Source organism: Flavobacterium sp. FG68, from assembly GCF_057808895.1.
On the sequence record NZ_JBMDIY010000011.1, the window covers coordinates 1 to 57,671 of the forward strand.

Below are 57,671 nucleotides of genomic sequence, written 5' to 3' on the forward strand. Positions count from 1 at the left end.
TCGCGACAACCAGCTTGGAAGGCTGGAGCTCTACCAACTGAGCTACTTTCGCATTGCTGGTGCAAATATAAAAATAAAGTTAAGTTCAAAACAAGCTTTTTGGCAAAAAAAATTAATTAAAATCAACATTTTGTTATAACCTATTTAAAATTAAAAAGTTATAAAATCAATTATTTTTAAAAAATCATGAATATTATTAAAGAAATCCAATCAAAAGAAACTTATATCGTTCGCCAGCCAGTACTAAGAGAAGGCAAACCTATCGAAAGCTGCATCTTTGAGGGTGACGATTTAGACACTACACATCATTTTGGTTTATTTAATAATGAAGATTTAATAGGAATTATTTCGTTATTCAATAAAATCAATCCTATATTTGCCGAAAAAAGTCAAGCACAAATTCGAGGGATGGCAGTTTTAGAAACTCATCAGAAAAAAGGATTTGGAGAAGCCTTAGTTAAGCATTGTGAAACCTACTGCAATGACAACAAAGTCGATTTGATTTGGTTTAATGCTAGAACCGCCGCAGTTGGCTTTTACAGAAAAATGGGATACCAGCCCCTAGGTGAACCATTTGATATTAAAGATGTTGGCGAACATTATTTAATGTTTAAAAATTTATAAAATGAGGAAACTTTACTTTCTTTTATTGGTATTAAGTTTAATTAGCTGTAAAAAAGAGGCTCCTAAACCAGCTCCGGTTACAGTAAAAAAAGCACCACCAATTATACTTACTGATGAACGAAAAGTAGAAGTTGATACGGCACTTTTAAGTACTTTTAAGAGTGAAACGCTGAAACAATTTTATACTTCATCTGAAAATAAAACCGTTTGGGGAAACCTAAAAAAGAGGCAATACGTATTATCTCAGTTAGAAAAATCAGAAGAATTAGGGCTTAATCCAGAAGATTATAAAGCTGCGCAGCTGGAAAAATTTGAAAAAAGAATCAGCAGTCTAAACGATGCCGACCTCGCAACGTATGACATTTTGCTTACTTATAACTTTGAGAAATATTTAGAACATTTATATAAAGGTAAACTTGATCCTAAAAAATTGTATACCGATTGGGATTTAGACGAAAAAACATTTGATATTAACAGTGTTTTGATTAATGCTTTTAATAAAAACAAATTAGACAGCATTGTTGAAAATGTTCAGCCTAAATCTTTAGTATACAAACAATTATTAAAGTCACTTGAAATTATTAATTCGTTTCCTGATGAAGATATTGCTACTATTGAATCTTTAAAGAAAATTACTTTAAACGACACAAACAATGCAGTAATTAATATTAAAAAGAAACTTTTATTCTGGAAAGACATGACTGGAAAAGACAGTCTTACGGATAAATACGATCAAAAGACTTTTGAATCGATTAAAAAATTTCAGGCTAGACATGGTTTAGCCGATGATGGCGTTATTGGACCGGGAACTATAAGCGCTTTAAATTATTCTAAAGAAAAAAGAAAACAGCAGATTATCGCCAATTTAGAACGCTGGAGATGGTATCCGAATGAATTTGCCGAAAATTATTTTCTGATCAATATTCCGGATTACAGCTTAAATGTTGTCGAAAATCAGGACACCACTTTGGTTCGAAATATTGTGGTAGGAACCAGTAAAAGAAAAACACCTATTATTACATCTGTTTTAAAAACGGTTGTTTTTAACCCAACGTGGACTGTTCCGCCAACTATTTTAAAAGAAGATGTTGTTCCGGCAATGAAACGCAACCGAAATTATTTAGCAAAGAAAAACATAACAATTTACGACACATCAGGAAATGTTGTCGATCCGCATGCGTGGAACGAAAACAAACCTAATAATTACAGATATGTTCAAAGTCCGGGATATAATAACTCATTAGGATTAATGAAGATTTTGTTTCCAAATCACCACAGTGTTTATTTACACGATACTAATCACAGAAATTATTTTGAACGCAGTAACCGTTCATTAAGTTCTGGCTGTGTTCGTGTTGAAAATCCGCTGGAATTGGCTGAACATATTCTGGATGATCCTGAAAGGTTTTCAAAAGTAAAGATTGATACTATAATTGCATCTAAAAAAACCATGAGTTTTAAAATCACCAAAAAATATGCTTTATATCAATGGTATTGGACAGCTTGGAGCAAAAAAAATCAGCTCATTTTCAGAGCTGATATTTATAATCTTGATTCAGATTTGTATACTAAGTTAAGAAATTAACTTCTCTTCCATCGTAAAGCTTCTTGACGGATGGTAGATATACAAACATGATTTGTCTTTAATAGTTTGGATTATTTCGTCTGTCAATTCAACCGGAAGGGCTGGACAGCCTTGGCTTCTGCCTAATCTTTTGTGATCTCTGATGAAAGATTCAGAAACATAATCAGCTCCATGCATTACAACTCCTCTTTCGCGGGCGTTGTCGTTTAAACCTCTTTCAAGACCGTCTAAACGTAATGAAGCTCCATGTTTTCCCTGGTAAATTTCACCTGTTGCATAAAAACCTAAACTACTTTTAAATGAAGAGTTTAAGTTAGAAAATGCCGAAGCAAATTCTTCTCCTGTGTTTCTTCCGTGAGCCACTAAAGAGTTAAACAACACCGTATTTGTAGTCATATCAATTACCCAAAGACGTTTGGTGTTTGATGAAAGACTAAAATCAATTAAGGTTAAAATGTTTTTTTGAACAATTCCTCTTTCTTTCAATAGATAAAAGCCTTTCACTGCTTCAGTAAAAGTTCTAAGTTCAGGAAGTTTACAATTGTTTGGATTTAATGTATTATAAACATTTTCAATTCTTGCTTCAACAGAAAGGTTTGTTTCAACTTTTGCAATACCTTTTGTTCTTACAGATTTCAATTCGGGAGTGTTTTTTGAATCTTTACCAAAAGATAATAGAAAAAACACCATCAGCGGATAAATTTTGTAAATCATTGAATTTCTTTAGGTTAATAATAAATTTGGGTAAGACAAAAGTAGAAATTTTTGAAAATACACAAAATAAAACACTGTAAATCAGGCTTTTTTTGTTGAAAATTTAACATTATTAACATAAAAACGATCTTTCTGTAAGATTTTTTCTCACGCAAAAAATCATAATATTTTGGGTGCTTTTCTTAAAAAAAGGTAAAAAAAGTGGAAATTTTGAAACTAAAACTGTAACAAGTGAAACAAAATGAAGTCTATTATTCTTAAATTAAAGTACTTTTACAATCATTTTTCGCTTAAAATTCCATGAACAAACTTGTTTTTCTAACGTTTCTTTTATCTACTTTTTTGTGTTTCAGTCAAAAAAAGGCATTGCAGGCGAAGTCTATTTCGCAAAACATTTCTATTGACGGAAAACTAGAGGAAAGCGCATGGGAAAATGCCGGAATTGCTTCAGACTTTATAACATTAGAACCTGATAACGGAAAAGCTGCTCCTGAAAATAAAAAAAGTACTGTCAAGGTTTTATATGATAATGACGCCATTTATATTGGCGCCATGATGTATGATGATGAACCTGATAAAATTTTAAAAGAGATTTCGCAACGTGATAATTTTGGAACTGCAGATATATTTGGTGTCTTTATAAATGGTTTTAATGACGGCCAGCAGGATTTTATGTTTTACGTTTCGGCAGCTGATGTTCAGGCAGATTGTATTATGACTGATGCAAATGGTGAAGATTATTCCTGGGATGCTGTTTGGATCAGTAAGGCTTCGATTACCGAAAATGGATGGGTTGTTGAAATAAAAATCCCATATTCTGCCTTGCGTTTTTCTCAAGAAAACAAACAAATCTGGGGAATTAATTTTTTCAGGGAAGTTAAACGTACACGATACAAATACACATGGAACTTTGTCGATAAAAAAATCGGGACATTTACACAGCAAGCCGGAACTTTAGAAGGAATTGAAAATATAAAACCTCCTACCCGATTGTTTTTTATGCCTTATGCATCTTATTATTTGAATGCCGGAGAAGGACAAAAAACATACGGAACTGTAAAAGGAGGAATGGACATAAAATACGGAATCACAGATGCTTTTACTGTTGATGCTATTTTAATTCCGGATTTTGGACAGACCAAATACGATGATCAGATTTTGAATTTAGGTCCGTTTGAGCAGCAATTCAATGAAAACAGAGCTTTTTTTACCGAAGGAACTGATTTATTCAACAAAGGAAACATGTTTTATTCGAGAAGAATTGGCGGTAAACCTTCTGTTGAACCAGATTTAAAAGACAATGAAGAAGTTATTGAAACGGTACAAAACGTTAATCTTATAAATGCTTTAAAACTTTCGGGAAGAACTAAAAACGGTTTGGGAGTGGGAATTTTAAATGCGGTTACCGAAAAAACTTTTGCGACGATAAAAGATACAATTTCCGGCGAAACCAGACGTGAGGTTGTAGAACCGCTTACAAACTATAATGTTTTGGTTCTGGATCAGCGTTTTAGAAAAAATTCATCGGTTACGTTTATCAATACAAATGTGACCAGAAACGGTCATTATAAAGATGCGAATGTAACGGGTTTAGCGTGGGATTTAAATACTAAAGCTAACACGTACAGTTTATTTGGAAATGTAAAATACAGCACTATAAACGACAAAGAAGATACAAACGGTGTTTTCTCAACTGTAGGATTTGCAGAAACAAGTGGTAAATATCGATATAGTTTAGGAACTGATTTTGTATCTAAAGATTTTGACCCAAATGATTTGGGAATTAATTTCTATACCAATTATTACAATTTTTACGGAAATGCTAATTACAGGATTCTAAACCCAACGAAACTTTTTAATAGTTTTAGAATTGACTATGAAATGTATTCTGAATTCAATAAAGATTCCGGAAAAGTTCAGGCAAACCGAATTGAAGCCGAAGTAAATTTAAGCACTGTAAAAAATAATTATTACGGAGCTGGACTTTCTGTTTCACCATTAGAATCTCATGATTATTACGAACCAAGAGCAGACAACAGGTATGTTATAATTCCGAGAAAATTTGATTTTTGGGGAAGTATTTCGACAAATTACAATCACAAATTTGCTATTGATATTAATCCGTCATTATCTGTTGCTGATGAACCCGGAAGAGCTGCTTATGGCACCGACATTAGTCCGAGATATCGCTTTAATGACAAACTTTTACTGGTTTATACTTTTAGTTTTCTTAAAAGAAATAATAACAAAGGTTATATCGACGGCTATGATGACGACAATAATGAAAATACTCCCGAAACTGTTGTTTTTGCTAATCGTGACGTTATTACATACGCCAATACTATATCTGGAAAATATGCCATTAACAGCACTATGACGCTTAATTTAGCCGTTCGTCAATATTGGTCTTCGGCAGAAAATAAAGATATTTTAAAGCTTGAAGCAGATGGAACTCTGGATCCCTATCCGCAATATACCGAAAATAAAAACTCAAGTTTTTATTCCTGGAATGCCGATTTATCGTATTCATGGTGGTTTGCACCCGGAAGTCAGCTTTCGGCTTTATACAGAAACAACGCTTCAAATTTTGAACGTATTATCGATAAGGATTTCAAACACAACGTAACGAGCTTATTGACTAACGATGCCTTAAAACATATTTTTTCTGTGAGCGTAAAATATTTTATCGACTATAACGCTGTCAAAAATAAGGTTAGAAAAAGAGCTTAGCGTGAATTAATTTTAAAAAATAAAGAGTTCTATAATTAATTTAGTATTTTTTGTTACACTTCATTTTATTAAACATAAATGTCATAAAGCTTTCTCGCCAAATTTTAGAAATGACTTATCTTTGTAGAAAACAAAAATGTAATGAACAAAAAAGTTATCCTTATGATTTTAGATGGTTGGGGAAAATCTCCTGACCCTAAAGTATCTGCAATAGACAATGCAAATGTTCCATTTATAAATAGTCTTTACAAAAATTACCCAAGCGCTCAATTGCGTACTGACGGATTAAACGTAGGTTTACCTGAAGGTCAAATGGGAAATAGTGAAGTTGGGCACATGAACCTTGGTGCCGGAAGGATTGTATATCAGGATTTAGCAAAAATTAATTTAGCCGTAGCGCACAAAACACTTGCCAAAGAACAAGTGTTAATCGACGCTTTTACTTACGCTAAAAACAACAATAAAAAAGTACACTTTTTAGGATTAGTTTCTGATGGAGGTGTTCACTCTCATACTTCTCACTTACGCGGATTAATCGACGCTTCGCAAGAGTATGGTTTAGATCAGGTTTATATTCACGCTTTTACAGACGGACGTGACGTTGACCCAAAATCCGGAGCAAAATACATTCATGATTTAGATGAATATATTAAAGATACTCCGGTAAAAATTGCTTCTATCGTGGGCCGTTATTATGCAATGGACCGTGATAAACGTTGGGAACGTGTAAAACTGGCTTATGATTTAGTAATTAATGGAGTTGGAATTCCGTCTACAAATGCAGTAGCAAGTGTTCTTGACAGTTATGCACGCGATGTTACTGACGAATTTATCGAGCCGGTTGTAATCATAAATGAAGAGCAAAAACCTTTGGCTACAATTATTGAAGGCGATGTTGTTATCTTCTTTAACTTTAGAACTGACAGAGGACGTGAACTTACTGAAGCACTTTCTCAGCATGATTTCCACGAGCAAAACATGCACAAGTTAAACTTGTATTATGTAACACTTACCAACTACGACGAAACGTACCAAAACGTAAAAGTGGTTTACAATAAAGATAATATTACCGAAACTCTTGGTGAAGTTTTAGAAAAAGCGGGTAAAAAACAAATTCGTATTGCTGAAACGGAGAAATATCCTCACGTAACTTTCTTCTTCTCAGGCGGTAGAGAAACTCCTTTTGAAGGTGAATCAAGAATTTTGAGAAATTCTCCAAAAGTTGCAACTTACGATTTACAGCCAGAAATGAGTGCTTTCGAATTGGCAGACGCTCTGGTTCCTGAATTGAACAAAGGCGAAGTTGATTTCGTTTGTTTAAACTTTGCAAACGGAGACATGGTTGGACACACAGGAATTATGAGTGCAGCTATTCAGGCTTGTGAAGCAGTTGACGCTTGCGCGAAAAAAGTAATCGAAGCGGCTCTTGCAAACGACTACACGACAATCGTTATTGCTGATCACGGAAACTGCGAAACAATGATCAATCCTGACGGAAGCCCAAATACAGCGCACACAACTAACCCAGTGCCGATTATTTTAGTTGACAAACAATTGAAAAATATTCAGGATGGTGTTCTTGGTGACATCGCTCCTACTATTTTAGAATTAATGGGAGTCCAGCAGCCAAACGCAATGACTTGTCATTCACTTTTGTAATTTTTCAAACCATATAAGTTATATAAGTTCATTTAAATTGAACTTAAAAAAATCTCGCAAAGACGCTAAGTCGCAAAGAAATTTATAAACTTTGCGTCTCTGCGACTTTGCGAGAACTATTTTATACCAGAATGTAAAATATTTAACCATATAAGTGATATAAGTTCATTTAATTGAAGCGCTAAAGCTTTATTAAACTTATATTTCTTATATGGTTTTTAATTTTATATACCCGTTTTGTCACCCTGAGCGAAGTCGAAAGCTTATGGAACCAAAAAGGGCTTCGACTTCGCTCAGCCTGACATTCTTGTTTTTATCAGATAATAAAATAATGATACAATTGCTCAACACCATAAATCACAAGTCCAATAATACCGCCAACTAAAGTTCCGTTGATTCTGATGTATTGAAGATCTTTTCCTATTTCTAGTTCTAATTTTTCCGAAACTTCTTTTCCGTCCCAGCTTTTTACGGTTGATGAGATTAAATCTCCAATTACTTTTTTATTGTTTAGAAGAACCGATAATAAATCATTTTTGATAAAATTATTGATTTTGTCAATCATAATCACATCTTCTTTAATACCATTTCCGAAAGTTTGAATTAAACCCGAAACACTATTTTTAATGGAAGATTCATCACCTTTGTTTAAATCATTGGTTATAGACAGTTTTATTTCGTCCCAAATTCCGTTGATGTAATCCTGAACTTCTTTTTTTCCGGCAAAACTCAAAATCATATCGTTGATTTTAATTCGCATTTCTTCGGAGTTTTTGACTTTCTCTAAAAAATTAAAAATATACTCATCAATCTTTTGGCGCACTGCGCTGTCCGGTTTTTTGGCTTCATTTAAAAAATCCTGCAAACCATTAAAAACACCTTCAGTAATACTTTTATCGGCCAGTCCAAAGCTTAAAAACGGTGTCGATGCTTTTACTTTTTGCCTGATTAAATCTTTATTATTAGTCAATTCGCTGCTCATTACTTCCAGAAGATTCGTCAGCATTTGATTTTTCAAATCTCCTTTTTGTAAAGGCTCCAAAGCAACTGCAACCCAGTCTCCAAAATTTATTCCTTCCAGTTTTTCTTTAAATTGAACCTGAATAAATCTTTTTACATCTTCATCTTTTATGGTTCTTAAAATTCCGGGAATAATATTTACCGCCACAACATTGGCAATTTTATCTGCATTTTCTTCCTGCGAAAGCCATTCTGAAGATTTTGTTGCAAAGTTGAATTCATCGAGTTTAATTTCCAGTTTTTCCCGATTCAGGAATTCTTCTGAAACAAAATTTCCGAGGTTTTCACCAATTTCATTTTTCTTCGTCGGAATAATAGCCGTATGCCAAATCGGAATCCCAAGCGGGTGGCGAAACAAAGCCACAACCGCAAACCAATCGGCAATTCCCCCAACCATTGCCGCTTCGCTAAAAGCCTGCAGTATTGGAATTTTAAAATAAATAGCAATTATAAAAAGAAGCACCGCAAAACCCAAAAGCGCCAAAGCACTTGCTTGCATTTTCCTTAAAGCTTTTATTTTAACTATATCTTGATCTGTAGCAGTTTCCATGATTATCACATTTTACTACTAATTTATGGCTTTTTTCTGAGATATTAAATTAAATAAGTTTGCCACGAATTTCACGAATTTTCACGAATTGCTTTGTCTTTAAAAATTCTGCTAAACTATAATTCGTGTTAATTCGTGAAATTCGTGGCCAAAAAAACCTAATTCGCAGCGAAAAATTTTAGACAAAAAATAATATTAAAATTGTACTTTTGCGAACTGAAAATCTGAAAAATATGATTATCCAAAAAACGAGAGAGGAAATCGAATTAATGCGCGAAAGTGCTTTGATCGTATCGAAAACATTAGGAATGATTGCTTCTGAAATTAAAGAAGGAGTTACTACATTATATCTGGACAAATTAGCCGAAGAATTCATTCGTGATCACGGTGCAGTTCCTAGCTTTTTAGGATTGTACGGTTTCCCGAATTCACTTTGCATGAGTCCGAATTCTCAGGTTGTACACGGAATTCCGAATAATACGCCTTTGCAAAGTGGTGATGTAATTTCTGTAGACTGTGGTGCGTTCAAAAACGGATATCATGGAGATCACGCTTATAGTTTCGAAATTGGAGAAGTTGCACCGGAAGTTAAAAAACTTTTGCAGGTAACTAAAGAATCTCTTTACGTTGGGATTAGAGAATTTAAAGCCGGAAATCGTGTTGAAGATGTTGGAAATGCGATTCAAAAATATACAGAATCTCACGGTTACGGAGTAGTTCGTGAATTGGTTGGACATGGTTTAGGACAAAAAATGCACGAAGAACCTGAAATGCCAAACTACGGAAAACGCGGTCGCGGAAAACTTTTCGTTGAAGGAATGGTCGTTGCCATTGAGCCTATGATTAACATGGGAACCAGAAACATCAAACAACATAAAGATGGCTGGACAATTACAACTGCAGACGGAAAAGCAAGTGCGCATTTCGAACATGATGTAGCGCTAATCGATGGTAAACCGGAACTATTATCGACTTTCCAATACATCTACAAAGCTTTAGGAATCGAAAGCAATGAAGAAGACGAATTCAGAAAAGTGCCGTTGGTATTATAGTTATTCCGCAAAGATTCACAAAGATATACGCCAAGATTCACAAAATTATTTATTTTACAAGCCTTTTAAATGTTTGAAGAAAACAATGAATCTCGTAATAGATTAGATGCAATTACATATAAAATTATTGGTTTAGCGATTGAAGTTCACAAACAGCTTGGTCCTGGTTTATTAGAATCAGCTTATCAAGAATGTTTATATTATGAAATAGTAAATGCCGGCTTGACTGTTGAACGACAAAAAGTTTTACCCATAATTTATAAAGACATAAAACTAGATCATGGATATCGAATTGATTTATTAATCGAAAACACGATTGTCATTGAATTAAAAACTGTCGAAGCTTTTACCGATGTACATTTTGCGCAAATACTAACCTATCTGAAACTTGGAAATTATCCATTAGGATTACTTATCAATTTTGATTCAAAAATATTAAAAAACAACATAAAAAGATTTATAAACACTTTGTGAAACTCCGTGTCTCCTTTGTGTAACTCTGCGAAACTGCCTCATGAAAAAACTTTTTAAATTAGTACTTAATACAATCCCGCGTCCATTATTAATTCGTTTGAGTTATGTGGCGCGTCCTATTTTAGCTTTATCATTAAAAGGAAGTAGATTTACTGATCCTATTGACGGAAAAAGTTTTAGATCTTTTCTTCCTTACGGATACGGAAAGCAGCGTAACAATGTGCTTTCGCCAAGTACACTTTCGTTAGAAAGACACCGTTTGCTTTGGTTGTATTTAAACGATCAGACTGATTTTTTTACAGCACCGAAAAAAGTACTTCATTTTGCTCCGGAGCAAGCTTTTTATAAAAGATTCCGCAAGCAGAAAAACCTTGATTACACGACAACCGATTTGTTTTCGCCTTTGGCAGATGTAAAAGCAGATATCTGTAATTTACCATTTAAAGACAACGAATATGATGTGATTTTATGTAATCACGTTTTAGAACATATTCCGGATGATACAAAAGCGATGCAGGAATTGTTCCGCGTTTTAAAACCGGGCGGAATGGCGATTTTACAAATCCCACAGGATTTAAACCGTGAAGTTACTTTCGCAGATGATTCAATTACAGATCAAAAAGAACGCGCTAAAATATTCGGACAGTACGATCACGTTCGTATTTACGGACGCGATTATTTCGACAAATTAAGAAGCATTGGCTTTATTGTAATTGAAGAAGATTACACCAATAAAATTGCACCAGAATTAGTAGAAAAATACTGTTTGGCAAAAGGCGAGATTATTCCACTTTGCTTTAAACAGGAAAACTAATTTTTTTCACCATATAAGTGATACAAGTTCATTTCAAAAGAGTTTTCAAATTATTGATATTTTGAAAACTCTTTATTTTTTTGCCCAATTCCTAATTTACAAGCCAACCAAATCCCTAAACCTTGGAACCTACAAAATCATTTCAGTTCTGTTTTGACATCAGTTTTGAAAAAAATCTGAATGTCTATATCCCAACAGCGTATATCGTTGAAAATACCGATGAAATCAAATATCTGGACAAAAAAGCAACCGCCGGAATAATTCAAAGTTTCGGAATTGTTTTTGACGATTTAGATTCGAATACAAAAAAAATACTGACTGCTTGCGAGTCTTTAAAACCTGAATTTATATTTAAAAAATTCAGTGCTAAAATCAAATCGGCAAAAACCATTGCTGATTTGCAAAAAGATTCAAAAATTGAGTTTGCCATCCGTCAGCATTTAAAATTAAATCTCTCTTCTTTTTACAGTTTAATTGTTGAAGGACAATTTCCGTTGTCGATAAACATTGGCCCTGAAAAAGATTTTTATCGTTCGAGAGTTGATATCAGTCCGCGTTATTTTGAACCTCAAATTCAATTTGACAAACACGCCGAAGGAATTACGTATACGCTTTCTTTAAAAGAAAATGAAACGGCTTTTTTGCCTATGGAAAGCAATATTGATATCCTTTTAGATGAACCAGGCTGGTTAATTATCAATAAAAAACTAGGTCAGTTAACAGCCCTTAATGCTAAAAAACTGATGCCTTTTTTAAAGAAAAAATCAATCGAAATACCTTCAAAATTAGTTGATGATTACTTTAAGAATTTCATTCCCGAAATAGCTAAAAAAATTGATATCGAAGCAACAGGTTTTGAAATTGAGCAGCGTGATAAAATTACTTCCTGCACGATTCAGCCGGTTTATGATTTCTTTAAAAACTGTTATTACCTCAACCTATATTTTGATTATAACGGTTATTCATTTGACGGAAGCAAAGCCAAGAAAACACATTCGTTTGTGGATTTCAGCGTTGCTAATGAACCTAAAATCATTCAGTTTAAACGAAATGCTGATGAAAATTTGTATGTCGATAAATTAACCGAAATTGGTTTAATAAAAATCAAAAACGAGTTATTTGGATTGAATTCTGATGCTGAAACTTCAGATCCTTATATCAACATTCAATTGATAATTGACAATAAAGAAAAGCTGGAAAGTTTAGGTTTTAACATTCAAAATTTAAAGCTGGAAAGCAAAGAAATTGTTACTTCAAATCATACCGTTTCTGCGTCAAAAGATACAAATGGAGATTGGTTTGACATCAAAATTATCATTACAATTGGGTCGTATACAATTAATTTCAGCGAAATTATTCCGAATATAAAAAGCAAAGAAAGACTCTTTCCGCTGCCTGATGGAAACTATTTTTTGATTCCATTAGAATGGTTCAGCAAATACAGTTCGCTGGCAAAACTCGGAAAAATAGAAAGCGGAACTTTACTTTTACGCAAAAGTAATTTCACTGCCCTTGATGCTATTGCCGAAATCAAAGACGATGTAACTTATAAAGCTGAATATGTGGCTTCTGATTTATTAAAAGCAACTTTAAGACCGTATCAAATTGACGGTGTAAAATGGCTTTTAGGGCATTTTAATTCCAATTTGGGCGCTTGTCTGGCAGATGATATGGGACTTGGGAAGACGTTACAGACTTTAGCCGTTCTGGTTGCCGTTCAGGAACAATTAGGATTTACGACTAAAACTACCAATTTTGATTTATTTGCAAACGAAACTACAATAGAAAGAGAACCATTAAAAACTTTAATTGTTCTGCCTTCTTCATTGGTCTTTAACTGGTACAACGAATCTGCAAAATTCACTCCGCATTTTTCGAAAATGCAATATGTGGGGAATGACAGAAAACAACTAGCCGCAAGGTTAGCCACAACTGATTTAATTTTCACGAGTTACAGCATCGTTCATCGTGATATTTCAATTTTAGAAAAATATGATTTCCGCTATTTGATTTTGGACGAAAGTCAATACATTAAAAATAAAAACTCTAAGATTTTTAAAGCCATAAATAAAATAAGTACGGGTCATAAAATCGCTTTAAGTGGTACACCAATCGAAAATTCGCTTGACGATTTATGGTCACAAATGCAGTTTATAAATCCAGATATTTTAGGAACTTATAATTTCTTTGCAGAAAATTTTAAAATTCCGATTGAGAAAAAGCAGAATGAAGACGTTTTATCTGAATTAAAAAATCTGGTTCAGCCTTATATTTTGCGACGAACCAAGGAACAGGTTTTAAAGGATTTACCTGAATTATCAGAGCAGATTTATTATTGCGAAATGGATCCTGAACAGGAAAAATTATATGAACAGGAAAAATCAAAAGCGCGTAACTTTTTATTAAAAATGGATGGTTCAAGTCCAGACAAAATCAGCATTATTAATACGCTGATGAAGTTAAGACAATTGAGTAACCACCCAAAAATGGTAGATCAGGAATCTGAAATTGATTCGGGAAAGTATATTGCCGTTACTAATTATCTGGAAAACTTAGTCAAAGCAAAACAAAAAGTAATCATTTTCAGTTCGTTTGTTACCAATTTGAATTTTTATACAGATTGGTGCAAAGAAAACAAAATAGCCTATTGTGAAATTACAGGTGAAACGCCTGCCAGTAAAAGAGAACAGCAGGTCAAAGTGTTTCAGGAAAAAGAAGAACCATTATTGTTCTTTATTTCGCTAAAAGCCGGCGGTGTTGGTTTGAATATTACAAAAGCTTCTTATGTTTTATTTTTAGATCCGTGGTGGAATCCTTTTGCAGAAAAACAAGGAGTTGGAAGAGCGCACCGAATTGGACAGCTGAATAAAGTAAACGTTGTTCGTTTTATTTCGAAAAATACAGTTGAAGAAAAAATCATCAAACTGCAGGAAAATAAAAAGCTTTTATCTGATTCACTTTTAGAGGAAAGCTACATAAATGATGAGATCGAAGCTAATTTAGAATACATTTTAAATTCTTAATAAATCGCTTCATCCAATAAATGGCATCTTATTACGTTTAATAAAATTCTTATATTTACAATCTTACAACGTAATAAGATGCCAAAATTTTTATATCAAAGTTTGCTTTTGTTTTTTGTTTTTACTTTCGCGAAAGCTCAGGAAATACAAACTGAAGTAGTCCCTCCATACAATATCAAAACTGTTACTTTTGTTCAGAATGGCAATAATGTTGTTCCGATATTTGAATTGAATTCTACATTTGAATTTCAGTTTGATGATTTATTTGGTAACGAAGCCAATTATTATTTTGAAATCACACATTGCGATTATAACTGGAAACCAACTGATATTCCGAAAACAGATTATTTAAGAGGTTTTGACGGTCAGAGAATTACAGATTATTCGAACTCATTTAATACGCTTCAGGTTTATTCACATTACCGACTGGCGTTTCCAAATCAATTTACAACGCAGTTAAGATTGTCCGGAAATTACATCCTGAAAATTTTAAATGAAGATAAAGAAGTTATTTTCTCCCGAAAATTCATTTTATACGAAGATCATTGTACGGTGGCGGCACAGGTAAAAAGAACGCGAAACCTCAGCAATATTGACTACAAACAGAATTTGGATTTTTCGATTGTTTCAAATGATATTACATTTCAGACTCCAATTCAAAATGTAAAAGTTCTTTTATTACAAAACGGAAATTTCAATACAGCCATTAAAAATATTCCTCCACAATATACCATTGGGAATCAACTGGTTTATAAATACGATGCTGAAACGCAATTTTGGGGAGGCAATGAATTTTTATATTTTGAAAACAAAGACATTCGCGCTGCAAATAATAACGTAGGTCGCGTGGGCGCTAACAACGATATTTACAACGCTTATTTGTATACCAATGCCGCAAGAGGAAATCAGATTTACACCAATTATCAGGACGTAAACGGTAATTTTGTTGTGAAAAACATAAATGGTTCAGACAACAGTATTGAAGCTGATTATGCCTGGGTTTATTTCACGCTTTCGGCCCCGGCTTTCAGGCTTAACAAAGATATTTACGTTACGGGAATGTTCAATAATTACAGCTTATCGCCAGAATACAAACTGGATTATAATACCGACAAAGCCGTTTTTGAAAAAGCAATAATGATCAAACAGGGTTTTACTAATTTTCAATACACCGTTGCCGATAAAAAAGGCAATATAGATAATGAAAATGCCGTTGATGGTAATTTTTATCAAACAGAAAATGAGTATACTATATTAGTTTATTACAAAGAAAGTACAGATCGTTATCAAAGAGTTATAGGAAAAGGCAATGCAAACTCCATAAACATAGTTAATTAAAACATTGTTAAGGTTTTAGGTTTCCTAGTTTTTTTTCGTAGCTTTGTGCCTATAACTCACACAGATTTACTAGGTTAATATGGTTTCTCAAATTACACGAGGCATAAAAATATCGGTTCTAACTAGTTTTGAAGGCACTTACTTCAAGAACTACAAGATTCACTTTGCTTTTAGTTACGTAGTTACAATCGAAAATCATAGTAAAGATTCTGTTCAGCTTACTTCTCGCCACTGGGAAATCCACGATTCATTAAACGACTTAGATATTGTTGATGGTGAAGGCGTTATAGGCAAAAAACCTGTTTTAAAACCAGGTGAAAATCACACTTACAGCTCTGGTTGTTTATTGTCATCTCCTTACGGTGCTATGAAAGGTCATTTTAATATGATCAATTTCACTACAACTAAAACATTCAAAGTAATTGTGCCTACTTTTAGAATGTGCGCTCCTTTTGCATTGAATTAATTCAGCGTTTTATTTCAATTACTTCTTCTTTTGTGATGGCATAAACTTGGTCATTTTCTTCGGGAATCAAATAAAAATTTCCTGTGAATTCTCCAAAAGAAGGAAAAATCATTTGATACGGTTTTCTAAAAAAACAGGATAAACTTAAAAACTGTCTGCCCAAACCTTTTAGTTTTATTCCGGGATGAATGTGTCCGCAAAAATTAAAAAAGTTTTCTCTTGTTGTGGGATGATGCGTTAATAGAAAATCATCGATTATTAATTCTTCGTAAATTTCGATATTTAAATCGGCGTAGTTTTTTTTTGAGATAATATCATGATTCCCTTCCACTAGAATAATCTGCTGAGAAACCGTTTTAGTCCAATCAGCAAAAAAATCCCATTCGTTATTGATTTTACTGTGGAATAAATCTCCAAGAAAAATAATCGTTTCAGAATCGAATAGATTCAACACTTCATTTAATCTTGCAAAATTTTCCAAAACCGCTTTCTCCGGAATTGCCATTCCGTGTTTTCTAAAATGCGCAATTTTCCCCAAGTGCAAATCAGAGATAAAAAGTATTTTCTTTTCTTCCCAAAAAGCAGCTCCGGATTGATGCAAAACGAAATTTTGATTGTTGATACTGATTTTCATAATTTCTTATTTCATATAACTCGCGGTCATTTTTTTAATTCTTTCCTGCAATGTTTCACTTGATATTTTTTCCCTTAAACGATCTGTAATTATTGGGAAACTAAACGGCGTTGGCTTTTTGCATTGTTTCCAGACAATCGTCTGATTATTTATTCTTTCCATGGCCTGAATTAAACGTCCTTCTTCTAACTGATGTTCAAAGGTTTCAATATAAGCCTGCTGTAATAATAAATTATCAGGTTCATAATCCCTAAAAACTTCAAAAAGCAATTGTGAACCACTTTGCAAATGTTTTGTTTTAACTGGTTTTCCGGGCATTCCGGTAAAAACCAAACCAGCGATTACAGCAATATCACGAAATTTTCGACGCGCCATTTCGGTTGCGTTTAAGCTTTTCTGCAAGTCATGATGAACATATTCTGTAGTAAACAAATTATTATCAAAAACAGACTGCATATCAATTTCCTGATCAGAAAGAAGTTCAAATCCGTAATCATTATACGCCAGCGAAAAAGTAATTGGCGACAATAAACTGATTCGATACGAAATTAAACTTGCCATTGCTTCGTGAACATATCGGCCTTCAAAAGGATAAAAAATCGCATGAAAACCTTCGCGTGTTTTAAAAGTTTCTATTAAAAATTCGTCATTATTAGGTACAATACTTTCTTTTCTTTGTCTGTCAAAAATAGGTTTCAAAGCTTTTAATTCGGGAGTTAAATGATCTGTGTTTGCGGCGTATAATTCTTCCCGAAGCAATTCACTCATTTGCGCCGATAACGTCATTCGGCCTCCCATCCAGCTTACCACTCGTGCTGTTTTTTTAGGATCAGCTTTTCTAACTAAAACCTGCATATTTTTAATTTGAAACAATTCGAGCCGCCTTCCGGCAAAAGTAAAAACATCGCCTCGCTGTAATTTTGAGGCAAACCATTCCTCAACAGTTCCAATAAATCCTCCGCTTAAAAATTTCACATTTAAAACGGCATCGCCTACAATTGTTCCCATTTGCATTCTGTGGTGCATGGCAATAAAACGGCTGTTGATTTTATAACGTCCGTCTTCTTCGATTTCTACTTTTTTGAATTCATCGTAAGCTTGCAAACTCTGGCTTCCGTTGGTGATAAAATTCAAAATCCAGTTCCAGTTTTCTTTGGTTATATTTTGATAGCAGAAAGTTGTTTTGACTTCTTCATAAATTTCATCCGGAAAAAATCCGTCAGAAACAGCGAGCGTATTTAAATATTGAACCAAAACATCCCAGTTGTTTAAATACGGCATTCGGTCTTCGACAACCGTTTTTGCAACCGCTTTTTTTAACGCCGAAGCTTCAATTAATTCCATTGCATGTGTGGCGAGAAAATAAATCACACTTTCTTTTCCTGGCTGATGTCCGCTTCGTCCCGCTCTCTGCAGAAACCTCGCAACTCCTTTTGGTCCGCCAACCTGAATTATGGTTTCAACAGGTGCAAAATCGACACCAAGATCTAAACTCGAAGTACAAACCACGACTTTTAATTCTTCGTTTCTAATTGCGTCTTCAACCCACAAACGAGTTTCTCTGCTGATACTGCCGTGATGCATGGCCATTTCGCCTGCAAACTCTGGATATCTTTCTAAAATCGCCTGAAACCAAATTTCACAGGCAGAACGTACATTAGTAAAAATTAAAGTCGTTTTGCTTTTTCGGATAATTTTCGCAACCTCATCAATCAAATGTAAACACATGTGTCCGCGCCACGGATAGGTTTCCATTTTTTCAGGCAGAATCGATTCTATCTTTATTTTTTTATTGATATGTGCTTTTATCAAAACGGAATTTTTATACGCTTCAGTATCATGACCTAATAAAACTTCTTGTGCTAATTCGAGATTTCCTATTGTTGCCGAAATCCCCCAGATTCGCATTTTTGGAGCAATTGTTTTTAATCTCGAAAGCGCTAATTCCATTTGCACGCCTCGTTTGGTTCCCATTAATTCGTGCCATTCATCAACCACGATTGCACCGCAATTCGCAAAAGTTTTTTCGTATTGTTTTGATGCTAACAAAAGCTGTAAACTTTCTGGCGTTGTAATTAAAAGATCGGGCATTTTGTTTTTCTGCTTCGTTCTTTCGCTTTGCGAAGTATCTCCGGAACGAATTCCGACAGTTAATGGCAAATCTAAATCGGTAATAATTCGTTCTGCGGCTTGTTTTATTTCTACAGAAAGTGCTCGTAAAGGTGTAATCCAGATTGCTTTTAATCCGGGTTTGTGTTTGGTTTTATAATCGGGATTTTTTTTAATGTAATCGAGAACTACAGGAAACCACAAGGCATAGGTTTTTCCGCTTCCCGTAGGTGCGTTTAATAAACCGTTTTTTCCCTGCAAAAAAGCAGTCCAGGTTTGCGTCTGGAATGGAAAAGATTTCCAACCCTGACTTTTAAACCAGTTTTCGGCTAATACATATAATTCATCCCTATTCATTTAACTTATATTAAAATAATGCCACAGATTTTAATGATTAAAAATGATTTTTTTTGCCACGAATTTCACGAATTTTCACAAATCATTGTGTGAAAATTAATTCGTGGAAATCCGTGAAATTCGTGGCGACAAAACTGTTGTAAATTTTAACACATAGAAACATAGTTTCTGAAACCGCATAAAGACGTTTCACTTGCATTAACAAACATAGAGCTATGTGTGAAAATCTAGATTTTTTTTAAACTCTTTTTTTAGCATTAAAATCTATGTTTCTATGTGTTTAAAAATTGTCAACGTATTACGAAATCATACTTTTTAAATCTTCAATAGAATTGGCTTCTTCTATTTTTTTGTCTTGTCGCCATCTCAAAATTCTTGGAAATCTTGTAGCAATTCCGCTTTTATGTCTTTTGGAAAGCGAAATGCCTTCGAAACCAATTTCAAAAACCAATTTTGGTGTTACGCTTCGAACGGGACCAAAACGTTCCAAAGTATTCTTTTTTATAAAATCATCCACTTTTCTGAATTCGGCATCGGTTAAACCGGAATATGCTTTTGCGAAAGTGACTAATTCTTTTTCTCCATTTTCATTATTTTGCCAAAGCGCAAAAGTATAATCAGTAAATAAATTCGAGCGTCGGCCGTGTCCGCGCATGGCGTATGTGAGAACAGCATCGATTACGAGAGGTTCAATTTTCCATTTCCACCAGTCACCTTTTTTTCTTCCAACTTGGTACGGCGAAGTATTTCGTTTTAACATCAAACCTTCGCTTTTCATTTCGCGGGCGCGTTCTCTTTCTTTTGCTACATCTTCCCAAGAGGTTAACGAAACTCTTTCTGAAAGTCGAAAAGAACGGGTTTGGTCTTTTATATCTTCATATAAATCTTCCAGTAATTTTCTTCTTTCTATATACGGTAAATTTCGAATATCTTTTCCTTCCCATTCTAAAATATCATACGCTTTAAGAATTACCGGCACTTTTTCCAGCAGATTTGCCGATATGGTTTTACGTCCAATCCTGGCTTGTAGATCATTAAAAGTTCCGATTTCATTTTCGGGAAAAGCCAAGATTTCTGCATCAATTACAGTTCCGTTTGGAATAATGCCTACAAAAGATTTAAACTCCGGATATTTATCGGTAACCAGCTCCTCGCCTCTTGACCAAACATAAATTTCATCATCACGAATAATGGTTTGCGAACGTATTCCGTCCCATTTATGTTCGATGGACCAATCTTCGGGATTTCCTAAATCTTCGACATCACCTTCAATTGGATACGCCAGATAAAACGGATAAGGTTTTGATAAATAATCGGAGCTTTTTTCATCCAGAATCAATTCCTGAAATGTAATAGTATTGGGATTCCAGTTTCCCATTAATTTATAAGCCAATGCATCTTCATCTACTTCTTCTGCTTTTGATAAAGCGCGTGTCATCAATTTTTGGCTTACGCCGATTCTGAAGCTTCCAGTAATTAATTTGGTGAAAACGAAACGTTCGTAATAATTTAAAGCCATCCAGTTTTCATGCAGATATTCCTTTTTCTCTGGATCGGTTTTCTTTTTTAAGGCGATGATTTCCTGTAGAAATTCGGTTAAACTTTTATCGGAATGTTCTTTTGTAGTTGGAATTATCAAAGCAATAGTTTCGGCCAAATCGCCCACAATATGATAACTTTCCTCAAAAAGCCATAACGGAATATTCGCCAGTTCATTTGCCCAAAGCCTTAATAAAGTGGTATTAACAGGTCTTGCCGGACGACGATGTGAAAGAATCGCAATAGTCCATACTTTATCTTCCGGCGATGCATTTTTAAAATACGTCGTCAGGGCATCTACTTTTACGTTCGTTTTGTTTGAACTGTCAAGCGTTTTTATAAGTTGGGCAAAATTTTTCATTTACATTTAATTTTCAGAAATCGAAGTTTCATTTTGATCTACTTCTTTTTCATCTTTTTCCATTTCGGCGCTTTCGCCTTCATATTGTGTTTTTTCGGTTCTGGCATCGTAACCTAATTCCCTTAAATATTTGGCAAAAATATCAGTATAACCATGCGTACAAATTACTCTTTCTGCGCCGGTTGCTTTGACGCTTTCTAATAAAGAATGCCAGTCGCAGTGATCGCTTAAAACGAAACCCTTATCAATCGCACGTCTGCGTCTTGCACCTCTAAAGGCCATCCATCCGCTGGCTGAACCTGTTACAAAAGGCGTCATTTTTCTAATCCAGATACTTCCGTGTGCACTTGGCGGAGCGAGAACAATGTTTCCTAAAAGGGCTTCTCTTTTGGTTTCTCTGGTTATTAATTCAGTTGGTGGAAAATAAACCATTGGGCGTAAAACATTTGTCATGTTTTCGATTGCGCCGTGGGTGTATATTTTTCCAATATCGGTATCTAGGTATTTTAAAAGTCTTTGTGCTTTTCCTAAAGAATATCCAAACAGAATAGAAGTTCTGCCTTCTGCTTTATTTTCTGCCCACCAATTATTGATTTCTGTAATAACTTCGGCTTGTGGCGTCCAATTGAAAGCTGGAAGTCCGAAAGTACATTCGGTTATAAAAGTGTCGCATTTTACAACTTCATACGGAGTTGAAATTCCGTCGTCTTCCGTTTTATAATCTCCGGTAAAAACCCAGACTTCACCTTTGTGTTCTACTCTGATCTGAGAACTTCCAATAATATGTCCGGCAGGATGAAGGGAAAATTTTACATTATTGATTACAAAGGTTTCTCCCCATTCTTTTCCGGTAACATTTATTTCTCCCAAACGATGTCGGATTATGGGAATATTGGTATGATGTGTAATATAATTTTGATGTCCCCAGCGCGAGTGATCGGCATGTCCGTGTGTGATTATGGCGTTTTTTACAGGACGCCAAGGATCAAGATAAACATCTGCCTGCTGGCAGTAAATACCTTTGTCATTAAACGCTAAAAGGGGGATTTTCATAGTAATATATTTAAAAACATCTTTTCAGAAGTATCTCAAATTTAAACGTTTATAGAAAACTTCGTTTTACAACTTCACCTGATTAGTTTATTAAATTACAACTTTTTAATATTGTATTGTGATATAATCAAATTATCATTTGTACTTTTGTATAAAATTAAACAATTCGTAAATTTTAAAACAATTTATCCCATGTTAAAAGGATTCTTTCATGTACCAAAAGCGGTAAACGAACCTGTAAAAGGTTACGCACCGAACTCACCAGAAAAAGCAGCTGTTCAGGCAGCTTACACTACAATGTGGAACTCTCAAATTGATGTTCCTTTATATATTGGAAGTGAAGAAATCAAAACTGGAAACACAAGAAATATTACAGCTCCTCATGATCACAAACACGTAGTTGGAAAATATCATTTAGCTGAAAAACAACATATCGAAAAAGCAATTGCAAATGCTCTTGAATCAAGAAAAGCGTGGGCAAACATGGCATGGGAACAACGTGCTGCTATTTTCTTAAAAGCTGCTGAATTAATCGCTGGTCCTTACAGAGCACGTATTAATGCTGCAACTATGATTGGTCAATCTAAAAATATTCACCAGGCAGAAATTGATGCTTCTTGTGAATTAATTGACTTTTTACGTTACAATGTTGAGTTTATGACTCAAATCTACAACGATCAGCCAAAATCTGATTCTACTGTTTGGAACCGTTTAGAATACAGACCTCTTGAAGGCTTTGTTTACGCTATTACTCCTTTTAACTTTACTGCTATTGCTGCAAATCTTCCTGCAAGTGCTGCAATGATGGGTAACGTTGTGGTTTGGAAACCAAGTGACAGTCAGGTATTTTCTGCAAAAGTTATTATTGATGTTTTCAAAGAAGCTGGAGTTCCAGACGGCGTTATCAACGTTGTTTTTGGAGATGCTTTAATGATTACAGATACTGTTTTAGCTAGCCGCGATTTTGCTGGTGTTCACTTTACAGGTTCAACTCACGTATTTAAAGATATCTGGGCTAAAATTGGAGCAAACATTCACCATTACAAAACGTATCCAAGAATCGTTGGTGAAACTGGTGGTAAAGATTTTATCATTGCACACCCAAGCGCAAACGTAAAACAAGTTGTTACGGGTATCACTCGTGGAGCTTTTGAATTTCAAGGTCAAAAATGTTCTGCAGCTTCAAGAGCTTATATTCCGCAAAGTTTATGGCCGGCTGTAAAAGAACAATTAATTACTGATGTAAAATCTATGAAAATGGGTTCTCCGGAAGATTTCGGAAACTTTATCACAGCAGTTATTCACGAAGGTTCTTTTGACAAATTAGCCAGTTATATTGATCAGGCTAAAAAAGATGCTGATGCTGAAATCATCATTGGTGGAAATTACGATAAATCAGTTGGATACTTTATTGAGCCAACAGTTATTGTAACTACAAACCCAAAATATACTACAATGGAAACCGAATTATTCGGACCAGTAATCACGATTTATGTTTACGAAGATGCTAAATGGGAAGAAGCTTTAGAATTAGTTGATACTACTTCTGAATACGCTTTAACCGGAGCGGTTTTCAGCCAGGATCGTTATGCTATTGAAGTAGCTACTACGAAATTGCAAAATGCTGCCGGTAACTTCTACATTAATGATAAACCAACCGGAGCAGTTGTTGGAATGCAGCCATTTGGTGGTGCAAGAGCTTCTGGAACTAACGATAAAGCAGGTTCTGCATTGAACTTATTACGTTGGGCTTCTCCAAGAACTATTAAAGAAACTTTTGTAACTCCTGAAGATTACAGATACCCTTTCTTAGGTTAATTTTTTGTTTCAAGTTTCAGGTTTCAAGTTTGTGACCTGTCAGTATAAAAAAGCCGAATCTTTTTCAAGATTCGGCTTTTTCTGTTTAGATACTTTATGATAAAAGTTATTATTAAAGCTGTATGAGTCTTATATACAAGACAATTTTAAAAATTGTAGTACTTTTCTTATATATCTAATTATCAACAACATACGCTGTGAAAAAAACATATTTTGATATTTTAAAAACTTCTTGTTCCATTCTAAAAAGACACATCACTCTAAATTTGTCCCTGTAAAAAATTACAAGTTATACAAGATAAACAACTAAAAAATATGAGAAATTTAAACAATGTTCCACAGGTAATTTCAGAAGCAAAAAGTATTGGACATCCTATTAATTTTAAATGGACAAAAAAGAAAATAGATCAGCTATTAGATCCTATTGAAGGCAATGATGCATTAGAGTGTGTATTAATGCAAATTAACCATAAAGCGTCTGTAGGTTTAACTGCCGCTTTATTAGAATGGGTTTATTGGCGTTTTACAGGTTATACACAATTTACGCAAGACACACAAAAACGTATTGAAGCACTTTGGTGCTCGATTAACGATCGTGAGCAAACAAATCCTTTATTATTTGACTGCGATCTTGATATACCTGCTAATAGTTTAGTAAACGGGGCTTTATGGATCGCTCTAATGAATGTGAGAATGGTCGATGTAAAATACAGAAAAGGATCTTATCTGCTTCAAAGCGAACTTGTAGGTCTGACCTTATTAGCCCGACACGTAACTCCAAAAAAGAAAACATTTGATAAATGGTTCGAGAAAACAATTGCCGAACTAATTCGTTTATATCCTTGCCAATACAGCTATGATAATCTTGATGAAACTGATGAAGCAGTTTATGATTCTTCAAACGAACCGGTTTTATGCAGAGAATTGTTCTTTGATACTGAGTTTAAATACTCTGTAGAAGCATCAGAAAATGCTATTCATAACTTTATTGATAATTTAGACATAAAAGCAAATCCTTTTCTGGATTTTTCCAGGAGAGCATCTTAGTAGTAGAAACTATTAATTCAAAAAATAACCCGAAAAGAAATTCTTTACGGGTTATTTATCTTTATGTATAACTTAGGGTTTAAATTTTAAAGGAAGATGAACCACTTTTTTAGTTTCAAAAAATTCGTCATCGAATATTGCTGCCAAGTCATATAGACTCGCATTTGGAAAATCTTTTAATTCTTCGGTCAGGTCGCCGCCCTTTAAATATAAAATTCCATTTTTTAAAGTATGCTTATGCTGTTTTTTAATTTTATCATGAATCCACGAAACAAAATCCGGCATATTGGTTACGGCACGGCTTACGATAAAATCGAAATCGCCTTTTACCAATTCAGCACGTTTTTGTTCTGCTTTTACGTTCTTTAATTCTAATGCATCAACAACACCCTGAACTACTTTTATCTTTTTAGCAATAACATCAATTAAATAAAAACGGGTTTCCGGGAAAAGAATCGCTAGCGGAATGCCGGGAAAACCGCCGCCGGTTCCAACATCCAGAACTGTTGCTCCGGGTTCGAACTTCATGATTTTAGCAATTCCTAAAGAATGCAAAATGTGTTTTGTATATAAGGAATCAATGTCTTTACGCGAAATCACATTGATTTTTTCATTCCAATCGTGGTATAAAAAGTCTAATTTTTGAAATTGTTCTATTTGAAGATCGGTCAAATCAGGAAAATATTTCAATATCTCATCCATTGCAGTAAATTTTTAACAAAAGTACTACTTTACGATTGAAATATTTAACTCAATTTTGCAAATTGAGAATTTATAATAATTACCTTTGAAAACTATTTAAAACAATTATGAATAACACTGCTCCAACTTTTGCTAGGCAAGACAATCTGAAGTTTTTCAGAACACTTAACTCACGGGTAAACAATTACTTTAAGGAGAATAACATTCAGAAAACAGGAAACTGGAAGTTACACTTAAAAGCCGTTATTCTATTCGCCGTTTTTTTAACTCCTTATTTTTTGATCCTTACATTAAATATGCCTTTTTGGGTAATGCTGCTTTTATCAATCGTCATTGGCGTAGGTATGGCAGGCGTTGGAATGAACGTAATGCACGATGGCAATCACGGTTCATACTCTAACAAAAGCTGGATTAATAAATTCATGGGCGGAACTATTTATGTTCTTGCCGGAAACGTTTACAACTGGCAGGTTCAGCACAATGTGCTTCACCATACTTATACTAATATTCCCGGACACGATGAAGATCTGGATGCCGGAAGGATTATTCGTTTTACAGAACATGCAGAATGGCATAGTTTTCACCGTTTTCAACATTATTACTCTGTTTTCTTATACGGATTATTAACTTTCAATTGGGCTATTACTACTGATTTTAAGCAAATGAGAAATTATCTTAAAAGAAAATTATCTTACGGTGAACCAAAAAGCCCAAAAATTCTTTGGACAACTTTAATTATTACAAAAGTAATCTACATCTCAATCTGGATTGTTTTACCAATACTTATTGGAATTACCTGGTGGAAAGTGCTTTTAGGATTTTTCGTAATGCACTACACAGCCGGATTAATCTTAAGTGTTGTATTTCAATTAGCACACGTTGTTGATCACACTACAAATCCATCTCCAAATGAATTAGGAGAAATGGACAATACATGGGCAGTTCACCAACTGTATACCACAACTAATTTTGCACCAAAAAATGCAATCGTAAACTGGTACACTGGCGGATTAAACCACCAAATCGAACATCATATTTTTCCAAATATCAGTCACATTCACTATGGCAAAATTGCAAAAATCGTAAAGGAAACTGCAAAAGAATGTAATTTACCATATTACGAATACAAAACAATGAGAAGTGCTATTGCAGCTCACTTCAAACATTTGCGTGACTTAGGAATGAAACCTGAATTATCTGTTTAAACTAAAAAAAATCTATTAATAATTAACCATCCTTAAATAGCGCAACAATTAAGGACATTCAAAATTTTTATAATGAACCATATTCTTTCGGACAGAATCAACAATCTTGCGACTTCGCAGACATTGGCAATGGCAGCTTTAGCTCGCGAATTAAAAGCACAAGGAAAAGACATTATCAGTTTAAGTTTGGGTGAACCAGATTTTAATACACCAGACTTTATTAAAGAAGCTGCAAAAAAAGCAATCGACGATAATTACAGTACATATTCTCCTGTTGATGGATATCAGGATTTAAAAGAAGCTATCTGCAGAAAATTTAAAAGAGACAATGATTTAGAGTATAAACCATCTCAAATCGTAGTTTCTACAGGAGCAAAACAATCTTTATACAACATTGCACAAGTAATGTTAAACGATGGTGACGAAGTTATTTTACCAGCACCATACTGGGTTTCTTATTTCGAAATCGTAAAACTTTCTGGCGGAGTTCCGGTTGAAGTTCCAACATCTGTAGAAACAGATTTCAAAATTACTCCAGAGCAATTAGAAGCTGCAATTACACCAAAAACAAAAATGATGTGGTTCTCTTCTCCATGTAATCCTTCTGGATCTGTTTACAGCAGAGAAGAATTAACAGCGCTTGCAAAAGTTTTAGAAAAACACCCAAATATTTACGTAGTTGCCGATGAGATTTATGAGCACATCAATTTCTCAGGAACTTTCTGCAGTATCGGTTCTATCCCGGGAATGTTAGAAAAAACAATTACTGTAAACGGAGTTGCAAAAGCATTTGCAATGACAGGATACAGAATTGGATATATTGGAGCTCCGGAATTTATCGCAAAAGCGTGTACAAAAATTCAGGGACAAGTAACATCTGGAGCAAATTCTGTGGCACAACGTGCTACAATTACTGCAGTAGATGCTGACCCAAAAGTATTAAACGAAATGGTTCAGGCTTTCCACGGTCGTAGAGATTTAGTTGTAGGATTATTAAAAGAAATCCCGGGAGTAAAAATCAACGTTCCAGAAGGTGCATTTTATGTATTCCCAGACGTTTCTTCTTTCTTCGGCAAAACATTAAAAGGAACTGAAATCAAAGATGCAAACGACGTTTCAATGTATCTTTTGGCAGAAGCAAACGTTGCAACAGTAACTGGAGACGCTTTCGGAAATCCAAACTGTATTCGTTTCTCTTATGCAACAAGCAACGATATTTTAAAAGAAGCATTACGCAGAATCAAAGAAGCTTTGACTGTATAATTAGCTATAATATAAAGTAAAAAGGGTGTTTTAAAAACACCCTTTTTTTGTTTAGTCAATTAAAAGGGCAGCAATATCTTTTGTAATTGAAGTTGGAGAATTACATTCACAATTACTCAAACCAACTACATAAATTTGTTCTGTTGATTCATAAACTCCCATAGATTTAAAACCGAAAATACTTCCGCCATGTTCACGGATTATTTTGTTTTTCACTTTTTCTAAATGCCAGCCGTATCCATAATCTATATTCGTCCCGTTATTTAGTTTATAATTCGTAAAAGCTTTTTCTGTATAAACTGGATTTAATAATATATTGGTATTTATTGCATTTTGCCATTTCAGCAAATCATCAACATTGGACATTATCGATCCCGAAGCATACGGAATAGAAAAACTAATATAATTTGCATTTATATAACCATTCTTGTCACGATAACCAGAAATCCTGTTTTTAATAATTTTATCATGGCTTACATAATAACTGTTTTCCATTCCTATTTTCTTAAAAATATTTTGGGTTATGAATTCCTCATAAGTCTGCCCAGACACAATTTCAATAATATAACCTAAAAGTACATAGCCTGAATTGCAATACTTATATTGTTCGCCAGGTTTAAAATCAACAGGTTCATTCTTAAAAAAATCTACTAATTCTTTAGGCGACAAATCCCGTCTTGCAATATCTTTAATCGATTTCATACTCGTAAAATCTTTTATTCCTGATGTATGCGTCAGCAAATGATGCAGTGTAATGACATTTCCATTCGTTGGATAATCAGGAATGAACTTCGTAATTTCATCATCAAGCTTCAGTTTTCCCTGTTCAGCAAGCATTAAAACAGAAACAGCCGTAAATTGTTTGGTCATCGAACCAATTTCAAAAACAAATTCAGGTTTCATTTTAATATTCATTTCTAAATCAGCCATTCCAAAAGCTTTTCTATACACTACTTTCCCTTTCTTAACTGCAAGAAAAACAGCTCCTGGGTTTTCAGGTTTAAACTTTGAAGTAATTAAACTATCTATTTTAGTTTCTAAATTCTGAGCCGACAAACCCGAACAAGCCATTATAAACAGAACAATAAACGATTTTAAGATTGTTTTCATTTTGTGATGATTTAGTTTGATTGATAAAGCTTTGACGGCATCAATCAATTAAAGGTTACAAAAAATAAGTTTCTATAATTTTTGGGCGTGCCCCTCCGGGTCGGGCTATCCGTTACAAGTCCTCGTCTCGTCAAAAGACGAGACTGCGGGCTTTTCACTACTATCCCTCACGCAAAACGGAAACGACACAATTCATTTTCAAAAGAAAAAATCAGCTGAATCTGCTAAATCTGCGAGAACAAAAAAATAAACTTTCAAAATTCCCATTCCACAATATTGTAAAACACCACATATAATCCTGTAAAACATAACACTTTATAAATCGCCAACTTTGTAATGTATTAATTTAAAAACTATTAGTCATGATACATACAGATGAAACCACAAAAGAAACAGTGAAAACTTTAGAAGGATTAATTTCAATTCTTGAAGATGGAAAACTAGGATATACAAACGCTGCAGAGCATGTAGAAAATTTAGCCATTAAAGCTGATTTTCTTGAATATGCTCGTGAAAGAGCTTTATTTATTGTAGAATTACAAGACGAAATCAATAAACTTGGAAAATCAACAGATACATCAGGCGGCGGACCACTAGGAGCTTTACACAGAACTTGGATTGATATCAAATCATCTTTCACAGGTGGTGATACCGAAGCTATTATAAATGCTTGTATTACCGGAGAAGAAGCTGCTATCGAAAAATATAAAAAAGCGCTCGAAGAAAATGAATTAGAACACAGTCAGGTTTTTATTGTTTCAAAACAATTAAACAGCATTCAAAATACTTTATCGCAAATTAAAATGAAAGCAAGCTAATCGATTGGTTCATGCTTTTTTAAAACCGCCTGGTCTTCGGATTGGGTGGTTTTTTTTATATATAAAATTGAAAAATAAAACTTATTTTCGCCGGTGCCAAATTAATAAATCAAAAAATTATGACCTTAAGTTTACGTGGTTTTATAACCATTTTATTTTTCATCTTATTTTCGTCTTATTCAAAAGCCCAAACAAAAGGCAATTCTATTAAAGCATCTATAGGTTTTGGATCCAGCGCTTCTTATTACATCGAAGATTATGGAAGCCAGGAAGAAGTAGATGTTATGGGAGGCGGCCTCTATCTTCAAGGTGAATATATTATAGGGTTAAAATCATGGTTTAGCGTAAGACCTTATGCTGGTGCCATTTTTGAATCTGTAGACAAAGATCAAAATATACAAAACCAACCTCAGTATAAAGTAACAACTAATGCTTTTTTACTGGGAGGAAAAGTTCGCATTTGTGCACCTATTCCATGGGTCGCTCCATTTATTGAAGGTGGTATTGGAACTTCGATAGGTAAATTCCAAACATTTACACCCAACGTTAATTTTAATAAAAGCGATGTATTGCTGCATATTCCATTTAGTATTGGATTGGCAGTAGGCAGACATAACAATTTTGAAATTGGTATTTCCGGCTACTTTCATCCGGCTGCAAAACAGTCAACAGCAGTGTTTGCATTAGGGTATAACTTTCCATTAGATTAATCATATATAAACACGAGTTAAAAATTTATCGTTATTTTTTATAATTAAATTATGAAAAGGCATCTCACTATTATTACTTTTTTCTTAACTATTATTATCTATTCACAAAGCACTTTAAGTGCTTTAAATTTCAGGAAAAATGATAATTTTCATTCACCAAAATTAGTTTCAGAAACCACAACATATACTACTTTTTATAATTCAAATAACACAATTGAGCATACAAAAGAAATAACTTCATACAATTCTCAAAATAATGAAATAACAGAACTTAGATATGATAATGACGATAACTTAAAACAGCGACTTATCAGAATTTATGATAGTACAGGGACTCAATGTATTGGAAGGAAGCTTGAAAATTGGCACAGATATCTAGGACATACTGTCGAAACTGCATCATACAATTTCGATTCGAATGGTTATTTAATAAATGTTACTGATAAGGATCAAAATGGAAATATTTTTCGAAAAACAGATATAACAAATAATGAAAAAGGAGATCCTCTTGAACTTATAGGATATTTAAAAGATAAAATTGTTGGAGTAGAAAAAAGCAAATATGATTACGAAAAAAATGAAGTAACTATTGAGTATTATAACAGTAATGATGAACTCATTAGTTCCCAAACAACTATTATTGATTCACATAAAATTAATTCGGAAAATATTGTAAACGAATATGGGGATATAGTTAAATCTCCAACCTATGAAATGGAAATTAAATATGATAAATTTGGTAACTGGATTAAAAAAAAGTATTCACAAATTAAAAATGGAAGACTTATAAAAAAATCAGAAACATCTAGAACTATTAAATATCTTTAATATTTTTTTTATCTCTTTAAGCAGCATCATTCCATATTAAGTTAACAAATTCAAAAAAATCCCTTCATCATTAGCAAACTCAAATAATTTATAAGACCTTTGCACACTTTTTTTCGGGAATACCACAAAAGTCTAAAGTTTTAGAAATGAAGAAGAAAATCGAAATATTAGCTCCTGCTAAAGATTTAATTGGAGGAATGGCAGCCATAAACAGTGGTGCTGATGCAGTATATATTGGTGCACCACAATTTGGTGCACGTTCTAATGCCAACAACTCTATTGAAGATGTTGCTGCTTTAGTACAATATGCGCATTTATTTAATGCTCAGGTTTTTGTCGTTATGAATACCATTTTATACGACAATGAATTAGAGACTTGTCGCCAAATGATTTGGGAATTATACGAAATTGGTGTTGATGCCCTGATTATTCAGGATATGGCGATTATGGAAATGGAGCTTCCTCCTATCGTACTTCACGCAAGTACACAAGCCAATAATCGTGATGCCGATAAAATTAAATTCCTTAAAGATGCCGGAATTAAACGTGTTGTTTTGGCTCGTGAGTTAAACCTGCATCAAATTAAAACGATCTATGACCACGCAGATGTTGAATTAGAATTTTTCGTAACCGGAGCTTTATGCGTTTCTTTTAGCGGAAACTGTTATATGAGTGTGGCAAACGGAGAACGCAGCGCCAACCGTGGTTCTTGCGCACAAAACTGCCGTTTACCTTATAACTTAATCGACGGAAACGGAGAAACTTTAATCAAAAACAGCCACTTACTTTCAATAAAGGATTTAGATATTTCAGATCAAATTCCGAATTTGATTGAAGCTGGAATCGTTTCCTTTAAAATTGAAGGACGATTGAAAGATGTGGTTTACGTAAAAAACAACGTTTCTTATTTACGTCAAAAACTAGACAGCTTTTTAGAAGGCGAAGGAAGTGAAAAATATAGGAAAGCTTCTTCCGGAACTTGTACTTATACTTTTGATTCTTCTTTAAGCAGAACCTTTAATCGTGGTTATACAGACTATTTCGTAAACGAAAGACACAGCTCAATTGGTTCTTGGGAAAGCCCAAAATCAAAAGGACAATATATTGGTAAATTAATCAGAACGGTTGGAAACGCTTACGAAATCGAAAACGGTGAATTATTAAATAACGGTGACGGACTTTGTTTCATCAACGAAAATAACGAAGCCGACGGAATTTACGTAAACAAAGCCGAAAACGGAAAAATTTACCCGAACGTTCTAAAAGAAGTAAAAGACGGAACTTTCATCTACAGAAATAACGACGCCGCTTTCATCAAAATTGTAGAAAGAGAAGATAGCGCTGTTCGTAAATTAAGTACAACTCTATTACTTACTGAAACTGAAAATGGTTTCGAATTAATCGCAACAGACGAAGACGGAAACGTAAGCATAGTTAATTTAGAACATGCTAAAGAGCAGACAAAAACTGGCGAATCAATAGAAGAAAACATTAAAACACAATTGGCAAAAACAGGTTTCACACCTTATACTGCTGATGAAATTAACATTATGTTTTCTCAAAACTGGTTCCTTCCTATTTCAAAAATCAACGAAATGCGAAGAACAGTTTACGATCAGTTGACTGAAATTCGTTTGGCAAATTACAAACGTGAAGAACACCAAATGGTAAAAACCTCGCATCCCTATCCTGAAACGAAACTTGATTTCATGTACAACGTTTCGAACAAAACCGCTCGTAAATTCTACGAACGTCACGGTGTAACCGAAATCGAAAAAGCATTCGAATTACAATGGGATCCAGGAAAATCTCGTGTAATGACAACGAAATATTGCATCAAATACGAATTAAAAAAATGCCCGATACACCAAAAAGATATAGTGGGTATCAAGGTAAAAGAGCCATTAGTATTGAAACAAGGCGAACTTGAATACAAACTAAAATTCAACTGCAAACCCTGCGAAATGGAAATCTGGGAAAAAGATGCCGAATTCGAAATTGAAGAAGATCATTTTCATTGATTTTACCGCAAAGATTCACAAAGAAATACACAAAGGTTCGCAAAGATTAATCTAAAATCTTTGCGAACCTTTTTCTTTTTTTATCCTGCTATTTGCCTCAATCTTGTCATTTCGAGGAACGAGAAATCTTTGCAAGTAGCTCCGTTCCAATAAGTCAATCTTTGTCGAGCTTCTCGCGAAGATTTCTCGTTCCTCGAAATGACAAACTGCATGGTTACTTTATCTAAAAATTAAATCACAATCTGTCCAATCTCCAAAATCTGCGTGAGATACTTTGCGAACCTTCGCCTTCTTCCTTAACATCAATACTGTGCGTTCTTTGCGTAATTCTTTGCGAACTTTACGGTTAAACCTAGATTACGTAGACGCACTGCAGTGCGTCTCTACACCAATCCATGCGAATAGGCTTTGCGGTTAAAAACATTTTTCGCTACTTTTACTACTCCATTATTTACAAAATTCCAAAATGAAAATACTACTCCTAGGTTCAGGTGAATTAGGCAAAGAATTTGTCATTGCCGCCCAACGAATCGGACAAACCATAATTGCAGTTGATAGTTACGAAAATGCCCCAGCCATGCAAGTCGCACACGGCTTTGAAGTCATCAATATGCTCGACGGCGAAGCGCTTGACCGAATCGTAGCCAAACATAAACCGGACTTTATAGTTCCAGAAATAGAAGCCATTCGTACCGAACGTTTCTACGATTATGAAAAACAAGGAATCACTGTTGTTCCTTCAGCAAAAGCGGCAAACTTTACTATGAACCGTAAAGCAATTCGTGATTTAGCCGCAAAAGAATTAGGCTTAAAAACAGCCAAATATCAATACGCAACTTCAGCTGAAGAACTGCAAAAAGCGGTTCAGGAAGTTGGAATTCCGTGTGTCGTAAATCCTTTAATGTCTTCATCTGGAAAAGGACAATCGACTATAAAAACAGAAAGCGATATCGAAAAAGCCTGGCAATATGCCGTTGCGGGTTCGCGTGGTGATGTTATAGAAGTTATTGTAGAAGCCTTTGTCAATTTTGATTCGGAAATTACGCTTTTAACGATTACACAAAATAACAATCCAACTTTGTTTTGCGCTCCAATTGGTCACAGACAAGAACGCGGCGATTATCAGGAAAGCTGGCAGCCGGCACAGGTTTCTGAAGCTGATTTATACGAAGCTCAGGATATGGCTGAAAAAATTACAGAAGCACTTGGCGGAGCTGGACTTTTTGGTGTTGAATTTTTCCTAACAAAAGAAGGCGTTTATTTCTCAGAACTTTCTCCTCGTCCGCATGATACCGGAATGGTAACTTTATCAGGAACGCAGAATTTTAATGAATTTGAATTGCACTTAAGAGCGATTTTAAGCCTTCCAATTTTTGAAATTACTTTAGAAAAAGCCGGAGCAAGTGCCGTAATTTTAGCATCAGAAGATTCTACAAATCCAACTTTTACCGGAATCGAAAAAGTCGCTGCTTTACCAAAAACTGATTTCAGGATTTTTGGCAAACCAACTTCAAGACCGTATCGCCGAATGGGAGTTGTTTTAGCTCAGGATTCTTTATCAACTCCAATCGAAAAAGTAACCGAACGCGCCAAAGAAACGGCAAAATTAATAACTGTAAATTCTTAAAAAATGAAAAAACTTATATTCGTACTTTTCCTGTTTGTTGGAATTGCAACTCAGGCTCAATCTAAAAAAGTAATCGATAAACCAACCATTGTAGAAGCTTCTTGTGGAGAATGTCAATTTGGGATGAAAGGTAAAAGCTGTGATTTAGCGGTTCGCATTGATGGAAAAACCTATTTCGTTGACGGAACAACCATTCACGATCACGGAGACGCACATGCCGAAGATGGATTTTGCAATGCCATCAGAAAAGCTTCTGTAACCGGAACAATCGAAAAAAATCGTTTTAAAGCGACTTCATTCACTCTAGTAAACGAAAAATAATGACATTAATTCTTGAAAATATTGCCAAACATGTTTCTTTGACACCAGAGGAACAAGCACTTTTTTTATCTAAACTAGAAACGAATACTTATAAAGCCAAAACGATTTTATTGAATGCCGGCGAAGTCTGTAAACATTCTTATTTTGTAAACTCAGGAATTTTAAGAAGTTTCAATATCAATGATAATATAGTTGAACATGTTTTATCTTTTGCCTGCGAAGGCTGGTGGATGAGCGACATGTACAGTTATTTTTCGCAAAAACCGGGACAGCTTTTTATTGAAGTTCTGGAAGAAGCCGAAGTTGTTTCTTTATCCAAAGAAAATCAGGAACAATTGTATCTTGAAATTCCAAAATTGGAACGCTTTTTTAGAATTTTAATTGAAAACTCATTAGTGGCCAATCAACAACGATTAATGGACAATTTAAGTTTACCTGCCGAAGAACGTTTTGAAAAATTCACTAAGAAATACGGAACATTAGTTCACAAAGTTCCTCAAAAACAAATCGCTTCTTTCATTGGAGTAACACCGGAATTTTTCAGCAAAATGAAAGCTCGACTTTTGAAGAAATAAGTTTTTTTTTGCCACAGATTAAAAGGATTAAAAAAATGTTGCCACGAATTACACAAATTTCCACGAATTTTATTTTAATTTTTAAATCAATTAATTCGTGGAAATTTGTGTAATTCGTGGCTAAAAAAAATCACTTTAATCTGTGAAATCTGTGGCAAAAAAAACAAAGCCAGTTCATCGAACTGGCTTTTCTTTGAATTAAAATTGCTCAACCTCAGTAGAATGTTTCATTGCTGTAATAGAAGATCTTCCTATCATAACCGTATTTTGAACCGCATCAAAATAAGAAGTACCTACAAAAGCCTGATGTTTTACTGCTCTGAATCCGTTTTTCTGTAACGCAAATTCACGTTCCTGTAATTCAGAATATCCTGCCATTCCGCGCTCTTTATACGCTTTCGATAATTCAAACATACTCGTGTTCAAAGCATGGAATCCTGCCAAAGTAATGAACTGGAATTTATATCCCATTGCTGCTAAATCTTCTCTAAATGTTTCCATTTCAGCAACCGTTAATTTTGCTGCCCAATTAAAAGATGGAGAACAATTGTAGGCCAGCATTTTATCAGGGAATTCTTTTTTCATAGCTGTTGCAAACTTTCTCGCAAATTCTAAATCCGGATTATTGGTTTCCATCCAAATTAAATCGGCGTAAGGAGCATAACTCAACCCTCTTGCAATTCCCTGCTCGATTCCGTTCTTCACATAAAAGAAACCTTCCGCAGTTTTTTCTCCGGTTAAAAACTTTCTATCTCTTGGGTCTGCGTCGCTCGTTAATAAATTTGCCGCATCTGCATCTGTTCTGGCAACAATTAAAGTCGAAACCCCCATAACATCTGCAGCCAAACGTGCCGCAATTAATTTATTGATTGCTTCCTGAGTTGGAACCAAAACTTTTCCACCCAAATGGCCACACTTTTTAGCAGAACTTAATTGATCTTCAAAATGAACTCCAGAAGCTCCTGCTTCAATCATTGATTTCATTAATTCGAAAGCATTTAAGTTTCCTCCAAAGCCCGCTTCAGCATCAGCTACAATAGGAACTAAATAATCTTTTTTATCTTCAATTTTATTTACAGTCTGAATCTGATCAGCACGCAATAAAGCATTGTTGATCTTTTTTACCACCATCGGAACGCTGTTTACCGGATAAAGCGATTGGTCAGGATACATTTCTCCCGCCAGGTTTGCATCAGCAGCAACCTGCCATCCGCTTAAATAAATCGCTTCTAAACCCGCATCGACTTCCTGAATCGCCTGATTTCCAGTCAACGCTCCCAAACCAGCTACATAATCCTGACTTTTTAACTTTTTCCATAATTTTTGCGCTCCCATTTTAGCAATAGAGTGCTCAATATGATATGAACCCTGAAGTTCAACTACTTCACTAGCAGTATAAGGGCGTTCAACACCTTTCCATCTTGGGTTCGTTATCCAATCGTTAATCAATTCCTGAATTCTGTCTTCTGTTGTTTTCATAAGTATAGTTTAAGTGGTTAGTAAAGTTTTCAGTCTCAGTTATCAGTAATCAGTTTTAACTGGACTTATTTTTTTAACACATAGAAACATAGTTATACTTTGTGGTTAAAGGCGTTTCACTTGTTTCAATGCACATAGCTATGTGTGAAAAACTAGTTTTTTCTTTTCCCTTTTTAAAGAAAAATTAAAATCTATGTTTCTATGTGTTTAAATAATTTAATACTGAATTTTATCTGCCTGATCTGCTAAATCTGCGTGAAAAAATTATTCGCTCGCAGATTTGGCAGATTGAGCTGATTTAATTTATATATTCTGTGTCTAAAAAATCACAAGTATTTGTAACATGGAATCGTTAAGAAATCAACGAAATCAGTATTTCCTACTAATCTTTCCAATACTTTTTCAGCCAATGGAAATTGTTGTTTTTCGTGATTTTCTTCTCCTAATTCCTCTTTGATTTTTCTGAATTCATCTAAAGCCAATTCATGATAATAAGCCAAATCTAATTTTCGACCATTATCTAAAAGCACTTTATTCTGAAGCCATTGCCACAATTGCGATCTCGAAATTTCGGCTGTTGCAGCGTCTTCCATCAAATTATGCAATGCCGCGGCGCCTTGTCCGTTCAGCCATGAAGCCAGATACAAAACTCCAACATTGATATTTTTTCGAACGCCATTTTCAGTAATGATTCCAATTGGCGGTTCAATCAAATCCGCTTCTGTAATTTTTCGATGTTCTCTTTTTATATGAATTTGATTTGGAGTCGGCATTCCTTTATCAAAAATTTCTTTTGCCAGCGCAACCAAATCCGGATGAGCAACCCAGGTTCCGTCGTGTCCGTTTTTAACTTCACGCTCTTTATCGGTTTTTACTTTTGCGAAAGCGACTGTATTGGCTTCTTCATTATTTTTAATCGGAATCTGCGCTGCCATTCCGCCAATCGCATGAATTCCGCGTTTATGACATCTTTGAATAACCAAATTTGAATACGCATTCATAAAAGGAGAAGTCATATTTACCTGATCACGATCCGGAACGATGAATCTTGGATTTTTTCTAAACTTTTTGATGTAGGAAAAAATATAATCCCAACGCCCGCAGTTCAAACCAACAATATGTTCTTTCAATTCGTAAATAATTTCATCCAGCTGAAAACTTGCCGTTATGGTTTCAATTAAAACCGTCACTTTTATCGTTCCTCTTTTCAGTTTTAGATAATCCTCGGTAAAATCAATTACATTATTCCACCAGCGTGCTTCCAAATAATGTTCTAATTTCGGAATGTAGAAATACGGTCCTGAATTGTTTTCTAAAAGTCGTTTATGATTATGAAAAACATACAATCCAAAATCTACCAAAGAACCCGAAACCTCATTTCCTTCAATTAAAAGATGCTTTTCCGGCAAATGCAAACCTCTTGGACGAACAATTAGTGTTGCAATTTTTTCATTTAAATGATAGGACTTTTGTTTTACCAAATCGGTATAGGTAATTGTTTTGTTGACTGCATCGATCAGATTCACTTGCCCGTCCATAAGATTTTGCCAGGTTGGCGAAGTGCTGTCTTCAAAATCGGCCATAAAAGTTTTCGCTCCTGAGTTCAATGCATTGATAATCATTTTCCGATCAACCGGACCTGTAATCTCTACTCTTCTGTCCAATAAATCTTTTGGAGTTTCGGCAGCTGTCCAATTACCCTCTCTGATATTCTTCGTTTCCGGAATAAAAGTCGGCATGATTCCCTGATCAAAAGTGACTTGTTTTTGGTCGCGCTGTAAAAGCAATAGTTTTCGCTGTGATTCGAATTTTCTATGCAATTCAGTCATAAAAACAATCGCTTCTTCTGTCCAGATTTTTGGGTAACGAAGCTTCTTTTCGGCTAAAAATTCCATTGCCGTTTCGGTAATTTCAATTTGGTTTTTCATAGCTGTGGTTTTTAATTTTCATTAGAAACAATTGAGTCGTTTGTTTGTTTTTTAAAACACCAAAACATAACAATCTGATATCTAATAATTTCTACACCACAATATTAGAAAAAAGTTTTTTACAAAACAAGCGAACGTTCGCTAAATATTAAAAATAATTTTTTGGCGATTATTTTTAGAATAACTATATTTGGTTCATGGATATCGAAAAAGACTATATAAAGCTGATCTTCGGACTAAAATTGAAGCAAGTTCGCACCCAAAAAAATCTGTCTCTTTTTGGCTTGGCTAAACTGACAAATCTTTCAAAATCGTATTTAAACGAGATTGAAAAGGGAAAAAAATATCCAAAAACAGATAAAATTTTACTTTTATGCGAACATTTGGATGTGACTTACGACCAAATGGTGTCTTTAAAACTTGATAATAATCTCGCTCCGATTGGCGAAATTTTGAAATCAGGAATCTTAAAAGAAATTCCGCTGGAACTTTTCGGAATTCAGGAAGCTGATTTAATTGATATTATTGCCAACGCTCCTGCAAAAGTCAATGCGTTTATTAGTACGATTATCGAAATTGCACAACATTACAATTTAAGCCGCGAAAGTTTCTTTTTGGCCGCTTTGCGTTCGTATCAGGAAGCACACAGTAATTATTTTGAAGATTTAGAAGAAAAAGTAATTGCGTTTTCGAAGTCATTTCAAATTAATCTTGATTCTAAAATCAGCACTGAAGAATTAGAAGATATTCTAAAAGAAGAATACGAATACAATATAAAAGAAATTGCTTTTACAGATCAGGAAGCTTTAGACGATTTACGTTCGATTTATGTTCCAAAAAGTAAAACATTATTACTTTCTACAGAACTCGATGCTCCGCAGAAAGCTTTTATTTTAGCCAAAGAAATTGCTTATAATTATTTAAAGATTTCAGATCGATTATTAACTTTCAGCTGGATTAAGTTTGAAAATTTCGATCAGGTTTTGCACAACTTTTATGCCTCATATTTTGCCGGTGCTTTATTATTACCGAGAAAATTAGTGGTTGACAAAATCAATTCTTTTTTGGAAAATGAAAACCCAAAACCAGAAGAATTTGTAGCGTTAATAGAAAGTTTTGAAGTTTCGCCTGAATCTTTTTATCAGCGATTAACTAATTTATTACCGAAAGATTTTCAGTTAAAGAATCTTTTCTTTTTAAGATTATCACACCGAGTGGATTCTGATGTTTATCAAATCAATAAGGAATTACATATTACGCACCAGCAGGAACCACATGCTAACGAAACCAACGAGCATTATTGCAGAAGATGGGTTTCAGTTAAAACAATAGATGAAGCCATCAAACAAAATAAATCTCATTTTTTTGATGCACAAATATCCAGTTACGCCAATAGCGGAAACGAATATTTAGTTTTTTCATCGGCGACAAAAGATCCTTTTGCAGAAAATTATATTCGAAGTATTTCTGTCGGCATCTTAATTAATCCAACGATGAAAAAGAAATTCAAATTCATTGAAGGCAAACCTTTAGTGAAACGAATTGTTGGTGTAACTTGTGAGACTTGTGCCGTAAAAGATTGTCTGGAAAGAGCTGCGCCGCCAATTGTTTTAGAAAGAAAAAAACGCCATGAGAATACAGATGCTGTTGTACAGCAGTTTATTAATCAATTTAGTTAGAATCCTATGAAATATTTCGCTTTAATAATAATATTCCTTTCTATTAACTTCAATCAGAAAACAGATAAACTTAACGGTCGCTATAATTATTTAATTGAAGAAAACGATTCGTATATTCAAAAAGATAAAATTACTTTTAATGATAGTGTTTTCAAATTTGACAACAAGTATTTACCGAAAGGAACAATTTCTTATGGCAACAAAATACTATTGGATAATTTTATTAATACGGATTTAATTATAAGTATTTCAAAAGATCAAATTACAAAAGACACTATTCTATTTAATATGCATGATAAGCAAAGTTCGTCTGCAAATTATCTTGATGAAGTGGTTGGAAAAGGAAAATTGATTAGAATTAAATAATTCAGGCTTTAACTGACTTCAACATAACACCAATCTTTTGTCGAGCCACTTGCGAAGAATGGATTAAAATCCATCCCTACAATATGTTTTGTTCCTTCGGAACGTTATCCCTTTACACCTATCCAACTTCTGAAAATTAAATTTCTAGTATAGCCCCGATAGAAGTGAAAATCCTTTTGTGTCTCGTTTCTTCAACGAGACACAAAAGATTGCAACGGATAGCGGGACTGAACGTCTTTTGAAAACCAAAATGTCTGCTCCAGAAAAAAACCTTTGAACCTCTGCAACTCTGAACCATTGAACCTCTCAGAAAAACTTCTTAATCTAGGTTAAGTGCGTTTCCTTGACCTTGGCGGTATCTTTGTACTATAAAATTACAAAACACACAAGATCATGGAAAATATAATATTGCACAAAGCAGAAACAAGAGGAAATGCAAATCACGGATGGCTAAATGCTTATCACAGTTTTAGTTTTGCGAGCTGGTACAATCCGGACAGAATTCAGTTTGGAGCGCTTCGTGTTTTGAATGACGATACAATTGCTGGCGGAATGGGATTTGGAACGCATCCGCACGATAATATGGAAATTATTACGATTCCGTTAGAAGGAGATTTGGCTCACAAAGACAGTATGGGAAATACTGAAATCATCAAAAATGGTGATATTCAGGTAATGAGCGCCGGAACTGGAGTTCAGCATAGTGAGTTTAACCCGAATGCAGATCAACAAACTAAATTATTGCAAATCTGGTTGTTTCCAAATAAAAGAAACGTTACGCCACGTTACCAACAAATTACTTTAGATGTTGCGGACAGACATAATAAATTGTCTCAGATTTTATCTCCAAATGCTGATGATGAAGGAGTTTGGATTCATCAAGACGCTTGGTTTAATATGGGAAATTTTGACTCAGGAGTAACGACTGAATATAAAATTAAAAAAGAAGGAAACGGAGTTTATGCTTTCGTTTTAAAAGGAAATGTTACGATCAATGGGCAGGAATTAAACACTCGTGATGCCGTTGGAATTTCAGGAACTGATATCTTAAACATAAAAGCAAATACAGATGCTGAATTTTTATTGATGGATGTTCCGATGAATTATTAATTCAATGCAATTTTTCAAACAATAAAAACAAAACAAACTGGGAATCAAATATTTATTTCGTCTTCATTTCTTAATCTAGGTTAAGTGCCAAACGAAGACAACCGAAGTAACTTTGTCCTATCAAAATGAAATAAATTAATATTTAAAAAATAAAATTATGACAACTACAAAATGGTCAATTGACCCAACACATTCAGAAATTGGTTTTAAAGTTAAACACATGATGTTTACAAATGTTTCAGGTAAATTTGGAACTTACGACGCTACAATTACTACAGACGGAGACAACTTCGAAAATGCTCAAATTGAATTTTCTGCTGATATTGCTTCAGTAGATACTGCAAACGCAGACAGAGACGGACATTTAAGAAGCGGTGATTTCTTTGATGCTGAGAATCATCCAAAATTAACTTTCAAAGCTACTTCTTTCAAAAAAATCAATGAAGGAAGCTATGAAATTACTGGAGATTTAAGCATTAAAGGTGTTTCTAAAAGCGTAAGTTTTCCTGTAGAATACAGCGGAATCCTAACTGATCCTTGGGGAAATACAAAAGTAGGTTTAAGCATTGAAGGAAAAATTAATCGTAAAGATTGGGGTTTAAACTGGAACTCAGCTCTTGAAACCGGAGGTGTTTTAGTTGGCGAAGAAGTAAAATTAAACATTGAGTTACAATTTGTAAAACAGGCTTAATACTTTATAATAGGTTTTAATTTGGTTGGTTAAAAAGCCTGCACTTTTTCTCGGGAGTGCAGGCTTTTTTTTGGGGTTTGCCACGAATTACACTAATTTTCACAAATTATTTTTTTGCCACAGATTAAAAGGATTTTCACAGATTATTTATTCTCACAATACAGGGAAAAAAATCTTTTTTAATCTTTATAATCTGTGGCAGAAAAAGAACATTTTCAGTTTTGAAAGAAAAAAATTCGTGGAAATTAGTGTAATTCGTGGCAAACTTAAAACTTATCGCACTGTATTTCGAAATTCTGTTGGTGATAATCCTGTTTGTTTTTTGAAGAATCGGGAGAAATAGGAGTAATCTTCGTAGCCTACTTTAAAGGCTATTTCGTTTACTGCTAATTGTTTGTCGATCAGCATTCTTTTTATTTCTAGGATTACACGATCTGTGATAACTTCTGTGGCTGTTTTTTGCAGAATTTCATTGCAGATTCTGTTTAAATGCTTTAATGTAATATTTAATTTTTCTGCGTAGAAAGAGGGTAATTTTTCAGTTCTGAAATATTCTTCTAAAAGCGATTCAAACTTATTGATTTTGATATTGTACGAATGCGTTTGATGTGAATAGGTTTCACCATACTTACGCGCAACTTCGATATGAATTGAATCTAATAAATTCAGCATTTTATCCAGCTGATATTTATTATTCTGATTGTTTTCCTGTATCAGTAAATCAAAATAAGGCTGGATTTTCGGGATTTCCTTTTCCTCAAAAACCATTTCCGGTCGGTTATGGATCGAATGATAAAAATTATATTCGTTGATATTTTTTTGTCCGAAATACAAGTTGTACAATTCCTGCGAAAAGATAATCACAAAACCTTCAACATCTTTAGATAAACTCCAATGATGCATTTGTCCGGGCTGAAGCACAAATAAACTTCCTCTTTTAATTTCGAATTGGTCAAAATCGACTTCGTGCTGTCCGGAACCTTTTGTAAAAAATACCATTAAATACGAATCATGGCGATGCGGTTCTTCGACAAAACTGTGGCTTTTTAAATGCTCTGTAAAAGTATTGACGTAAAAATCGCGATGAATATCATTGCAGCTAAAATTCTGAACGCTGTAAATGGGATATTTTTTCATAACAAATGTCTTTATTGTGCTAGAATAAGCGAAGATACTAAAAAGGCTTTTATCCTGCTCTGAATTACCTTTGTATAAATAAAAAACATCAAAGTCATGTCAAATTCATTAACTCATATTTTAAGCAACGAATGTCCTGTTTGTCATAAAGGGAAAGTATTTACAGACAGAAATATTTTTTTATCTTTTGGTCTTCCAAAAATGAATGAATATTGTAGCCATTGTAATTACAAGTTCCAAAAAGAGCCTGGTTATTTCTTTGGTGCGATGTATGTAAACTACGGATTAACAGTTGCTCAGGGAATTGCAACATATTGTGTTGCTCAGTTTTTCTTTGAGACAAATTTCGATTTAAGAATTATTCCAATCATCGCTGTTGTCATTACTTTACTTACTTCTTTCAATCTTAGATTTTCAAGATTAGCATGGATTTACATGTTTAAGGATTATACGAAATAAAAAAATAGTACTTTTGCCTTCCAATTGAAACTAATTTTCAATTTTAAAAAAAGTAAAAATTAAATTAGACAAATGAAAGCATACGTATTTCCAGGTCAGGGCGCACAGTTTACAGGAATGGGCAAAGACCTATATGAAAACTCGGCTTTAGCCAAAGAATTATTCGAAAAAGCCAATGAAATTTTAGGTTTTAGAATTACAGATATCATGTTCGAAGGTACAGCCGAAGAACTAAAAGAAACTAAAGTTACACAGCCGGCAGTATTTTTACATTCTGTTATTTTAGCTAAAACTTTAGGCGAAGATTTTAAACCAGAAATGGTTGCAGGACATTCTTTAGGAGAATTCTCTGCACTGGTTGCTAACGGAACTTTATCTTTTGAAGATGGTCTTAAATTAGTTTCTCAACGTGCTCTTGCTATGCAAAAAGCCTGCGAAATTACTCCATCCACAATGGCCGCAGTTTTAGGTTTAGCTGATAATATTGTGGAAGAAGTTTGTGCTTCTATCGACGGTGTTGTAGTTGCAGCAAATTATAACTGTCCTGGACAATTAGTTATTTCTGGAGAAACTTCAGCAGTTGAAAAAGCTTGTGAAGCAATGAAAGCTGCGGGAGCAAAACGTGCTTTAATTTTACCTGTTGGTGGTGCATTCCACTCACCAATGATGGAACCGGCAAGAGAAGAATTAGCGGCAGCGATTGAAGCAACTACATTCTCTACTCCTATCTGCCCAGTATATCAAAACGTAACTGCAAATGCAGTTTCTGATGCAAACGAAATTAAAAAGAATTTAATCATTCAACTGACTGCTCCTGTAAAATGGACACAATCTGTACAGCAAATGATCGCTGACGGTGCTACTTTGTTCACTGAAGTTGGTCCAGGAAAAGTATTAGCTGGTTTGATTAATAAAATTGATAAAGAAGCGGTTACTGCTAACGCATAATTAGTGTTCAGTATTCAGTTTTTAGTGATCAGTTAAAAACTATACTCATAAAAAAATCCTCATGAACTAATTGTTTATGAGGATTTTGTTTTTATAGCTCTTTTGCTTCTTCTGTATAATTATTTGTAATTCCTGTTATTATATAATTCCGATCTGTTTTCTCAAAGAAAATATACCAAATTGTTCTTGCATTTGATTTATAAAAAATATAATTCGAACCTAAATATTGAAGTGATTTTGGAGTTTTCTTGGGAGGAAAAGTAGAAGTACTCGAAATAATAAAATCAACTATTTTATCGATATAATTCTGAGCGGATTCATGAAAACCGAAATACTCTTCTTTAAAAAGTGAATAAACTAAATTATCAAAATATTCAAGAACTGCTTTTTCAAAAATTATTTTTTCCAAGGATAAGCCTTTATTCTTTTAGACATTTCAGCTTTAAACTCCTCCGGTGTTAACCCTCTTGCAAACTCGGCATCAAAATCAAAAGTGTCAGGGTCTATGCCTTTAAATTTCGGTTTCTGAATCTCGTATTCAGTGCAGGTTCTTCAACCTTATTCTTCTTTTTATTTTCTTCTTCCGAATTCATAATTCCTACATTTTTTATTCTTACAAATTTACAAAATAAACTGAATCAAAACTTATAAAGCTTTCTTTTCCTTCTTCTTATAATTGACAATAAAAACGCCAAGAATAATCAGCGCAGTAGCAATAATAAAATCAATTGTAATAACTTCGTCTAAAAGCAACCAACCCAGAAAAACTGCAATTATCGTATTTATATAAGCTAAAATAGAAACTTGAACTGCTGTAACATGTTTTAAAGCATAACTATAACTAAAAAAAGCAATTACTGATCCGAAAATCGACAAATACAAAGCCGCAAAAATACTTCTGGAAGTCCACGAACTAAAATCAGGATTTGGCGAAAAAATTGAAGCCAAAACCAACTGAATACAAGACGCAGATGTAAATTGATAAAACAAATTAAGTACAATATTGTTTGATTTATTGGCGTGTGTTTTGGTGTAAATTGTTCCAATGGCCCAAGCTAAAATCGCAAATCCCATAAACATCATTCCAGTTCTATAATCAGCATCTAAAAACGACCCAAGTCCGTCTTTGAATATAAAAACAACTCCCGAAAACCCAATTAATACTCCAACAAAACCTTTAAAGCTCATTTTTTGCAAACCCACTAAAATGCTTCCAAGAAATATCAATATTGGAGATAACGCACTTATTACAGATGCCAATCCGCTTGGTAATGTCTTTTCTGCAATTGTGGTAAAACCATTTGCAATTACAATCATCAAAACCGAAGGAATAAGTTGTTGTTTAAAACTCTGCCAACCAATCCATTTTAATTCTTTTTTGAATAATAAAATAGTCATCATAATCAATCCAGCCAATCCTTGACGAATTGAAGTAACAAACCAAGGCGGAATAGTCTCAACCGCAACCCTGATTCCTAAAAATGTCGTACCCCAGATAATTCCAACAGCTGCCAGAGCAAAAATCAATTTATAATCTAAACTTTGTTTCATAATAATCAGCATCTAAAAAAAAATCCCAAACTATATTGCTATAATTTGGGATCTTAAAATTTTATAATTTTAATGTGGAGAATTATTTATTCCTCACTTTTTGTTCCCATTTCCAGGCGCTTGCCATAGCTTCGTCTAAACTTAATTCAGCTTTCCAACCCAAGACATTATTAGCCTTATCTGTGTTTGCATATGCTTCTGTAATATCACCTTCGCGACGTGGCTTAATTACGTATGGCAATTTTTTATCGCTTACTTTTTCAAAACTATGAATTACTTCCAAAACTGAACTTCCTTTTCCGGTTCCTAAATTAAACGTTTCCACTTTTTGCAAATTCTTTTTATTCAATAAACGCTGTAATGCAATTACGTGCGCTTTTGCTAAATCGACAACGTGAATATAATCGCGAACCGCAGTTCCGTCTGGTGTTGGATAATCATTTCCGAAAACAGATAATTCCTGACGCAAACCTACTCCTGTCTGTGTAATAAACGGAACTAAATTTTGAGGAACTCCTAATGGTAATTCTCCTATTTCAGTAGAAGAATGCGCACCAACCGGATTAAAATAACGCAATAAAATCGCGCTAATGTTAGTTACTTTTGCTGTATCTGCAATAATTTCTTCTCCAATTTGCTTGGTGTTTCCGTAAGGAGACATTGCTGTTTGAACCGGAGCATCTTCTGTAATTGGCATTTTTTCGGCTTGACCGTAAACCGTACAAGACGAACTAAAAATAAAACTTGCTTCAGGTTTTTGCTGTAATTCCTGCAAAAGATAAACTAAACTGCTAATGTTGTTTTCGTAATACAACAAAGGCTGCTCAACACTTTCACCAACTGCTTTTGAAGCAGCAAAATGAATTACCCCAGTAACATCATTATGTTTTTTAAAGAAATTCCGAACGGCACTTTTTTCTCTTAAATCAATTTTTTCGAATAAAGGCGTTTTTCCCGTAATGGCTGTAATTCCTTTTAAAACATCTTCTGAAGAATTTGAAAGGTTATCAATTATCACAACTTCAAAGCCTTCATTTTGCAATTCGACTACCGTGTGAGAACCTATAAATCCTAATCCTCCTGTTACTAATACTTTCATTATTTGGTTGTTTATGTGGTTATTTTGGCTGTTAATTATTTATTCAAAAATTCTAAAACAGAATCTGTAATAAATTTGATTTGTTCGTCGTCAAGTTCTGTATGCATTGGTAAAGCAATTACTTCCTGTACTAATTGATTCGTAATTGGGAATTGCTCTTCTTTATAACGAGGATCTAAATATGCTTTTTGAGAGTGTAATGGAATTGGGTAATAAATTGCACATGGAATTCCTTTATCTAACAAATGCTGCATTAAAGCATTTCTATCGGCATCTAAGATTCTTAAAACATATTGGTGAAAAACGTGATCGTTTTCATTTGCATCAAATTCTGGAGTAACAATATGTTTATTTCCAGCGAAAGCTGCATTGTATTTTGTTGCCGCTAAACGACGCGCTTTATTATATTCATCTAACAAAGGAAGCTTTGCATTTAAAACTCCTGCCTGAATACTGTCTAAACGTGAATTTACACCTACAACATCGTGGTGGTAACGCTCATACATTCCATGATTTACAATTCCGCGGATAACGTGAGCCAATTTATCATCATTTGTAAAAATTGCTCCACCGTCTCCGTAGCAGCCTAAGTTTTTAGAAGGGAAAAATGAAGTTGCTGCAACGTGACCAATAACACCAACTTTACTTTTTGTTCCAGATTTTGAAATATAATCAGCTCCAATTGCTTGTGCGTTATCTTCGATTACATATAAATTATGTTCAGCTGCAATTTCCATAATGGCGTCCATATTAGCAGCGCGTCCAAATAAATGTACCGGAACAATTGCTTTAGTTTTTGGCGTAATTGCTTTTTTTACTGCATCAATATCGATGTTCATATTATGCAAATCAACATCAACTAAAACCGGGGTTAATTGTAACAATGCAATAACCTCAACTGTTGCTGCAAAAGTAAAATCGGCAGTAATAACTTCGTCACCTGGTTTTAAATCCAGACCCATCATTGCAATTTGCAAAGCATCGGTTCCATTTGCACAAGGAATCACGTGTTTTGCTCCTAAATAGTCTTCAAGATTTTTTTGAAACTGATGAACCAAAGGTCCGTTAATATAAGTATTTGTATCTAAAACCTCTTGAATTGAAGCGTCTACAGTTGTTTTTATTTTTTCATATTGACTTTTTAAGTCAACCATTTGTATTTTTTTCATTTTCGATATTTTATTTAAAAAAGCCTTTCTATTAAACCAGAATGTCAGAAAGAAGGAACAAAAATAGTTATTAATACCTTCAAACCAATGAAAATAAACGAAAGAAATGTAATTTAGCCGCAAAAATTACTACATGCTTTTTTTATACAATTTAGCTGTTTCTTTAGCAGCGTTTTTTCTTAAAATAGTCGCACTTTTTAGTCCGAAAATTAAGCTTTTTGTTGAAGGCCGGAAAAATGTATTCTCCATTTTAGAAGAAAAAATAAAGCCCGAAGACAAGACAATTTGGTTTCACGCTGCTTCGCTTGGCGAATACGAGCAAGGACTTCCTGTAATTGAAAAAATCAAAGAAAAATATCCTACGCATAAAATTATTGTAACTTTTTTTTCCCCTTCGGGATACGAAGTGCGTAAAAACAACACGGTTGCAGATGTCACCATTTATCTGCCTTTGGACACCAAAAGCAACGCTAAAAGATTTTTAAAATTAGTTCATCCTGAATTTGCTTTTTTCATCAAATATGAATTTTGGTTAAATTATTTAAAGGAATTAGAAAAAAGCAAAACGCCAACTTATTTGATTTCCGGAATTTTCAGAGACAGCCAGATGTTTTTTAAATGGTATGGCGGTTTTTACAGAAAAGCATTAAAAGCCTTCACTTATTTCTTTGTGCAGAATGAAAGTTCAAAACAAAAAATTGAAGCTATTGGTTTTAAAAATGTAATTGTTTCCGGCGATACGCGTTTTGATCGAGTTGCTGCGATTTTAGAAAGAGACAATACGCTTGATTACATCGAAAATTTCAAAAATAACCAGCAAACCATAGTTATTGGAAGTTCATGGCCAAAAGATGAAGTTTTAATTGCTGAATACATCAATCAGGCGCCGGAAAATGTAAAATTTATTATTGCACCGCATAATATAAAAGCAGATCAAATTTCAAATCTTAAATCGCAAATTACAAAATCGACAGTTTTATTTTCTGAAAAAGACAATAAAGATTTATCCAATTATAATGTATTTATAATTGACACCATCGGGATTTTAACCAAAATATATAGCTACGGAACGATCGCTTACGTTGGCGGCGGATTTGGGAACCCTGGAATTCATAATATTCTGGAACCGGCAACATTTGGAATTCCAATTGTAATTGGCCCTAATTATTCTAATTTTGCCGAAGCTGTTTCTTTAGTTGAGCTTGGCGGATGTATGCCAATTTCTAATATCTCTGAACTAAAAGAAATTTTAGACCGTCTTCTGACTGACCAAACATTTCTTAAAGAAAAAAGTCAAATTTGCGAATCTTTTATTCAGAATAACAAGGGAGCCACAAATGCAATTATGAGAGTTGTTTCGAAGTAAGTCACGATTCAAATTAAATTTTGGGAGCGATTATTTCAGAGAAACGAATTAAAAGCTGGTAATTTTCATTGTGTACACGAAAGCAATATTCCTTAAAAAGCAAGATAAAGTGCAATTAAGAGAAATGAAATAGCCAATTCGACCGTAGAATTTTCAACAAAAAATTATTTATACAAAATATTAAATAATTTAAGATAATTTTATATTTTTGGCATATTCTTTGATAAATAAGATAAACGTGAGCTAGGAAAATATTTTAAAAAAAAAGTGAAAAAATATTTTACATATTAAAAAATTTATATCTTTGCCACGAATTAATAATTAACCTTTTATAATAAAGTAAGATGAAAAAAGTATTTTTAAGTTTAGCTGTTGTTGCTGTTTTAACTGTTGTATCTTGTAAAAAAGCTGACGCTGCAGCTACTGAAACTGTAGATTCTACTGCTGTTGCTGTTGATTCTGCTGCTGCTGTAGTTGATTCTGCTGCTGCAACTGTTGACTCAGCTGCTACTAAAGTTGATTCTGCTGCTGCTAAAGTAGAAGAAGCTGCTAAAGAAGTAAAAAAATAATTAGAACCTAAATTCTAAAGATTTTAAAACCATCCTTGTGATGGTTTTTTTTTGCTCAAAAATTAACAAAGCAAAATTCCAATATTTTAAAATTCCAAATTCCAATATGCATAATTTATTGTTGGGATTTGGAATTTTAAAATATTGGAATTTCTTTTATTTAATCTTCTACCTCCTCTTCAACAGAAACCTCTTCATCTCCAAAAATCGATTCACTCGACGAGAAATCCAAAATCTCTGCTTTTGAAGCATAAGTCACAATTTCTTTTATTCCTTTTTGCAAAAGCAATTCTGTAGTATATTTTCGGCTTGTTGCAAAGTGAACACCATCTAGCATCAATTTAAAAAAATACTTTCCTCCAGAGCCTTTAAATTTTAAAAATTTAGAAAGTTCAATTGTTCTTTTAAATCTTTCAATATCTTCTTCACATTCAAACCTCAATTCATAACTCAAACTTGTAAAAATCACTTTCCCTTTTCTGGAAGTAAACACAAACTTATATTCATCATTAAATCGCTTGCTAATTACAAAAGCACCCATATTTTGATTGTTGATTTTAGATTTTGGATTTTAGATTACTGATTTAGATTCTCCGAACCTTCGAATTTCAGCACGTTAGCACTTTAAAGAATTTACACAATAAAAAAAGCCTCTTCAAAAGAAGAGGCTTTAGTACTCAGAGCGGGACTTGAACCCGCACGAACATTGCTGTTCACTGGATTTTAAGTCCAGCGTGTCTACCAATTTCACCATCCGAGCATTATATGGTTTTGAGCGAAAAACGGGGCTCGAACCCGCGACCTCGACCTTGGCAAGGTCGCGCTCTACCAACTGAGCTATTTTCGCGTTTCAAATTCTAGTAAGAACTACAATACTTGACTTGTTTCGTATTGCGAGTGCAAATTTAGGACATTTATTCAATTACACAAGCCTTTTTTCAAAAAAATATTTACTTATTTTATAACTTTCTGATAACCTAAACTTTAAACTTGAAAAATTTTTTCGATTTATTTCTTAACCAGCATTCTTTTTATTTCATTCAGCTTCATCAAGGCTTCAACGGGTGTGATCGCATTAATATCGAGGCTTAAGATCTCTTCTTTGATTTCTTCCAGCAAAGGATCATCAAGATTAAAGAAACTCATCTGCATTTCATCATTAGCTGTTTTTACCCCGTTTAATGCATCGCTCGAATGATTTTTTTCTAATTTCTTTAAAAGTTTCTGTGCTTTCAAAATCACAATCTGCGGCATTCCGGCCATTTTTGCCACGTGAATTCCAAAACTATGCTCACTTCCGCCTTTTACAAGCTTTCTAACAAAAAGAACGGTATCTTTTAATTCTTTTACCGCAACATTATAATTTTGAATTCTGGAAAGCGATTCCGTCATTTCATTCAATTCATGATAATGCGTCGCAAACAACGTTTTTGGTTTTGAAGGATGTTCGTGCAAAAACTCGGCAATAGCCCACGCAATCGAAATTCCGTCATACGTACTCGTTCCTCTTCCAATTTCATCCAGAAGCACTAAACTGCGATCTGAAATATTATTCAAAATCGAAGCCGTTTCATTCATCTCAACCATAAAAGTCGATTCTCCCATCGAAATATTATCAGAAGCTCCTACCCTTGTAAAGATTTTATCTACAACTCCCATTCTTACGCTGTCAGCCGGGACAAAACTTCCCATTTGTGCCAAAAGCACAATCAAAGCCGTTTGTCTCAAAATAGCCGACTTACCCGACATGTTAGGCCCGGTAATCATTATAATTTGCTGCGTTTCTCTATCCAGAAAAACATCGTTTGCTATATATGGAGTTCCAACCGGCAATTGTTTTTCAATTACAGGGTGTCTTCCGTTTTTAATGTCTAATTCAAAAGTTTCATCAATTTCAGGACACACATATTGATTCTCAACTGCCATTTGCGTAAACGAACATAAACAGTCTAATTGTGCTACCAAATAAGCATTCATTTGAACGGGTTTGATATAAGTCGCAATCCATGCAACCAACTGCTCAAAAAGCTCTGATTCAATTTTATGGATTTTTTCCTCGGCACCTAAAATTTTGGTTTCGTATTCTTTTAATTCTTCGGTAATATAACGTTCTGCATTTACTAAAGTCTGTTTACGAATCCATTCTTCCGGAACTTTATCTTTATGTGTGTTTCGAACTTCAATATAATATCCGAAAACATTGTTGAATGATATTTTTAAAGATGAAATTCCCGTACGTTCTGATTCTCTTCTTTCTATTCCTTCCAGGAATTCTTTTCCAGATGTCGAAATAGCCCTCAACTCATCTAATTCCTCATTAATTCCTGCCGCAATTGCATTTCCTTTTGAAATAGCAACCGGCGCATCCTGATTTAAGGTAGTTTTGATTTTCTCACGCAGTAAATCACACGAATGCAAACTGTCTCCAATAACTTTTACAGCTTCCTGCGGACTTTCGAGCGCTAAGGTTTTTATTGGAATAATAGCATCCAGCGATTCTTTCAAATAAACAATTTCGCGAGGAGAAACTTTTCCTGCCGCAATTTTAGAAATCAAACGCTCTAAATCTGAAATTTGTTTAATTTGATATTGAATATTTTGTAAAACATCCTGATTTGATTTCAAATACGCAACCACATCATGACGTCCTTTTATTTTATTACCGTCTTTTAGCGGAAGTGCCAGCCAGCGTTTTAACAAACGTCCGCCCATTGGCGAAAGCGTTTTATCGATTACATCTAAAAGTGTTACAGCATTTGGATTATAACTGTGATACAATTCTAAATTTCTAATCGTAAAACGATCCATCCATACATAAGCATCTTCGGCAATTCGCTGAATCGCTGTAATATGCTGCACTCTGTTATGCTGCGTTTCTGATAAATAATAAAGGATTGCTCCGGCAGAAATAATTCCTTCTTTTAATTCTTCTACACCAAAACCTTTTAATGAATTGGTTTGAAAGTGTTTCGTCAGCGTTTCTAAAGCGTAATCTTCTTTGTAAATCCAGTCTTCCAGATAAAAGCTATGAAAATCTTCTCCAAAAGCTGTTTTAAAATCACTTTTGCAATTCTTAGGAACAAGAACTTCACTTGGATTAAAATTCTGCAGTAATTTATCTATGTATTCGGCATTTCCCTGAGCGGTAAGAAATTCTCCTGTCGAAACATCTAAAAATGAAATTCCGATATTTTTGTTAGCAAAATAAACAGATGCTAAAAAGTTGTTTGTTTTTGATTGTAAAACTTCATCGTTTAAAGAAACTCCCGGAGTTACCAATTCTGTAACACCTCGCTTTACAATCGTTTTTGTCATTTTAGGATCTTCAAGCTGATCGCAGATTGCAACACGAAGTCCGGCTTTCACCAATTTTGGCAAATATGTATTGATTGAATGGTGTGGAAAGCCTGCCAGAGCTGTCTCAGTATCAGACCCTGCACCTCTTTTTGTTAAAGTAATCCCAAGAATCTTAGAAGCTCTGATGGCATCTTCTCCAAAAGTTTCATAAAAATCCCCTACTCTGAAAAGCAGACAGGCATCAGGATATTTTCTCTTGATCTCGTTATACTGTTTCATTAAAGGTGTTTCCTTCACCACTTTCTCTTTAGCTGCCAAAATTGATATGTTTTTAAATGAAAATTAAGACAGCGAATTTATAATTTTTTGGTGGCATAACAGTCACTTCAAAAATTAAAATATTTTAAGATTTTTTTATGTTCAGATATAAGAATTTTATATAGCTTTGTTCATCATTAAAAAAGACCCTTAAAAATGAAAAAAATAATTTTATTCGCTATGTTAGCTGTAGCTGGTATTACGGCTACTAACGCACAAACAACTAAAAAAGCTAAAGCTGCTAAAGTTGCTAAAGTTGAAGGAGCAGGAATGCTTTTTGAAACAGAAACTATCGATTACGGAACTATCGCTCACAATGCTGACGGTAAACGTGAATTCGTTTTTGTTAACAACGGAACAAAACCGTTAATTATTACTAACACTCAAGGTTCTTGTGGTTGTACAGTTCCTACAACACCAAAAGAGCCAATCGCTCCAGGTGCTAAAGGTATTATTGGTGTAAAATATGCTACTGACAGAGTTGGTGCTTTTACAAAAACTGTAACTGTTACTTCAAATGCTGAAGGACAACCAACAAAAGTACTTACAATTAAAGGTACAGTTTTACCAGATCCAGTAAAAAGCTAATCTGAGAAACAACAAAATAATTGAAAAAGCTTCCTTATCTTTGGAAGCTTTTTTTATGACCTGAATTTAAACCAATGAGAAAACTCGAAAATAGCGAACTAGACAGAAAATCAATCGAAGATTTTAAAAAATCAGATAAAACTCCTTTAATATTAGTTTTGGATGATATTCGCAGTTTGCACAATATTGGATCTGTTTTTAGAACTGCCGATGCTTTTTTGATCGAAAAAATAATTCTTTGCGGTATTACAGCAACTCCACCCAATAAAGAAATTCATAAAACCGCTCTTGGTGCTACCGAAACTGTTGCGTGGGAACATCACGAAAATGTATTGGAAGTTATCGAAAACCTAAAAAAAGAAAATGTCCTTACTCTTGCTATTGAACAAGTTGAAAGTGCCATTTTTCTTCAGGATTTTAAAGTGGAGAAAAACCAAAAATATGCTTTAGTTTTTGGAAATGAAGTTTATGGTGTATCTCAGGAAGCGGTTGCTATTTGCGATGGCTGTATTGAGATTCCGCAATTAGGAACCAAACATTCCTTAAACATTTCTGTAAGCGCCGGAATTGTGGTTTGGGATTTATTCCAGAAATTAAACTGGCCAAACTAAGAATTAAAGAATATTTTTACCAAAAAAATGTGATTTTTAAATTAGTTTCAGACTTTAAATGTTAGAAATATAAATATATTTTTTTATTATTAAGAAATTGATACTTTTATAAAATGAAAACTATCTATTTCCTTAAACCACAACATTTATTTTTCTTACTGCTTTTCCCTTTAACCGGATTTGCTCAATATACATCTATTCCTGATCCAAATTTTGAACAGGCTTTAATTGATTTAGGCATTGACAGCGGCGTTATTGATAGCCAGGTTCTGACTGCAAATGTTAAAGATGTAACGATATTATTCATTCAAGGTAGAAACATTGCCGATTTAACTGGTATTGAATCTTTTGTAAAACTGGAAAGATTAGCCTTGGGAATAGCGAATGATAATATATATCAAAGAAACGCTCTTACCACTTTAAACCTTACAAACAACATTTTCCTGAAGTCTTTATCGTGCGAGTATAATGAATTATCTACTATAGATCTTTCAAAAAACACGGCATTGGAAGTTTTATCTATAGACAATAATAAATTAAGCAGCCTGGATGTTTCAAAAAACACCTCCTTAAATACTCTTTTTTTTTCCAACAATAACCTAACAAGTATAGATATTACTAAAAATACTTCTTTAACAAGCTTATCTTGCTTCTTTAATAAGTTAACAGCTTTAGATCTTTCAAAAAACATTAATTTAATATCTCTAAGGTGCGATAATAACAATTTATCAAATCTTGACCTTTCTAAAAACGCAGCATTGCAATTTTTAGTCGCAAATAATAATCAAATAACTTCTCTAAATGTTTCCAATAATCCAGATTTAGGATTTTTCGATTGCGGTAAAAATCAAATAACTTCTCTGGATATTTCTAATAATTCCATTTTAGGACACTTAGATTGCAATAATAATCAATTATCTAGTTTAGATTTATCTAAAAATATTAATCTAACTACTCTTTTGTGTAATGATAATCTGTTAACAAATTTGAATTTAAAAAACGGGCAGAACGCAAAAATAAACCATGGAAATTTCAAATCGAATTCAAGTCTAACCTGCATACAAGTTGATAATGAGATTTATTCAAATACAAACTGGACGGCCTACAAAGAAAGTACAGCAAAATATTCAAACGACTGTAGTAAACCTGCAACAACTGC

The 57,671-nt window shown here is 34.0% G+C and carries 48 protein-coding genes, 2 tRNA genes and 1 pseudogene (1 of these 51 running past the window's edge); 32 read left to right on the top strand and 19 right to left on the bottom strand.

Going from position 1 to position 57,671, the window contains the following annotated elements; genetic code table 11:
- Positions 1 to 186 precede the first annotated feature (186 nt).
- Together ACODSB_RS08845 and ACODSB_RS08850 are read left to right on the top strand one after the other, a co-directional pair.
- On the top strand, positions 187 to 624 hold the full coding sequence (locus tag ACODSB_RS08845; protein ID WP_488936772.1) for a GNAT family N-acetyltransferase: 438 nt from the start codon (positions 187 to 189) through the stop codon (positions 622 to 624).
- A 1-nt stretch (position 625) separates the two neighbouring features.
- Entirely contained in the window at positions 626 to 2,209 is a 1,584-nt protein-coding gene (locus ACODSB_RS08850) for a L,D-transpeptidase family protein (protein ID WP_488936773.1), read from the top strand.
- Here ACODSB_RS08850 and ACODSB_RS08855 read toward each other — a convergent pair.
- Positions 2,198 to 2,923 carry a murein L,D-transpeptidase catalytic domain family protein gene (locus tag ACODSB_RS08855; RefSeq protein ID WP_053472059.1) on the bottom strand — a complete coding sequence of 242 codons (726 nt, stop codon included), beginning with the start codon at positions 2,921 to 2,923 and terminating at the stop codon, positions 2,198 to 2,200. The genes ACODSB_RS08850 and ACODSB_RS08855 overlap by 12 nt on opposite strands.
- Positions 2,924 to 3,223: 300 nt before the next feature.
- Here ACODSB_RS08855 and ACODSB_RS08860 point away from each other — a divergent pair, with 300 nt between their 5' ends.
- Positions 3,224 to 5,653 (top strand): DUF5916 domain-containing protein, encoded by a 2,430-nt coding sequence (locus ACODSB_RS08860; protein WP_488936774.1) that lies wholly within the window; start codon positions 3,224 to 3,226, stop codon positions 5,651 to 5,653.
- Positions 5,654 to 5,794: 141 nt separating this feature from the next.
- A complete protein-coding gene (gene gpmI / locus ACODSB_RS08865; protein WP_488936775.1) occupies positions 5,795 to 7,312 on the top strand; it encodes a 2,3-bisphosphoglycerate-independent phosphoglycerate mutase in 1,518 nt (505 codons plus the stop codon).
- Between the two features lie 316 nt (positions 7,313 to 7,628).
- Here the strand turns inward: gpmI and ACODSB_RS08870 are convergent, their stop codons facing one another.
- A complete protein-coding gene (locus ACODSB_RS08870; protein ID WP_488936776.1) occupies positions 7,629 to 8,882 on the bottom strand; it encodes a DUF445 domain-containing protein in 1,254 nt (417 codons plus the stop codon).
- Positions 8,883 to 9,115: 233 nt separating this feature from the next.
- On the opposite strand from ACODSB_RS08870, the gene map reads away from it, so the two are divergent.
- The 6 genes from map (at position 9,116) to apaG (ending at position 16,049) form a co-directional block, all read left to right on the top strand.
- Positions 9,116 to 9,934 carry a type I methionyl aminopeptidase gene (gene map / locus ACODSB_RS08875; RefSeq protein ID WP_488936777.1) on the top strand — a complete coding sequence of 273 codons (819 nt, stop codon included), beginning with the start codon at positions 9,116 to 9,118 and terminating at the stop codon, positions 9,932 to 9,934.
- A gap of 69 nt (positions 9,935 to 10,003) precedes the next feature.
- Positions 10,004 to 10,408, top strand: coding sequence for a GxxExxY protein (locus ACODSB_RS08880; RefSeq protein ID WP_291146338.1), 405 nt, complete (start codon positions 10,004 to 10,006; stop codon positions 10,406 to 10,408).
- Between the two features lie 40 nt (positions 10,409 to 10,448).
- Positions 10,449 to 11,222 (top strand): class I SAM-dependent methyltransferase, encoded by a 774-nt coding sequence (locus ACODSB_RS08885; RefSeq protein ID WP_053472053.1) that lies wholly within the window; start codon positions 10,449 to 10,451, stop codon positions 11,220 to 11,222.
- Positions 11,223 to 11,344: 122 nt separating this feature from the next.
- Positions 11,345 to 14,245, top strand: coding sequence for a DEAD/DEAH box helicase (locus ACODSB_RS08890; RefSeq protein WP_488936778.1), 2,901 nt, complete (start codon positions 11,345 to 11,347; stop codon positions 14,243 to 14,245).
- A gap of 78 nt (positions 14,246 to 14,323) precedes the next feature.
- Entirely contained in the window at positions 14,324 to 15,583 is a 1,260-nt protein-coding gene (locus tag ACODSB_RS08895; RefSeq protein WP_488936779.1) for a type IX secretion system plug protein, read from the top strand.
- Positions 15,584 to 15,662: 79 nt separating this feature from the next.
- The gene (gene apaG / locus ACODSB_RS08900; RefSeq protein ID WP_073489142.1) at positions 15,663 to 16,049 is read left to right on the top strand and encodes a Co2+/Mg2+ efflux protein ApaG; all 387 of its coding nucleotides are present in this window, start codon (positions 15,663 to 15,665) and stop codon (positions 16,047 to 16,049) included.
- A gap of 1 nt (position 16,050) precedes the next feature.
- On the opposite strand, the gene pdeM is transcribed toward apaG, so the two are convergent.
- The 4 genes from pdeM to ACODSB_RS08920 all read right to left on the bottom strand — a co-directional run bounded on the left by pdeM (position 16,051) and on the right by ACODSB_RS08920 (position 22,102).
- A complete protein-coding gene (gene pdeM, locus ACODSB_RS08905; protein WP_488936780.1) occupies positions 16,051 to 16,683 on the bottom strand; it encodes a ligase-associated DNA damage response endonuclease PdeM in 633 nt (210 codons plus the stop codon).
- Positions 16,684 to 16,689: 6 nt separating this feature from the next.
- A complete protein-coding gene (locus ACODSB_RS08910) occupies positions 16,690 to 19,149 on the bottom strand; it encodes a ligase-associated DNA damage response DEXH box helicase (RefSeq protein WP_488936781.1) in 2,460 nt (819 codons plus the stop codon).
- A gap of 298 nt (positions 19,150 to 19,447) precedes the next feature.
- Positions 19,448 to 21,049: an ATP-dependent DNA ligase gene (locus ACODSB_RS08915; protein WP_488936782.1), complete on the bottom strand. Its 1,602-nt coding sequence runs from the start codon at positions 21,047 to 21,049 to the stop codon at positions 19,448 to 19,450.
- A 6-nt stretch (positions 21,050 to 21,055) separates the two neighbouring features.
- Complete coding sequence (locus tag ACODSB_RS08920) at positions 21,056 to 22,102, bottom strand: ligase-associated DNA damage response exonuclease (protein ID WP_488936783.1); 1,047 nt, start codon at positions 22,100 to 22,102, stop codon at positions 21,056 to 21,058.
- Positions 22,103 to 22,294: 192 nt separating this feature from the next.
- Here ACODSB_RS08920 and pruA point away from each other — a divergent pair, with 192 nt between their 5' ends.
- On the top strand, positions 22,295 to 23,920 hold the full coding sequence (gene pruA, locus ACODSB_RS08925) for an L-glutamate gamma-semialdehyde dehydrogenase (RefSeq protein WP_180857464.1): 1,626 nt from the start codon (positions 22,295 to 22,297) through the stop codon (positions 23,918 to 23,920).
- A 315-nt stretch (positions 23,921 to 24,235) separates the two neighbouring features.
- Complete coding sequence (locus tag ACODSB_RS08930; RefSeq protein WP_488936784.1) at positions 24,236 to 24,967, top strand: hypothetical protein; 732 nt, start codon at positions 24,236 to 24,238, stop codon at positions 24,965 to 24,967.
- A gap of 72 nt (positions 24,968 to 25,039) precedes the next feature.
- Here the strand turns inward: ACODSB_RS08930 and rsmG are convergent, their stop codons facing one another.
- On the bottom strand, positions 25,040 to 25,669 hold the full coding sequence (gene rsmG, locus ACODSB_RS08935; RefSeq protein WP_488936785.1) for a 16S rRNA (guanine(527)-N(7))-methyltransferase RsmG: 630 nt from the start codon (positions 25,667 to 25,669) through the stop codon (positions 25,040 to 25,042).
- Positions 25,670 to 25,776: 107 nt separating this feature from the next.
- Between rsmG and ACODSB_RS08940 the strand changes: the two genes are divergently transcribed.
- Together ACODSB_RS08940 and ACODSB_RS08945 are read left to right on the top strand one after the other, a co-directional pair.
- A complete protein-coding gene (locus ACODSB_RS08940; RefSeq protein ID WP_053472042.1) occupies positions 25,777 to 26,874 on the top strand; it encodes a fatty acid desaturase family protein in 1,098 nt (365 codons plus the stop codon).
- A gap of 72 nt (positions 26,875 to 26,946) precedes the next feature.
- Positions 26,947 to 28,137, top strand: a complete 1,191-nt coding sequence (locus ACODSB_RS08945) for a pyridoxal phosphate-dependent aminotransferase (RefSeq protein ID WP_073489133.1) — start codon at positions 26,947 to 26,949, stop codon at positions 28,135 to 28,137.
- A 51-nt stretch (positions 28,138 to 28,188) separates the two neighbouring features.
- On the opposite strand, the gene ACODSB_RS08950 is transcribed toward ACODSB_RS08945, so the two are convergent.
- Positions 28,189 to 29,247, bottom strand: coding sequence for a serine hydrolase domain-containing protein (locus tag ACODSB_RS08950; RefSeq protein WP_488936786.1), 1,059 nt, complete (start codon positions 29,245 to 29,247; stop codon positions 28,189 to 28,191).
- A 362-nt stretch (positions 29,248 to 29,609) separates the two neighbouring features.
- On the opposite strand from ACODSB_RS08950, the gene ACODSB_RS08955 reads away from it, so the two are divergent.
- The 7 genes and pseudogenes from ACODSB_RS08955 to ACODSB_RS08985 all read left to right on the top strand — a co-directional run bounded on the left by ACODSB_RS08955 (position 29,610) and on the right by ACODSB_RS08985 (position 36,147).
- Entirely contained in the window at positions 29,610 to 30,065 is a 456-nt protein-coding gene (locus tag ACODSB_RS08955) for a ferritin-like domain-containing protein (protein ID WP_053472040.1), read from the top strand.
- 119 nt (positions 30,066 to 30,184) lie between these two features.
- Positions 30,185 to 30,775, top strand: a complete 591-nt coding sequence (locus ACODSB_RS08960) for a hypothetical protein (protein ID WP_488936787.1) — start codon at positions 30,185 to 30,187, stop codon at positions 30,773 to 30,775.
- A gap of 51 nt (positions 30,776 to 30,826) precedes the next feature.
- A complete protein-coding gene (locus ACODSB_RS08965) occupies positions 30,827 to 31,603 on the top strand; it encodes a hypothetical protein (protein WP_053472038.1) in 777 nt (258 codons plus the stop codon).
- Positions 31,604 to 31,749: 146 nt separating this feature from the next.
- Positions 31,750 to 33,624, top strand: a complete 1,875-nt coding sequence (locus ACODSB_RS08970) for a peptidase U32 family protein (protein WP_488936788.1) — start codon at positions 31,750 to 31,752, stop codon at positions 33,622 to 33,624.
- Positions 33,625 to 34,087: 463 nt separating this feature from the next.
- Positions 34,088 to 35,251 (top strand): annotated as a pseudogene (gene purT / locus ACODSB_RS08975) (formate-dependent phosphoribosylglycinamide formyltransferase); the annotation flags it as partial.
- Positions 35,252 to 35,254: 3 nt separating this feature from the next.
- Entirely contained in the window at positions 35,255 to 35,572 is a 318-nt protein-coding gene (locus ACODSB_RS08980) for a DUF6370 family protein (RefSeq protein ID WP_488936789.1), read from the top strand.
- The gene (locus ACODSB_RS08985) at positions 35,572 to 36,147 is read left to right on the top strand and encodes a Crp/Fnr family transcriptional regulator (protein WP_488936790.1); all 576 of its coding nucleotides are present in this window, start codon (positions 35,572 to 35,574) and stop codon (positions 36,145 to 36,147) included. Before ACODSB_RS08980 ends, ACODSB_RS08985 begins: the two co-directional genes overlap by 1 nt.
- Positions 36,148 to 36,345: 198 nt before the next feature.
- Here ACODSB_RS08985 and aceA read toward each other — a convergent pair whose 3' ends face one another.
- Together aceA and aceB are read right to left on the bottom strand one after the other, a co-directional pair.
- Positions 36,346 to 37,626, bottom strand: coding sequence for an isocitrate lyase (gene aceA, locus ACODSB_RS08990; RefSeq protein ID WP_488936791.1), 1,281 nt, complete (start codon positions 37,624 to 37,626; stop codon positions 36,346 to 36,348).
- A gap of 326 nt (positions 37,627 to 37,952) precedes the next feature.
- Positions 37,953 to 39,554 carry a malate synthase A gene (gene aceB, locus ACODSB_RS08995; protein ID WP_488936792.1) on the bottom strand — a complete coding sequence of 534 codons (1,602 nt, stop codon included), beginning with the start codon at positions 39,552 to 39,554 and terminating at the stop codon, positions 37,953 to 37,955.
- Positions 39,555 to 39,751: 197 nt separating this feature from the next.
- Between aceB and ACODSB_RS09000 the strand changes: the two genes are divergently transcribed.
- The 4 genes from ACODSB_RS09000 to ACODSB_RS09015 all read left to right on the top strand — a co-directional run bounded on the left by ACODSB_RS09000 (position 39,752) and on the right by ACODSB_RS09015 (position 43,400).
- On the top strand, positions 39,752 to 41,233 hold the full coding sequence (locus ACODSB_RS09000) for a helix-turn-helix domain-containing protein (RefSeq protein ID WP_488936793.1): 1,482 nt from the start codon (positions 39,752 to 39,754) through the stop codon (positions 41,231 to 41,233).
- Between the two features lie 6 nt (positions 41,234 to 41,239).
- On the top strand, positions 41,240 to 41,599 hold the full coding sequence (locus ACODSB_RS09005; protein ID WP_053471583.1) for a hypothetical protein: 360 nt from the start codon (positions 41,240 to 41,242) through the stop codon (positions 41,597 to 41,599).
- A gap of 393 nt (positions 41,600 to 41,992) precedes the next feature.
- Positions 41,993 to 42,709 carry a pirin family protein gene (locus ACODSB_RS09010; RefSeq protein WP_488936794.1) on the top strand — a complete coding sequence of 239 codons (717 nt, stop codon included), beginning with the start codon at positions 41,993 to 41,995 and terminating at the stop codon, positions 42,707 to 42,709.
- Between the two features lie 157 nt (positions 42,710 to 42,866).
- Positions 42,867 to 43,400, top strand: coding sequence for a YceI family protein (locus ACODSB_RS09015; protein ID WP_488936795.1), 534 nt, complete (start codon positions 42,867 to 42,869; stop codon positions 43,398 to 43,400).
- Between the two features lie 273 nt (positions 43,401 to 43,673).
- Here ACODSB_RS09015 and ACODSB_RS09020 read toward each other — a convergent pair whose 3' ends face one another.
- Complete coding sequence (locus tag ACODSB_RS09020) at positions 43,674 to 44,537, bottom strand: helix-turn-helix domain-containing protein (RefSeq protein WP_488936796.1); 864 nt, start codon at positions 44,535 to 44,537, stop codon at positions 43,674 to 43,676.
- Between the two features lie 96 nt (positions 44,538 to 44,633).
- Here ACODSB_RS09020 and ACODSB_RS09025 point away from each other — a divergent pair, with 96 nt between their 5' ends.
- Complete coding sequence (locus ACODSB_RS09025; RefSeq protein WP_073489108.1) at positions 44,634 to 44,996, top strand: DUF983 domain-containing protein; 363 nt, start codon at positions 44,634 to 44,636, stop codon at positions 44,994 to 44,996.
- A 72-nt stretch (positions 44,997 to 45,068) separates the two neighbouring features.
- A complete protein-coding gene (fabD, locus tag ACODSB_RS09030; protein ID WP_053471588.1) occupies positions 45,069 to 45,944 on the top strand; it encodes an ACP S-malonyltransferase in 876 nt (291 codons plus the stop codon).
- Between the two features lie 91 nt (positions 45,945 to 46,035).
- On the opposite strand, the gene ACODSB_RS09035 is transcribed toward fabD, so the two are convergent.
- The 4 genes from ACODSB_RS09035 to ACODSB_RS09050 form a co-directional block, all read right to left on the bottom strand.
- Complete coding sequence (locus ACODSB_RS09035; protein ID WP_488936797.1) at positions 46,036 to 46,353, bottom strand: hypothetical protein; 318 nt, start codon at positions 46,351 to 46,353, stop codon at positions 46,036 to 46,038.
- A gap of 236 nt (positions 46,354 to 46,589) precedes the next feature.
- A complete protein-coding gene (locus ACODSB_RS09040) occupies positions 46,590 to 47,495 on the bottom strand; it encodes a DMT family transporter (RefSeq protein WP_053471591.1) in 906 nt (301 codons plus the stop codon).
- Positions 47,496 to 47,577: 82 nt separating this feature from the next.
- Positions 47,578 to 48,594 (bottom strand): UDP-glucose 4-epimerase GalE, encoded by a 1,017-nt coding sequence (gene galE / locus ACODSB_RS09045; protein ID WP_488936798.1) that lies wholly within the window; start codon positions 48,592 to 48,594, stop codon positions 47,578 to 47,580.
- A 35-nt stretch (positions 48,595 to 48,629) separates the two neighbouring features.
- Positions 48,630 to 49,763 (bottom strand): DegT/DnrJ/EryC1/StrS family aminotransferase, encoded by a 1,134-nt coding sequence (locus tag ACODSB_RS09050; RefSeq protein ID WP_488936799.1) that lies wholly within the window; start codon positions 49,761 to 49,763, stop codon positions 48,630 to 48,632.
- Positions 49,764 to 49,896: 133 nt separating this feature from the next.
- Between ACODSB_RS09050 and ACODSB_RS09055 the strand changes: the two genes are divergently transcribed.
- Together ACODSB_RS09055 and ACODSB_RS09060 are read left to right on the top strand one after the other, a co-directional pair.
- On the top strand, positions 49,897 to 51,129 hold the full coding sequence (locus ACODSB_RS09055) for a 3-deoxy-D-manno-octulosonic acid transferase (RefSeq protein ID WP_488936800.1): 1,233 nt from the start codon (positions 49,897 to 49,899) through the stop codon (positions 51,127 to 51,129).
- A gap of 344 nt (positions 51,130 to 51,473) precedes the next feature.
- Positions 51,474 to 51,698, top strand: a complete 225-nt coding sequence (locus tag ACODSB_RS09060; RefSeq protein WP_053471595.1) for a PG1828 family lipoprotein — start codon at positions 51,474 to 51,476, stop codon at positions 51,696 to 51,698.
- Between the two features lie 160 nt (positions 51,699 to 51,858).
- On the opposite strand, the gene ACODSB_RS09065 is transcribed toward ACODSB_RS09060, so the two are convergent.
- The 4 genes from ACODSB_RS09065 to mutS all read right to left on the bottom strand — a co-directional run bounded on the left by ACODSB_RS09065 (position 51,859) and on the right by mutS (position 55,313).
- A complete protein-coding gene (locus ACODSB_RS09065) occupies positions 51,859 to 52,239 on the bottom strand; it encodes a DUF1508 domain-containing protein (RefSeq protein ID WP_488936801.1) in 381 nt (126 codons plus the stop codon).
- Between the two features lie 133 nt (positions 52,240 to 52,372).
- Positions 52,373 to 52,458 (bottom strand) — tRNA-Leu (locus tag ACODSB_RS09070).
- Positions 52,459 to 52,472: 14 nt separating this feature from the next.
- Positions 52,473 to 52,545: transfer RNA gene (locus tag ACODSB_RS09075), tRNA-Gly, on the bottom strand.
- A 161-nt stretch (positions 52,546 to 52,706) separates the two neighbouring features.
- Positions 52,707 to 55,313, bottom strand: coding sequence for a DNA mismatch repair protein MutS (gene mutS, locus ACODSB_RS09080; protein ID WP_488936802.1), 2,607 nt, complete (start codon positions 55,311 to 55,313; stop codon positions 52,707 to 52,709).
- A gap of 156 nt (positions 55,314 to 55,469) precedes the next feature.
- Between mutS and ACODSB_RS09085 the strand changes: the two genes are divergently transcribed.
- The 3 genes from ACODSB_RS09085 to ACODSB_RS09095 form a co-directional block, all read left to right on the top strand.
- On the top strand, positions 55,470 to 55,901 hold the full coding sequence (locus tag ACODSB_RS09085; protein ID WP_053471598.1) for a DUF1573 domain-containing protein: 432 nt from the start codon (positions 55,470 to 55,472) through the stop codon (positions 55,899 to 55,901).
- Between the two features lie 74 nt (positions 55,902 to 55,975).
- Positions 55,976 to 56,512 (top strand): RNA methyltransferase, encoded by a 537-nt coding sequence (locus tag ACODSB_RS09090; RefSeq protein WP_053471599.1) that lies wholly within the window; start codon positions 55,976 to 55,978, stop codon positions 56,510 to 56,512.
- A 113-nt stretch (positions 56,513 to 56,625) separates the two neighbouring features.
- Positions 56,626 to 57,671, top strand: the beginning of a protein-coding gene (locus ACODSB_RS09095) for an Ig-like domain-containing protein (RefSeq protein ID WP_488936803.1). 1,990 nt of this gene lie beyond the right edge of the window; only the first 1,046 of its 3,036 coding nucleotides appear in the window; the start codon lies at positions 56,626 to 56,628; its stop codon lies beyond the right edge, outside the window.

Excerpts from the sequence above, each read along its gene's own strand:
- ACODSB_RS08845 (WP_488936772.1), top strand. The coding sequence starts at position 187 with ATGAATATTATTAAAGAAATCCAATCAAAAGAAACTTATATCGTTCGC.
- ACODSB_RS08850 (WP_488936773.1), top strand. The coding sequence starts at position 626 with ATGAGGAAACTTTACTTTCTTTTATTGGTATTAAGTTTAATTAGCTGT.
- ACODSB_RS08855 (WP_053472059.1), bottom strand. The coding sequence starts at position 2,923 with ATGATTTACAAAATTTATCCGCTGATGGTGTTTTTTCTATTATCTTTT.
- ACODSB_RS08860 (WP_488936774.1), top strand. The coding sequence starts at position 3,224 with ATGAACAAACTTGTTTTTCTAACGTTTCTTTTATCTACTTTTTTGTGT.
- gpmI (WP_488936775.1), top strand. The coding sequence starts at position 5,795 with ATGAACAAAAAAGTTATCCTTATGATTTTAGATGGTTGGGGAAAATCT.
- ACODSB_RS08870 (WP_488936776.1), bottom strand. The coding sequence starts at position 8,882 with ATGGAAACTGCTACAGATCAAGATATAGTTAAAATAAAAGCTTTAAGG.
- map (WP_488936777.1), top strand. The coding sequence starts at position 9,116 with ATGATTATCCAAAAAACGAGAGAGGAAATCGAATTAATGCGCGAAAGT.
- ACODSB_RS08880 (WP_291146338.1), top strand. The coding sequence starts at position 10,004 with ATGTTTGAAGAAAACAATGAATCTCGTAATAGATTAGATGCAATTACA.
- ACODSB_RS08885 (WP_053472053.1), top strand. The coding sequence starts at position 10,449 with ATGAAAAAACTTTTTAAATTAGTACTTAATACAATCCCGCGTCCATTA.
- ACODSB_RS08895 (WP_488936779.1), top strand. The coding sequence starts at position 14,324 with ATGCCAAAATTTTTATATCAAAGTTTGCTTTTGTTTTTTGTTTTTACT.
- apaG (WP_073489142.1), top strand. The coding sequence starts at position 15,663 with ATGGTTTCTCAAATTACACGAGGCATAAAAATATCGGTTCTAACTAGT.
- pdeM (WP_488936780.1), bottom strand. The coding sequence starts at position 16,683 with ATGAAAATCAGTATCAACAATCAAAATTTCGTTTTGCATCAATCCGGA.
- ACODSB_RS08910 (WP_488936781.1), bottom strand. The coding sequence starts at position 19,149 with ATGAATAGGGATGAATTATATGTATTAGCCGAAAACTGGTTTAAAAGT.
- ACODSB_RS08915 (WP_488936782.1), bottom strand. The coding sequence starts at position 21,049 with ATGAAAAATTTTGCCCAACTTATAAAAACGCTTGACAGTTCAAACAAA.
- ACODSB_RS08920 (WP_488936783.1), bottom strand. The coding sequence starts at position 22,102 with ATGAAAATCCCCCTTTTAGCGTTTAATGACAAAGGTATTTACTGCCAG.
- pruA (WP_180857464.1), top strand. The coding sequence starts at position 22,295 with ATGTTAAAAGGATTCTTTCATGTACCAAAAGCGGTAAACGAACCTGTA.
- ACODSB_RS08930 (WP_488936784.1), top strand. The coding sequence starts at position 24,236 with ATGAGAAATTTAAACAATGTTCCACAGGTAATTTCAGAAGCAAAAAGT.
- rsmG (WP_488936785.1), bottom strand. The coding sequence starts at position 25,669 with ATGGATGAGATATTGAAATATTTTCCTGATTTGACCGATCTTCAAATA.
- ACODSB_RS08940 (WP_053472042.1), top strand. The coding sequence starts at position 25,777 with ATGAATAACACTGCTCCAACTTTTGCTAGGCAAGACAATCTGAAGTTT.
- ACODSB_RS08945 (WP_073489133.1), top strand. The coding sequence starts at position 26,947 with ATGAACCATATTCTTTCGGACAGAATCAACAATCTTGCGACTTCGCAG.
- ACODSB_RS08950 (WP_488936786.1), bottom strand. The coding sequence starts at position 29,247 with ATGAAAACAATCTTAAAATCGTTTATTGTTCTGTTTATAATGGCTTGT.
- ACODSB_RS08955 (WP_053472040.1), top strand. The coding sequence starts at position 29,610 with ATGATACATACAGATGAAACCACAAAAGAAACAGTGAAAACTTTAGAA.
- ACODSB_RS08960 (WP_488936787.1), top strand. The coding sequence starts at position 30,185 with ATGACCTTAAGTTTACGTGGTTTTATAACCATTTTATTTTTCATCTTA.
- ACODSB_RS08965 (WP_053472038.1), top strand. The coding sequence starts at position 30,827 with ATGAAAAGGCATCTCACTATTATTACTTTTTTCTTAACTATTATTATC.
- ACODSB_RS08970 (WP_488936788.1), top strand. The coding sequence starts at position 31,750 with ATGAAGAAGAAAATCGAAATATTAGCTCCTGCTAAAGATTTAATTGGA.
- ACODSB_RS08980 (WP_488936789.1), top strand. The coding sequence starts at position 35,255 with ATGAAAAAACTTATATTCGTACTTTTCCTGTTTGTTGGAATTGCAACT.
- ACODSB_RS08985 (WP_488936790.1), top strand. The coding sequence starts at position 35,572 with ATGACATTAATTCTTGAAAATATTGCCAAACATGTTTCTTTGACACCA.
- aceA (WP_488936791.1), bottom strand. The coding sequence starts at position 37,626 with ATGAAAACAACAGAAGACAGAATTCAGGAATTGATTAACGATTGGATA.
- aceB (WP_488936792.1), bottom strand. The coding sequence starts at position 39,554 with ATGAAAAACCAAATTGAAATTACCGAAACGGCAATGGAATTTTTAGCC.
- ACODSB_RS09000 (WP_488936793.1), top strand. The coding sequence starts at position 39,752 with ATGGATATCGAAAAAGACTATATAAAGCTGATCTTCGGACTAAAATTG.
- ACODSB_RS09005 (WP_053471583.1), top strand. The coding sequence starts at position 41,240 with ATGAAATATTTCGCTTTAATAATAATATTCCTTTCTATTAACTTCAAT.
- ACODSB_RS09010 (WP_488936794.1), top strand. The coding sequence starts at position 41,993 with ATGGAAAATATAATATTGCACAAAGCAGAAACAAGAGGAAATGCAAAT.
- ACODSB_RS09015 (WP_488936795.1), top strand. The coding sequence starts at position 42,867 with ATGACAACTACAAAATGGTCAATTGACCCAACACATTCAGAAATTGGT.
- ACODSB_RS09020 (WP_488936796.1), bottom strand. The coding sequence starts at position 44,537 with ATGAAAAAATATCCCATTTACAGCGTTCAGAATTTTAGCTGCAATGAT.
- ACODSB_RS09025 (WP_073489108.1), top strand. The coding sequence starts at position 44,634 with ATGTCAAATTCATTAACTCATATTTTAAGCAACGAATGTCCTGTTTGT.
- fabD (WP_053471588.1), top strand. The coding sequence starts at position 45,069 with ATGAAAGCATACGTATTTCCAGGTCAGGGCGCACAGTTTACAGGAATG.
- ACODSB_RS09040 (WP_053471591.1), bottom strand. The coding sequence starts at position 47,495 with ATGAAACAAAGTTTAGATTATAAATTGATTTTTGCTCTGGCAGCTGTT.
- galE (WP_488936798.1), bottom strand. The coding sequence starts at position 48,594 with ATGAAAGTATTAGTAACAGGAGGATTAGGATTTATAGGTTCTCACACG.
- ACODSB_RS09050 (WP_488936799.1), bottom strand. The coding sequence starts at position 49,763 with ATGAAAAAAATACAAATGGTTGACTTAAAAAGTCAATATGAAAAAATA.
- ACODSB_RS09055 (WP_488936800.1), top strand. The coding sequence starts at position 49,897 with ATGCTTTTTTTATACAATTTAGCTGTTTCTTTAGCAGCGTTTTTTCTT.
- ACODSB_RS09060 (WP_053471595.1), top strand. The coding sequence starts at position 51,474 with ATGAAAAAAGTATTTTTAAGTTTAGCTGTTGTTGCTGTTTTAACTGTT.
- ACODSB_RS09065 (WP_488936801.1), bottom strand. The coding sequence starts at position 52,239 with ATGGGTGCTTTTGTAATTAGCAAGCGATTTAATGATGAATATAAGTTT.
- ACODSB_RS09085 (WP_053471598.1), top strand. The coding sequence starts at position 55,470 with ATGAAAAAAATAATTTTATTCGCTATGTTAGCTGTAGCTGGTATTACG.
- ACODSB_RS09090 (WP_053471599.1), top strand. The coding sequence starts at position 55,976 with ATGAGAAAACTCGAAAATAGCGAACTAGACAGAAAATCAATCGAAGAT.